The organism is Campylobacter sp. RM12637, from assembly GCF_020137645.1.
GTDB lineage: Bacteria > Campylobacterota > Campylobacteria > Campylobacterales > Campylobacteraceae > Campylobacter_E.
Window position 1 is genome coordinate 1 of the sequence record NZ_JACGAV010000013.1, and the last position, 54850, is coordinate 54850.

General features: G+C 27.9%; 52 protein-coding genes and 1 pseudogene. 16 read left to right on the forward strand and 37 right to left on the reverse strand.

The window, feature by feature from the left end; genetic code table 11:
• Positions 1 to 181 precede the first annotated feature (181 nt).
• From AVBRAN12637_RS07015 to AVBRAN12637_RS07060, 10 genes are all read right to left on the reverse strand, one after another.
• Complete coding sequence (locus tag AVBRAN12637_RS07015; RefSeq protein ID WP_336615569.1) at positions 182 to 979, reverse strand: DNA adenine methylase; 798 nt, start codon at positions 977 to 979, stop codon at positions 182 to 184.
• 109 nt (positions 980 to 1088) lie between these two features.
• Positions 1089 to 1715: a S24 family peptidase gene (locus AVBRAN12637_RS07020; RefSeq protein WP_336615570.1), complete on the reverse strand. Its 627-nt coding sequence runs from the start codon at positions 1713 to 1715 to the stop codon at positions 1089 to 1091.
• Between the two features lie 82 nt (positions 1716 to 1797).
• Complete coding sequence (locus AVBRAN12637_RS07025; RefSeq protein ID WP_336615571.1) at positions 1798 to 2025, reverse strand: hypothetical protein; 228 nt, start codon at positions 2023 to 2025, stop codon at positions 1798 to 1800.
• A gap of 42 nt (positions 2026 to 2067) precedes the next feature.
• Positions 2068 to 2586 carry a phage virion morphogenesis protein gene (locus AVBRAN12637_RS07030; protein WP_336615572.1) on the reverse strand — a complete coding sequence of 173 codons (519 nt, stop codon included), beginning with the start codon at positions 2584 to 2586 and terminating at the stop codon, positions 2068 to 2070.
• A 521-nt stretch (positions 2587 to 3107) separates the two neighbouring features.
• Positions 3108 to 3527: a hypothetical protein gene (locus AVBRAN12637_RS07035; RefSeq protein ID WP_336615573.1), complete on the reverse strand. Its 420-nt coding sequence runs from the start codon at positions 3525 to 3527 to the stop codon at positions 3108 to 3110.
• Positions 3524 to 4774, reverse strand: a complete 1251-nt coding sequence (locus AVBRAN12637_RS07040) for an adenylosuccinate synthase (protein ID WP_214117184.1) — start codon at positions 4772 to 4774, stop codon at positions 3524 to 3526. Before AVBRAN12637_RS07040 ends, AVBRAN12637_RS07035 begins: the two co-directional genes overlap by 4 nt.
• On the reverse strand, positions 4761 to 7178 hold the full coding sequence (locus tag AVBRAN12637_RS07045; RefSeq protein ID WP_214117186.1) for a hypothetical protein: 2418 nt from the start codon (positions 7176 to 7178) through the stop codon (positions 4761 to 4763). Before AVBRAN12637_RS07045 ends, AVBRAN12637_RS07040 begins: the two co-directional genes overlap by 14 nt.
• Entirely contained in the window at positions 7171 to 9393 is a 2223-nt protein-coding gene (locus tag AVBRAN12637_RS07050) for an efflux RND transporter permease subunit (protein ID WP_336614122.1), read from the reverse strand. Before AVBRAN12637_RS07050 ends, AVBRAN12637_RS07045 begins: the two co-directional genes overlap by 8 nt.
• 44 nt (positions 9394 to 9437) lie before the next feature.
• A complete protein-coding gene (locus AVBRAN12637_RS07055; protein ID WP_214117190.1) occupies positions 9438 to 9980 on the reverse strand; it encodes an MlaC/ttg2D family ABC transporter substrate-binding protein in 543 nt (180 codons plus the stop codon).
• Positions 9977 to 10642, reverse strand: a complete 666-nt coding sequence (locus AVBRAN12637_RS07060) for an MlaA family lipoprotein (RefSeq protein WP_336614430.1) — start codon at positions 10640 to 10642, stop codon at positions 9977 to 9979. Before AVBRAN12637_RS07060 ends, AVBRAN12637_RS07055 begins: the two co-directional genes overlap by 4 nt.
• Positions 10643 to 10703: 61 nt before the next feature.
• Between AVBRAN12637_RS07060 and AVBRAN12637_RS07065 the strand changes: the two genes are divergently transcribed.
• The 5 genes from AVBRAN12637_RS07065 to AVBRAN12637_RS07085 all read left to right on the forward strand — a co-directional run bounded on the left by AVBRAN12637_RS07065 (position 10704) and on the right by AVBRAN12637_RS07085 (position 15827).
• On the forward strand, positions 10704 to 11399 hold the full coding sequence (locus tag AVBRAN12637_RS07065) for a molybdenum-dependent transcriptional regulator (protein WP_336608652.1): 696 nt from the start codon (positions 10704 to 10706) through the stop codon (positions 11397 to 11399).
• 115 nt (positions 11400 to 11514) lie between these two features.
• Positions 11515 to 12684, forward strand: a complete 1170-nt coding sequence (gene ispF / locus AVBRAN12637_RS07070) for a 2-C-methyl-D-erythritol 2,4-cyclodiphosphate synthase (RefSeq protein ID WP_336615574.1) — start codon at positions 11515 to 11517, stop codon at positions 12682 to 12684.
• A complete protein-coding gene (locus tag AVBRAN12637_RS07075; protein ID WP_214117208.1) occupies positions 12665 to 13531 on the forward strand; it encodes a response regulator in 867 nt (288 codons plus the stop codon). The genes ispF and AVBRAN12637_RS07075 overlap by 20 nt, the downstream gene beginning before the upstream one ends.
• Positions 13512 to 14678, forward strand: a complete 1167-nt coding sequence (locus AVBRAN12637_RS07080; protein WP_214117211.1) for a sulfate adenylyltransferase — start codon at positions 13512 to 13514, stop codon at positions 14676 to 14678. Before AVBRAN12637_RS07075 ends, AVBRAN12637_RS07080 begins: the two co-directional genes overlap by 20 nt.
• A 9-nt stretch (positions 14679 to 14687) precedes the next feature.
• Positions 14688 to 15827, forward strand: coding sequence for a tetrahydrodipicolinate N-succinyltransferase N-terminal domain-containing protein (locus AVBRAN12637_RS07085; RefSeq protein WP_214117213.1), 1140 nt, complete (start codon positions 14688 to 14690; stop codon positions 15825 to 15827).
• Between the two features lie 597 nt (positions 15828 to 16424).
• Here the strand turns inward: AVBRAN12637_RS07085 and dapB are convergent.
• The gene (gene dapB / locus AVBRAN12637_RS07090) at positions 16425 to 17162 is read right to left on the reverse strand and encodes a 4-hydroxy-tetrahydrodipicolinate reductase (protein WP_214119956.1); all 738 of its coding nucleotides are present in this window, start codon (positions 17160 to 17162) and stop codon (positions 16425 to 16427) included.
• Positions 17163 to 17166: 4 nt separating this feature from the next.
• On the reverse strand, positions 17167 to 17475 hold the full coding sequence (trxA, locus tag AVBRAN12637_RS07095; RefSeq protein WP_214117217.1) for a thioredoxin: 309 nt from the start codon (positions 17473 to 17475) through the stop codon (positions 17167 to 17169).
• A 104-nt stretch (positions 17476 to 17579) separates the two neighbouring features.
• On the opposite strand from trxA, the gene AVBRAN12637_RS07100 reads away from it, so the two are divergent.
• From AVBRAN12637_RS07100 to AVBRAN12637_RS07120, 5 genes are read left to right on the forward strand one after another with little or no spacing between them, the layout of a single operon-like run.
• Positions 17580 to 17852: a NifU family protein gene (locus AVBRAN12637_RS07100; protein ID WP_214117289.1), complete on the forward strand. Its 273-nt coding sequence runs from the start codon at positions 17580 to 17582 to the stop codon at positions 17850 to 17852.
• Positions 17849 to 19189: a UDP-N-acetylmuramoyl-L-alanyl-D-glutamate--2,6-diaminopimelate ligase gene (locus AVBRAN12637_RS07105; protein WP_336615575.1), complete on the forward strand. Its 1341-nt coding sequence runs from the start codon at positions 17849 to 17851 to the stop codon at positions 19187 to 19189. Before AVBRAN12637_RS07100 ends, AVBRAN12637_RS07105 begins: the two co-directional genes overlap by 4 nt.
• Positions 19182 to 19484 carry a YbaB/EbfC family nucleoid-associated protein gene (locus AVBRAN12637_RS07110; RefSeq protein WP_214117222.1) on the forward strand — a complete coding sequence of 101 codons (303 nt, stop codon included), beginning with the start codon at positions 19182 to 19184 and terminating at the stop codon, positions 19482 to 19484. Before AVBRAN12637_RS07105 ends, AVBRAN12637_RS07110 begins: the two co-directional genes overlap by 8 nt.
• Positions 19481 to 20521 (forward strand): DUF7488 domain-containing protein, encoded by a 1041-nt coding sequence (locus tag AVBRAN12637_RS07115; RefSeq protein ID WP_336615576.1) that lies wholly within the window; start codon positions 19481 to 19483, stop codon positions 20519 to 20521. Before AVBRAN12637_RS07110 ends, AVBRAN12637_RS07115 begins: the two co-directional genes overlap by 4 nt.
• Positions 20522 to 22366, forward strand: coding sequence for a transketolase family protein (locus AVBRAN12637_RS07120; RefSeq protein ID WP_239803550.1), 1845 nt, complete (start codon positions 20522 to 20524; stop codon positions 22364 to 22366).
• 119 nt (positions 22367 to 22485) lie between these two features.
• Here AVBRAN12637_RS07120 and AVBRAN12637_RS07125 read toward each other — a convergent pair whose 3' ends face one another.
• From AVBRAN12637_RS07125 to ccoG, 9 genes are all read right to left on the reverse strand, one after another.
• Positions 22486 to 23421 carry an asparaginase gene (locus AVBRAN12637_RS07125; protein ID WP_214117228.1) on the reverse strand — a complete coding sequence of 312 codons (936 nt, stop codon included), beginning with the start codon at positions 23419 to 23421 and terminating at the stop codon, positions 22486 to 22488.
• Positions 23414 to 24415 carry a uroporphyrinogen decarboxylase gene (gene hemE / locus AVBRAN12637_RS07130; protein WP_214119953.1) on the reverse strand — a complete coding sequence of 334 codons (1002 nt, stop codon included), beginning with the start codon at positions 24413 to 24415 and terminating at the stop codon, positions 23414 to 23416. Before hemE ends, AVBRAN12637_RS07125 begins: the two co-directional genes overlap by 8 nt.
• Positions 24416 to 24424: 9 nt before the next feature.
• On the reverse strand, positions 24425 to 24943 hold the full coding sequence (locus AVBRAN12637_RS07135; RefSeq protein WP_214117232.1) for a YqhA family protein: 519 nt from the start codon (positions 24941 to 24943) through the stop codon (positions 24425 to 24427).
• Positions 24944 to 25903 (reverse strand): bifunctional diaminohydroxyphosphoribosylaminopyrimidine deaminase/5-amino-6-(5-phosphoribosylamino)uracil reductase RibD, encoded by a 960-nt coding sequence (ribD, locus tag AVBRAN12637_RS07140; RefSeq protein WP_336615577.1) that lies wholly within the window; start codon positions 25901 to 25903, stop codon positions 24944 to 24946. It lies immediately after the preceding gene.
• A 7-nt stretch (positions 25904 to 25910) separates the two neighbouring features.
• Positions 25911 to 27251 carry a TolC family protein gene (locus AVBRAN12637_RS07145; RefSeq protein ID WP_214119951.1) on the reverse strand — a complete coding sequence of 447 codons (1341 nt, stop codon included), beginning with the start codon at positions 27249 to 27251 and terminating at the stop codon, positions 25911 to 25913.
• Positions 27244 to 30387: an efflux RND transporter permease subunit gene (locus AVBRAN12637_RS07150; RefSeq protein WP_336607331.1), complete on the reverse strand. Its 3144-nt coding sequence runs from the start codon at positions 30385 to 30387 to the stop codon at positions 27244 to 27246. The genes AVBRAN12637_RS07145 and AVBRAN12637_RS07150 overlap by 8 nt, the downstream gene beginning before the upstream one ends.
• On the reverse strand, positions 30387 to 31526 hold the full coding sequence (locus AVBRAN12637_RS07155) for an efflux RND transporter periplasmic adaptor subunit (protein WP_336615578.1): 1140 nt from the start codon (positions 31524 to 31526) through the stop codon (positions 30387 to 30389). The genes AVBRAN12637_RS07150 and AVBRAN12637_RS07155 overlap by 1 nt, the downstream gene beginning before the upstream one ends.
• 65 nt (positions 31527 to 31591) lie before the next feature.
• Positions 31592 to 32185, reverse strand: coding sequence for a TetR/AcrR family transcriptional regulator (locus tag AVBRAN12637_RS07160; RefSeq protein ID WP_214149795.1), 594 nt, complete (start codon positions 32183 to 32185; stop codon positions 31592 to 31594).
• Positions 32164 to 33501 carry a cytochrome c oxidase accessory protein CcoG gene (gene ccoG, locus AVBRAN12637_RS07165; RefSeq protein ID WP_214117245.1) on the reverse strand — a complete coding sequence of 446 codons (1338 nt, stop codon included), beginning with the start codon at positions 33499 to 33501 and terminating at the stop codon, positions 32164 to 32166. The genes AVBRAN12637_RS07160 and ccoG overlap by 22 nt, the downstream gene beginning before the upstream one ends.
• A gap of 150 nt (positions 33502 to 33651) precedes the next feature.
• On the opposite strand from ccoG, the gene rpsU reads away from it, so the two are divergent.
• The 4 genes from rpsU to AVBRAN12637_RS07185 are packed head-to-tail and all read left to right on the forward strand — an operon-like array spanning position 33652 to position 35363.
• A complete protein-coding gene (gene rpsU / locus AVBRAN12637_RS07170) occupies positions 33652 to 33864 on the forward strand; it encodes a 30S ribosomal protein S21 (RefSeq protein ID WP_214117291.1) in 213 nt (70 codons plus the stop codon).
• 34 nt (positions 33865 to 33898) lie between these two features.
• Positions 33899 to 34315, forward strand: coding sequence for a helix-turn-helix domain-containing protein (locus tag AVBRAN12637_RS07175; protein WP_214117248.1), 417 nt, complete (start codon positions 33899 to 33901; stop codon positions 34313 to 34315).
• 8 nt (positions 34316 to 34323) lie between these two features.
• Complete coding sequence (locus AVBRAN12637_RS07180) at positions 34324 to 34887, forward strand: UPF0323 family lipoprotein (RefSeq protein WP_336615579.1); 564 nt, start codon at positions 34324 to 34326, stop codon at positions 34885 to 34887.
• Positions 34887 to 35363, forward strand: a complete 477-nt coding sequence (locus AVBRAN12637_RS07185; protein ID WP_336615580.1) for a methylated-DNA--[protein]-cysteine S-methyltransferase — start codon at positions 34887 to 34889, stop codon at positions 35361 to 35363. Before AVBRAN12637_RS07180 ends, AVBRAN12637_RS07185 begins: the two co-directional genes overlap by 1 nt.
• Before the next feature lie 83 nt (positions 35364 to 35446).
• Here the strand turns inward: AVBRAN12637_RS07185 and AVBRAN12637_RS07190 are convergent, their stop codons facing one another.
• From AVBRAN12637_RS07190 to aroQ, 15 genes and pseudogenes are all read right to left on the reverse strand, one after another.
• Positions 35447 to 36577 carry a PrpF domain-containing protein gene (locus AVBRAN12637_RS07190; protein ID WP_336615581.1) on the reverse strand — a complete coding sequence of 377 codons (1131 nt, stop codon included), beginning with the start codon at positions 36575 to 36577 and terminating at the stop codon, positions 35447 to 35449.
• Between the two features lie 11 nt (positions 36578 to 36588).
• Positions 36589 to 37665, reverse strand: coding sequence for a PrpF domain-containing protein (locus AVBRAN12637_RS07195; protein WP_336615582.1), 1077 nt, complete (start codon positions 37663 to 37665; stop codon positions 36589 to 36591).
• 2 nt (positions 37666 to 37667) lie between these two features.
• Complete coding sequence (locus tag AVBRAN12637_RS07200) at positions 37668 to 38525, reverse strand: isocitrate lyase/PEP mutase family protein (RefSeq protein ID WP_214119946.1); 858 nt, start codon at positions 38523 to 38525, stop codon at positions 37668 to 37670.
• 108 nt (positions 38526 to 38633) lie between these two features.
• A complete protein-coding gene (brnQ, locus tag AVBRAN12637_RS07205; protein WP_336615583.1) occupies positions 38634 to 39968 on the reverse strand; it encodes a branched-chain amino acid transport system II carrier protein in 1335 nt (444 codons plus the stop codon).
• 18 nt (positions 39969 to 39986) lie between these two features.
• Entirely contained in the window at positions 39987 to 42224 is a 2238-nt protein-coding gene (locus AVBRAN12637_RS07210) for a DNA translocase FtsK (RefSeq protein WP_336615584.1), read from the reverse strand.
• A gap of 67 nt (positions 42225 to 42291) precedes the next feature.
• Complete coding sequence (locus AVBRAN12637_RS07215; RefSeq protein ID WP_336615585.1) at positions 42292 to 44580, reverse strand: flagellin N-terminal helical domain-containing protein; 2289 nt, start codon at positions 44578 to 44580, stop codon at positions 42292 to 42294.
• A gap of 44 nt (positions 44581 to 44624) precedes the next feature.
• Positions 44625 to 45152, reverse strand: a complete 528-nt coding sequence (locus AVBRAN12637_RS07220) for a TIGR00730 family Rossman fold protein (protein ID WP_214117266.1) — start codon at positions 45150 to 45152, stop codon at positions 44625 to 44627.
• Positions 45149 to 45964, reverse strand: a complete 816-nt coding sequence (gene fliY / locus AVBRAN12637_RS07225) for a flagellar motor switch protein FliY (RefSeq protein WP_214117267.1) — start codon at positions 45962 to 45964, stop codon at positions 45149 to 45151. Before fliY ends, AVBRAN12637_RS07220 begins: the two co-directional genes overlap by 4 nt.
• Positions 45957 to 47057, reverse strand: coding sequence for a flagellar motor switch protein FliM (gene fliM, locus AVBRAN12637_RS07230; protein WP_214119942.1), 1101 nt, complete (start codon positions 47055 to 47057; stop codon positions 45957 to 45959). The genes fliY and fliM overlap by 8 nt, the downstream gene beginning before the upstream one ends.
• Positions 47050 to 47745, reverse strand: a complete 696-nt coding sequence (locus AVBRAN12637_RS07235; protein WP_250325853.1) for an RNA polymerase sigma factor FliA — start codon at positions 47743 to 47745, stop codon at positions 47050 to 47052. Before AVBRAN12637_RS07235 ends, fliM begins: the two co-directional genes overlap by 8 nt.
• Positions 47729 to 48082: a hypothetical protein gene (locus AVBRAN12637_RS07240; RefSeq protein WP_214117269.1), complete on the reverse strand. Its 354-nt coding sequence runs from the start codon at positions 48080 to 48082 to the stop codon at positions 47729 to 47731. The genes AVBRAN12637_RS07235 and AVBRAN12637_RS07240 overlap by 17 nt, the downstream gene beginning before the upstream one ends.
• Positions 48083 to 48087: 5 nt before the next feature.
• Positions 48088 to 48954: a P-loop NTPase gene (locus tag AVBRAN12637_RS07245; protein WP_214117271.1), complete on the reverse strand. Its 867-nt coding sequence runs from the start codon at positions 48952 to 48954 to the stop codon at positions 48088 to 48090.
• 3 nt (positions 48955 to 48957) lie between these two features.
• Positions 48958 to 50196 (reverse strand): annotated as a pseudogene (gene flhF / locus AVBRAN12637_RS07250) (flagellar biosynthesis protein FlhF); the annotation flags it as partial.
• A 39-nt stretch (positions 50197 to 50235) separates the two neighbouring features.
• Positions 50236 to 50715, reverse strand: coding sequence for a 2-amino-4-hydroxy-6-hydroxymethyldihydropteridine diphosphokinase (gene folK / locus AVBRAN12637_RS07255; RefSeq protein WP_336615586.1), 480 nt, complete (start codon positions 50713 to 50715; stop codon positions 50236 to 50238).
• Complete coding sequence (gene aroQ / locus AVBRAN12637_RS07260) at positions 50715 to 51200, reverse strand: type II 3-dehydroquinate dehydratase (RefSeq protein WP_214149801.1); 486 nt, start codon at positions 51198 to 51200, stop codon at positions 50715 to 50717. The genes folK and aroQ overlap by 1 nt, the downstream gene beginning before the upstream one ends.
• A gap of 194 nt (positions 51201 to 51394) precedes the next feature.
• Here aroQ and flgK point away from each other — a divergent pair, with 194 nt between their 5' ends.
• Positions 51395 to 53245 (forward strand): flagellar hook-associated protein FlgK, encoded by a 1851-nt coding sequence (flgK, locus tag AVBRAN12637_RS07265; protein ID WP_214119941.1) that lies wholly within the window; start codon positions 51395 to 51397, stop codon positions 53243 to 53245.
• Positions 53246 to 53279: 34 nt separating this feature from the next.
• On the forward strand, positions 53280 to 54686 hold the full coding sequence (gene der, locus AVBRAN12637_RS07270; RefSeq protein ID WP_239803537.1) for a ribosome biogenesis GTPase Der: 1407 nt from the start codon (positions 53280 to 53282) through the stop codon (positions 54684 to 54686).
• A gap of 19 nt (positions 54687 to 54705) precedes the next feature.
• On the opposite strand, the gene AVBRAN12637_RS09825 is transcribed toward der, so the two are convergent.
• Positions 54706 to 54834, reverse strand: a complete 129-nt coding sequence (locus AVBRAN12637_RS09825; RefSeq protein WP_442862436.1) for a hypothetical protein — start codon at positions 54832 to 54834, stop codon at positions 54706 to 54708.
• Positions 54835 to 54850: the final 16 nt, after the last annotated feature.

The following is a 54850-nucleotide window of genomic DNA, read 5'->3' on the forward strand; positions in this document are numbered from 1 at the left end:
AATGCACTCATCATATAATCTTGCTTGAGTGTAACTTAGTGTGGGCTCAGTATCATAAATCCCCACCGCACTACAAACTAAAGCTAATACACACAATGACAATAACTTTTTCATAAGCTCTCCTTTGCTTTAAAGTTCTTGTTATTTTAGCGTATTAGCTTTATATAAAAAGGTTATTTTATTATGCTTTATTTTTATAATTCATAATAATCAACTCTTTACTTTCTTTTCTAGCAACTGCACTATTTAAAGAATAGCTTACGCTTGTTTGCTTTATATTAAAATTTGCATAAAGCTCTCTAATTAAAGAACAATCATTATAAGAAAGTATAAACTTGCCTTTAATATTCTTTAGTAACTCACATAGTCTCTTATGCTCGTTTATGTTAAATCCACCTGTATTTTGATAGTAGTCTTCTGTTCCCACATACGGAGGGTCAAGATAAAATAATGCGTCCTTATAATCATATTGCTTTAAAATATACTCATAGTCTTTGTTTTCAATGCTTACATTTTTAAACCTTTTTGAATACTCATTAAAGTCTTTTACCAACCTTTTTGGCTTTCTTGTTTTGCTCATTGCAAATTGGCTTGTATTTGCACCAAATGAATTACTTATTAGATAGTAATAAAAGGCTGCTTTTTCTATGTCGTTTCTAGGCTTTAGATTTTTGTTTTTTATCATTTCAAATATCTTACGACTCACTAGCATTGATGATAAACATAGCATTAGACTTTGTGGTCTATTTTTGATACACAAATGCAGATTAATCAAATCATCATTTATATCATTTACCACTTCAACCTTTGATGGTTGTTTTTGATAAAACACAGATAATGCCCCACCAAAAACTTCTATATAAGTTTTATGCTCTGGCATTAAAGCAATAATCTCTTTAGCAAGTTTGCTCTTGCCACCAATCCATGCAAAAGGTGCTTTTAAAGTGCTAGTTTTTAAGGAATTTAAGCATTTACTCATGCTATCTCCTTTTAAAATAAAATTTTTTTCGCTAGTTTTTAAAAGTTAGGTTAGAATGCCCTTGCTAGTTTTTAAGAGTGAGGTTTAATCCTCACTATATTATAATATTTTATCTTAAACTTCTAATTTCTGCAATGATTTCGCCTATTATCATATACTCTCCATGCGAATAAAATACATCATTATAAGCTGTGTTTATGGAGCGTAAGATACAGCCATTGTCTTTCATAAAAACTTGCTTTACAAAAAGACCATCGGCGGTATTTACAGCATAAATATTTGAGTTTTTATAGGCTTTTTGTTTATCGCATAATAATATAGAGTTGTTTTGAATAAGTGGCTCCATGCTGTCACCATAGCATGTAATCAAATCGCATTTTTTAGCTTTAAAACGGCTTAGTAATTTATCATCTATGATAATATCTTCACTCTCTAAATATTCGTTATATCCACCACCGCCAAGTGAAGCGTTTGTTTTATATAGCTTTAAGATACGATATGTGCTTTCGCATTCTAAAGTATTTTTAGGTGATGTGCCGTAGAAGAAATAATTTATATTGATATTTCGTTCGTGTAAGAAATTAAGAATTTGTTTATAAGGTATAGCGTTTCTAAACTTCATTGAATTAAAAGTGTCAGGGTGGATTTTAAGAGCATTTGCTATATCTTTTGCTTTTATGTTTATTAAACCTTCGCTTGATAATATATCTTTTAGTTTTTCAATGATTTCTTCCATATTTAAATCCTTTATTTTATATATAAAGAATTTAAGCATAAATATTGCAAAATAAAAGAAAAGCTTTTATTTTAAAAGCTTTTTAAAGAGCTTTTAAATATCTTTTATTTGATTTAAATTTTTGTTGAAGTTTTTGACATTCTTTGATAGTGAAATAATTATATTTATAAGGTTTTTTTAGTCTGTTTATAAATGCAGTTAGATTAGCTTTTGTTTGTCTAAATATTTTTTTGCTACCTTTAGCAAATTTTCTAACTGCTTTTTTAATCTCAATTTGTAAGAGTTTATATTCAGGCTTTAATTCTAACATCACTAATCCTTATAAAAACATACTTTACTAATTATATCATATCTACTTCTTACCCTTATACTTATCAAGCTCTTTGTCAAAAAAATCATATATTTCATCCATCACACATTTTTTATACTTATCATTAAAATCATAAGAGCCATTTTTTTCTACTAGCGGTAAAAAGCTTCTTTTAGGCACATGTTTAGAACCAAAAGCATGAACTAAGCCGTAAGGAAAACCGCCAGATGATTTGGAATTATTAAACACTACAAAGCCTTCCGCATCACTTTTATTATCCCAATTATCTGCTAAATTCCCACTTTTTCTAAGTAATAAATTTTTATTTTCTACTGGTTTTTTGCGTGGATTTTTTGGAATTTTGGTTTTTTTTCTATCTACCCAAGCATTACCTTCAAAATCATTTTGTTCTATAAATCTGTCTTCTATTTGATTTTGTAAAGTTAATGCTAGTTTTGTTGTTAATATTGTTCGCAAATGCGGGTCTTTTAAATCACTTAGCATATTATTGACTTCTTTGTTAAAATTATCAAAATCATTCATTTTTATTTTACCACTCATCAAAACTCCTTTAATCAAAATCATACATTTTAGCACTATCGTTTTTACATTATTTTTGTTAAAAATATATAAGTTTAATTTAAGCTTTATTTTTAAATTAATAAAAATTATCAAAATAAGCAAAGTTTCCTTAAACGCATTATTAAGATTATTTTAAGTTTATTTTATCAATTTAATTTTATTTAAAAAATAACTTGAAACTGCGTTGCATTAGAGTTGCAATGAGTTTTTACCAAGTATATTTTTTTTAAGTTTATTTTAATATTATTTTTGAAAACTTAAACTACATTCAAAATCGTAACAATGCCAATTCATGGGCTTTGCAATATAAATTCAATTTTGTGCGTTTTGTGAAGTTGGAGAGAAATTATATATGTTACATGTGCGTGATTTTGTGCATTAGTTTTTACGCTTTTAAAAGCTCTTTAAAACCCTATTATATAAAGCTTTAAGCAACTTTTATAATCAATTATTTTTTTAAAAATTCGCCACATTTTGTGTGTAACATATACATATACCCCTTACAAATTTATATCTTGATTAGCTGCAAAAAATCTCATTGTTGCAATCTCATCTAACTCTAACGCTTGTTTTTTTTCAAATTCTTTTTTCTTTTTTTTAATTTCTTCATCGTGTAAGTATTTTATTTTCTCATAATCTAGCGAAGCTTTTTTATACAAATGAGTAAAATGCACTATCTCTTTTTCACATAAACTAATTTTCTCTAGTAATTCTTTTTGTTTATTTAAATTAAAAAAAATCGCTTCATTTGCTAATTTTATTTCAAGTATAGTTTTTGGTTCTGGATATGTGTCTAATTCTTTTTTTACTAATTCAAATTCTTGTTCAATTGCAGTTTTTTTAAGTTTTGCTTTATTTAAAGCAAGCTCTGCATTTTGTAAAGCTTGCTTTTTTACACTTAATATTTGTTTAAATTTCATAAAATGATTGTATCTTCACGCTCAGGAGAAGTAGAAATCATTTTTATTTTTACACCAACTAATTCTTCAATTTTTGAGATATATTTTTTCGCATTTACAGGTAAATCATCATATCTTCTAATTCCATAAATTTTACCAAAGCCATCAACACTTTCATAAATTGGTTTTACATTTTCTAAATCAGCTGGAACATAATCAATTATTTCGCCCTTATATTCATATGCTTTACAAATCTTAATGCTATCAAAATTTTCTAAAACATCTAATTTCATTAAAGCAAGTTCACTAAGCCCATTTAATCTAGCAGTATATCTTACAGCTACTGCATCAAACCATCCGCAGCGTCTTTTTCTACCTGTGCTAACACCTATTTCTTTTCCTATTTCGCCTATTCTTTCGCCCTGCTCTGTTTTATCTTCTGTAGGGAAAGGTCCGTGTCCAACTCTTGTAGTATAAGCTTTTACTATTCCTATTGATTTGCCTGCTTCATAAGGACTTAATCCTAAACCACTTAAAGCTCCTGCAGCAATAGTTGTTGAGCTAGTTACATAAGGATAAGTTCCGTGGTCAATATCTAATAAACTACCTTGAGCTCCCTCTAATAAGACTTTTTTATCTTCATCTAAAGCTTTCCATATAAGTCTTGTAGTATCACAAATAAATGGTGCTAACATTTCTTTATATCTTTTAAGATTAGCCAACAGCTCATTTGCATCAGGTGCATTTACGCCTAAAGTATCAAAATATGGTTTATTTATCACAAAATCTTTCAAAATTGCATTACAAAGTTTTTCAGGTTCAAGCAACTCACTTACTCTATGCCCACTTCTTGAAATCTTATCAGCGTAGCAAGGTCCTATTCCTTTACCAGTCGTTCCTATTGCATTATCACCTTTAAATTTTTCTTTAGCAATATCAATTTGTGCATGATAACTTAAATTAAGATGAGCTCTATCACTAATAAATAATCTACCTTCTAAATTATCAAATTGAGCCATTTCTGTAATCAAAACTTCAGGATTTAATACAACCCCATTTCCTATTACATTTTTACAACGATGATGTAAAATACCACTAGGCAATAAATGTAAAGCATAACGAACTCCATCAACCCAAATAGTATGACCTGCGTTGTGTCCTCCTGCACTCCTACATACAAAATCATAGTTAGCGCATAATTTATCTACAACTTTGCCTTTACCTTCATCTCCCCACTGAATACCTACTAATATGTCAGCTTTGCTCATATATATCTCCTATAAAAATATTATTTCCGTTTTCATACATTTGCATAATTTTATCTCTATTTTTTTCTTTCACTAAAGATACTAATCTACTCATATAATCTGCTTTAATAGCCAATTCTTCATTAGTAAAATCAAAATTTCTAATATTATTTAAGAATTTATCAAAATCTAAATTATCAAAAGATTCATTATTGTTAATTCTATTGCCAATTACTTTATAGTAATATTCGCAATACAAAATATCTAAATTCTCATTATTTACAATTCTATTTTTACAAAATACAACAAAATTATCCAATTCTGCTGGGTCGTATTCTTGTCTAAAAATTAAACAATATAAATTCTCACCTAAAGAATTCTTAGTTACAACATAGCTTAATTTATTAGGATGCAATATGTTATTAAAGTCTTTTAAATAAACAATATCCTTAATAGAACAAGTTTTGCCATCTAATATATTTGCAATAATTTTATCTTGTTCTTTTGCTAACAAGTCTTTTAAATATATCTTAGGTACATTTTGAGTATTTAATAAATTTCTTAGTTCTTTATTAGCACTAATACATTTAAATTCTTTATCAAATATACCTATGATAGAATTACTTTGTTTATAAATATCACTAAAAGATATAGGTTCTTTTATTTCATCTTCTAATATATCTTGTTTTAATAAAGCAAGATGAGCTGTTATGTTTAAAAACCTAGCTTGTTTACTATCATAATTATAATCTCTTGAAATATTAAAGCTAACTTTAAATTCTGCATATCTACCATTATTTTGTCTTAAATATAAATTTTGTTCAATTACTTTAGAATAATTTGTAAAACTATTATCTTTAAGATTTTTTAATTTTAATAAAAATTCAATATAAGCAGGATAGCTACTTTTATGTAAAAGCTCTTTAAAATAAGCATAACTTAAAGCTGTATAGCCTAAAATTCTATCTATATTTTTACTACAACTTCTTATTTTTAACTTACCACCTTTAAGGGTAAAATTCATAGTAATAATGAAACTTTTTTCTAAAGCTTCATATTGAGATTTAATATTTTCATAACTTTTACTAACCATATTAGTATCTAAAATCATCAAAATATCGTAGCAAAATCTCTCTGATCTCATAACGAATGGATATATTTTAACTTCTTTAAAGTCTTCTCCATTCACATAGTGTTCAGTTTGTATATAAAATCCTTGATTTTTAATAGAATTTTGCATATTGTTTGCAAAATTTATCGGGTCTATAATGGTATCTCTTTGCTCTTTTTTACCAAGCATATACAAATTCATTTTAGACATACCTGTAATTTTTTGATTATAAAAATCAAGTGCTGATTGATTTGCTTTAAAAATCTTAGCCGTAAAAGCATCAATCATTAGCATAGGAATTGTGCTTTTACTAAACATAGAGCTAAGTCTTTGTTCTAATTCTCTATATTCTTTTTTAATATCTTTATATTCAAGAACTGAAAATGCCGTTTGTTTTTGCAAATCTTCTAAATCAGAGCCTTCTATTAGCTCAAAATTTTGAAACTCATCAATATCGCTAGCACCTTGTAAATCATAGCAATACCTTACTTGTCTTACTAAACCATTTTCAACCAACATAGAATCAAGATAAGCGTTCCAAAAATACATAACTAATATTATTAGCAAAAATGCACTTAACACAAAATAATAATTAAAATACTCGCTTACAGATATAAAGCTTCTCACATTAAAGCCGCTATATTCTACTTCTTTAATAATATTATCAGAATTACTTGCTGTTTGATAAATTCCAGATAAATACCAATAGTAACTAAACTCATTTACATTGACAGATAAATCTAATTTTGATTGATTACTTGAATACAAAACATTACCAAAAGAATCTACCAATATATAATCAGTATTAAATTTATTCACACTTTTTAAAAGTTCTTTTAAATCAAGCTTTGCAACCAAAAATGTATTTTTATTATTCTCTAATTTTTTTGCAAAATATATGCTACTTTGTAAGTCTTTAGTAGTAATTAATTCGCTAATATAAGTAGTTTTGCCAGTTAAATTCCTAGTATTAATTTCTATGAATTTTTTTAAAGGGTCAACTTCATCACTGCTAATTTTATCTAAAACTTCTCCATCTTCATTAAGATAATAAAATGCTGAAAATGTATTTAAGTCTAAATTTTTTAAACTAGGATTCATCTCAAGTGCTTTTGAATATAAATCTAGTCTAATTTTATGCTGTTTTATAGCATTTTGAATACTATGAGAAATCAATTTGTTATTATTAATTAGTTTATCATTGACTGTTGTAAAATTTACATAAAAACTAAAAAATAATACTAATACAAGTAAAATAAAAGTAATAAAAAAATTTTTTCTTAAAAGCCAAATTATATTATTAAACTTAAGCACTTAAATCCTTCTTTGATAATTCGTTTTTAAAATAACCCTTAAAATATAAACTAATTATAAGTGATGGTAATAAAAACAAAGAACCACATAATAATAAAATCATAACTAAAACAGTCAGTAATCCAAAATAAATAGTAGGTGTAAAATTAGAGCTCATCATAAGACAAAATCCTAAAACAATAGTGCAAGTTGTATAGTAAAGTGCTGAACCAATACTTTGATGACTTGCCCTAATAGCATCATTTAAATTCCTTTTTTTGATTTCTTCTTTAAACCTATGCACATAATGTATTATATCATCAACTCCAATTCCAATAGAAATTGCTGCAATTGTAATACTCATTAAATCAAGGCTTAGCCCGCTAAAAGCAATAATCGCAAACAATAATGAAATAGGAATTAAATTAGCAATTATTCCAATAATACTAAATCTTATATTTCTAAAAATTATTAAAAACAATGCAAATAAGCTAAGTATAACAAAATTAAGAGTATCTACTTGAGAACTTATAAGTGAGCTTAGCATATTGTTATAAAGCACCATAACTCCACTTACTTGAATATTTATATTATCATTTTTTGTAAGTTCTCTTAAATTATCATTTAAATCTTTTAAAAATTTAGCTCTTTTTAAAGTTTTATCACTATCAACCATTCTAATTGCTATTCTAAATTCTTTTGATTTTTCGTTGTAATATGGATAAATAATTTGCTTTTTAGTGCTTTCTTCAAGGTTATTTTGCAATATATTTAGCAAAAAGCCATCAATATCTTTACCATTATTCATAGATTTTGCAAAATCTAAAAGCGAATAAAGGCTTAAAACACTGCCTACATAATTTTGATTTTCTAAGAAATTATGAATTTTTTTTAGAATTTCTACTTTTGATGGTGTTAAATAGTACTTATCACTATTATCTAAAAATTCAGCAAACTCATCAGCTTGTTCATCGTCTTCATCGTTAAATTTAACAATTACATCTAACGGAAGCGTTCCACCTAGTTTTTCATCAATTAATAATAAACCTTTTTTAATATCACTACTATCTTTAAAATAATTCACAAAACTATTTTCAGCACTAAGCTTTGGAATTGAAACAATAGCAAAAACAACTATTATCAAGCTTACAAAATATACTATTTTTCTATGATTTATTGCAGTATTTGCACAAAACAATAAAAACTTAGGCTCTTTAGCAAAATATACATTTTTAAAATCTTTTTTTGCAAGTAACAAATAAGGCAAATATAAATAACATAAAAGCAAACTAACACTAATACCAATGCTCATCATAACACCTAATTCACTAATGGGTTTTATTCCTGAAAAAACAAGACTTAAAAACCCAACTACGGTTGTTAAAATAGCATAAAAGCTAGGTTTAGCCTTAGCTAATAATGTGTGTCTTACTTGTGTTAATCTATCTGTATTTTTATTAAAATTTATAAGTTCTGAAAAATGAGATAATAAATGCACTATAACAGAAATTGTAATAATTAAAACCAATGCTACATAATTACTTGAAATAACGGTTATATTATAACCCAAAATCGCCAAAATTCCCGTCGTGCTAAAAAGAGAAATTAAGCATATAAACATACAAACAAATACAAAATACAAACTTCTAAAAAATATAAAAATAGCAATTGATAATAATACAAACAACCCTATTCCATAAACATATAAATCAGATTTAACATAAGTAATCATATCACTTGCAATAACGCTCATCCCACCTAAAATCAAATCATTATCAAGCGCAAATTGCTTTAATGTAACAATCAAATCATCTGGGTTATTTGCATATATTAAAAAATCAACAACCGAATAATCTTTGCTAATTAAATTCTTTAAATAAAATTTATTTTTACTTATTTCATCTTTAGCTTTTAATAAATTAGCTCCTTCATTTATACTTTTTCCATCACTTAAAAATAATGGAGCATTTAAAATACTAAGAACTGATTTAACACCATCTATTTTTAATAGTTTTTTCTCTATATTTTGAAGTTTTTCAATACTTTCAATACTAAAGACATCGCCTTGGCTTTTATAGGCTAATACTAAAAAATCTTGAGAACCAAAAGTTTTTATACTTTCATTAAATAGTTGTAAATCCTTATCATCTTCTAAGAAAAAGCTAGTTGATTTTGCTTCGACTTCTATCTTAGTAGAATAATATGATAACCCTAAACAAATTAAAAGAGTTATCATAAAAACTTTTTTAGAATTTACAAGAAGAAAATTAATTATTTTATTCATTTAAGCTTTTCAAATAAGCCATTAATTCCACTCTGTTTTATAATATCTAAAAACTGAGCTCTATAACTAGCTATTAAACTTGTATTTAAAATATCAATATCATATAACTTACATTCGTTATTGATAATTCTAAACTTAAATATCATTTCTTTAACTTGTTCTTCATACTCAACTTTCATATTTGCCTGACATCTTTTATCATCTATATTAGTGCTTGTTAATTCAAGGCTGCTGCCTTTAACCAAATCAATTTTAGATGAAAAATCTTTTTTAAGTCTTTCTATAAAAATACTTTGAAATTCTGCTAATTTTTCAGCGCTTAACTCATTAGCATTTTTTGAAAGAACTAATTTCGTCATTAATTCAATATCTAAATCATCTTTTAATAAATTAAATAAATCTTGTGATTTATCGTTGCTATCACCCTTAAAGATATCTTGTATTTTTGCAACATCTAAAACAATGTCATCTTTAAAAGTATCAATTTTGTAAGCATATAAACTTGCTAAGCTTAAAGCTATTATTAATAATTTTTTCATTCTAATTCCTTTCGGTTTTTTTCATAAAAATCCCTTATTGTTACATAAGGATTTATACTTTTATAAGCTTCATTAATTAAAACAGAATTACTACTTGTTTTATCAATCAGCCCAAAAGTAGAAACGCTAATACTAGCATTATTAGTTAAATAAAAATTAGGCTTTAAAGCATAATCAAACGGCAATGCCAAAGCATCTCTTACATTTGAAGGTCCTAAAAATGGTAAAACAATATGCTCTCCTGGTGGAACACCCCATCTAGCAAGCATCAAGCCAAAATCACTTTCTTTTTCATATTTAAAAGGTCTTAAAATACCACCTAAACCCAATGTGGTATTACCTAAAAATGCTCCTAATTCAGCAGTTCCTGATTTAAATTCTCCACTCAAGTATAAAGTAATAAATCTAAGCGGAGACCCTAAATTATGGAAAAAATTATTAACACCTTTTTTAACTATTGGAGGAGTGATAGTATTGTAAATATTGCTAAGTGGTCTTAAACTCATATTATAAACTGCATAATTAAAACTAGTAACAGCTTTATTGTAATTATAAAATTTATCTACTCTTTCTACTTGATTAAATTCTGCTTCAAAATCATCAATTTCGTTCGCAACTACTAGTGTAATCAAAGAAAGGATAAAAAATAATTTTTTTATCACAAAATTACTCCATATTTAGTATTTTTGGCAAATAATAACAAAAAAATATTAAGAACAAACTATGAAAATTAATCTAGAAATTGAATTTATTTTAAATGATAATGTAAAAATTACAAAAAAACATATATTGCTTTTACAACAAATTAAAACAGACAAAAGCATTAGCAAAGCTGCTAAGAATTTGAATATTTCTTATAAAAATGCTTGGGATAGTCTTGATGAAATAAGCAAAGCTAGTGAGTATAATCTATTTTCAAATACTTCAAGAAAAGAAGGAAGTAAATTAAGTGCTTTTAGTGAAAATATATTAAAAAAATATGAAGAGTTTTGCAAATTTAAAGCCAAACTCAATGATGATTTTACCTATAAACTATCAGCTCAAAATAAAATTAAGGCTAAAATAGTTGAGATTAAAAATGAGAAAAATTATATAAATCTAACTTGCAAATGCGGTGATGACTTAATAAAAGCAAATATTTCAGTAGCTGCTCTTACTGAATTAAATCTAAAATTATTTGATGAAGTTATATTAATAACAAAAATTAATTTTATAGAATTAGAAAATAATAAAGAAAATAGCTTTAATGCAATTATTCAAAATATAGATATTAAAGATGAGTTAATTTATTTTACATTAAATTTCAATAATCAAATCATCAAAGCAATTGGTAAAAAAAATAAATTATGTAAAAATTACTCAATAAATGATGTAATTCAATTTCAAATTCCCGCTAAAAAAATCATAGTATCTTTATAACTTGTTACGGAATGTAACAATTTTTAATTTAATTTATAAAAATGTTACATTTTAGATAAGATTTAAATAAAATTATGTTAAAAACTTACTCAAAATCATAATTTTAAGGATAATTATGTTGGATATAACGCTTATTTTATTGGCTGCAGGTAATTCTACTAGGTTTAATTTACCTTGTAAAAAGCAAAATTTATATATAAATAAATCCCCATTATGGCTATATTTAGCAAAAGAATTTGAGAAATTATATAAGTTTTCAAAAATAATAATTGTTTGTGATGAGCCTTGTTTTTATGAAGTTAAAGAGCCAAATTATATTTATGTTAAAGGCGGTAAAGAAAGATTTGAAAGTATTGAAAATGCTTTAGAAAAAGTAAATTCTCAATATGTGTTAATTACTGATGTAGCAAGAGCTTTTATCAATCCTAATGTATTAAACGAACTTATATTAAATGCTAAAAATTATGATTGTGTTTTTCCAGCTATTAAAATTGTTGATACAATTTATAATGAAGAAAAACAATGCTATTTAAATAGAAATGAACTAAGATTGGTTCAAACCCCACAACTTAGCAAAAGCTCTGCTTTAAAATCTGCGAATTTAAAAAATTTTACAGATGAAAGCTCGGCAATATTAGCAAATAACGGAACAATAAAAGCTATAAATGGAGATGAATTAAGCTTTAAAATAACTACAAAAAATGACTTGCAAAAATTAAAATTACTCAATCTAGCAAAGCCAAGTAAAGATATTTTTGTTGGATATGGATACGATGTTCATGAGTTTTGCCACTCTAATGTAGGGCATAAATTAGATGAAGATAATAAAAATGAAGAATTAATCTTAGCAGGTGTAAGACTAGGGAAAGAATATGCTCTAAAAGCACACTCTGATGGAGATGTATTAGCTCACGCATTTACTGATGCTTTATTTGGAGCTTGTGGCTTAGGAGATATTGGGGCTGCTTTTAGCCCTGATGATGATAATTATCATAACGCAAATTCTATGCAACTATTAAAACTTGCTTATGATAAATGCAAATCTTATGGATACGAGCTAATTAATGCTGATATTACAATATGTGCTGAAAAACCAAAACTCTTAAAATATAAACAAGAAATGCTAAAAAATTTAATCACTATCCTAAAAACAAGCAATATTAATATAAAAGCTACTACAACAGAAAAACTAGGTTTTGTTGGGCGATGCGAAGGTATAAGCGTAAGCGTAGTTGTTAATATGAAATTATTTGATTGGAGCGAGTATGAGAATATTAATAGTTGAAAATGAGATTTACTTAGCTCAAAGTATGGCTTTAAAGCTAAATGATGCTGGATATATTTGTGAAGTTGCAAATGATTTTAAAGATATAAAAAACAAATATTATGATGTTATTTTGCTATCTACTAATATAGATAATTTTTTAAAGGTTATTCAAAATCATAAAAATAGCGTTATATTATTGTTAGTTTCTTATGTGAGTAGTGATACAGTTAGTATGCCTATTGAAGCTGGAGCGTATGATTACATACAAAAACCTTTTATGATAGAAGAGCTTATTAGAAAAATAAACTATTTTTATGGCTACAACAAGCTAAAAGCTCAAAATACCGCACTAAGTAGCTATATAAAATCAGTTATTGATTCAAAATTTCATACAGCAAAAAGATTAGTATTTCCAACACTAATAAAAACAAATAAGCAAATCTTAGCAGATAGCTATGTTTTTAATTATGTATTTTCTCATAATGTAAATATTCATTTTACTGATTTAAGTAGCTCATTTAATCTAAATAATTTATTAGTAGGAGATAGAGATATTAGATATTTTACAAATTTTCAAGTTTTAAAAGGCTCTAAATTAGAGCAAATTATCAAGCTTAGTAAAGGGCAAAATTTTATATTTCACACTAATGGAAATGCCGATATTGAAGGCTTTAATATAATTGAGCTAGAAGACAATTCAAATACACTAGCATTAGGAGAAATTCTAACAATTGATGATTACATAAAAAATATGATAATTAATTGGCAAAAAAGCTATTCTGATACAGAACTTAGTAAAAAATTAGGATTAAGCAGAAAATCACTTTGGGAAAAAAGGAGAAAATATGGAATCAATAAAAAATAAAATAAAAGAAATAAAAATTACTGAAAAAGAATTAAGTATATTAAGTTTAATTGAAATTAATTCTTTTAATACCAATGGATATTTACCAAATAAAGAAGAAGTTTTTAAAGAATTTAATTCCGCCACAATTGATAAAAATATATCAGCCTGTACTTTAGCTTTTTCTCCTAATTATGAATTAAATGATAATATTAAAAACTATCAATTTAACAATGAAATTACATTAATATTAAATGATAAAAAAGTAGGAAAAATCACTCAAGCAACTACTTTTGATAATGATAAAGCATATACAAATATATTTAGTGCAAATACTTGCAAATTAGATAAAGAATTAAATCCTTGCATAGCAGGAAAGGTTGAGATTTTTAATAATGAATTTAAAAAGGTAAAAACTGCTCTAAATAATAAAATCAAAAAAAATAATGCCAAAAAAATAACAGCCCTAATCCTAAATGCCGACCCAATCACAAGAGCACACGAAAGAATGCTAAGATGGACTATTGATAAGGCTGATTTAGTGATAATTTTCGTAGTTGAAGGATATGATACAAATTCTTTAAATTTTCAAGCAAAAAAAGAATGCTTTGAATACTATGCGAAAAACTTTTTACCACTTGAGAGAATTTTCCCTGTGTATTTAAAAAACATAGATTTATTTAGCCCTTACCTTGATCCAAATTACGAATGTTTATTGGCAAGTTCATTTGGTGCAAATAAGCTAGTAATAGGACAAAATCATCAAGGTTTAGGATTGTTTTATGATAATAATTTAGCTCATACAGCCATAGATGAATTATCTAAAAAAACAGGCTTAGAGCTAATAGTTTTACCTGAATTTGTATTTTGTAATAAATGCAATGTAATGGTAAGCACAAAATCATGCCCACACGGAGCTCATCATCACATAAAATATCGTTCATCAATGATTAGAGAAATGCTTCATTCAGGGCTAATCCCGCCAACCGTTTTAGTAAGAAAAGAAATATCAGCAAAGCTATTAGCACACTTACACCCTAATAGATTTAAAAATGTTCAAATGATTTATGATGGATTATTTCCAAGTAATGGTATTATAGAAAAACGAAGTGATGAAGACCTTTATAAAGAGCTAATTACTTTATATCAAACAAGTTATATGATTTAAGGAGATTTTATGAATAATTTTAATGAATTTTGTGAAAAAGTTCAAAGCGAAAAAGACTTTTTTAAACCACTTGCTTTTGCTTTAGGAGTTGGGTATTTCGGACAAAAAAGCAAAGAATTAATTTATATTGATTTTGCAAATGTAAATTATATGCAAAATTTCGGCACTTTTGCTGTGTATTTTAAAGAATTAGCGCTAAATAATTACAAAAATGAAAGTGAGTTTTGTATCGAGCTTAAAGAAGAGCAAATCAAGAATATCTTAAAACATTTTGAATGCTTTGAAAACGATGGTAAAAGACACGAAAATATAATAAGTCTAAAAGCAGCTTTAAAAAATATAAAAAATGAAAGATTTTTTCTAGTTGCACTAAATAGCGATGAAGCACCTAAAAGTATTGCTAGTGTTTATTTAAAACTACATTTATTATCAAGACAATTCGTAAAACCAAGAGAGATTAATCTAAATGGAGCTTTTGGGCTATTAAAAAATCTTGCTTGGAGCAATTCAAAACCTTATGAATTAGAATATTTAAGAGAATTTGAAGCCGAATTAAAATTTAGCAAAACTTATCCTGAAATTGATTTTGTAGATAAATTCCCAAGATATTTACAAACAATAATCCCAGCTGATAATACAAGGATTTTAGATACTTCTAAGGTTAGATTAGGAGCACATTTAGCTAATGGAACAACAATTATGCCAGGTGCAAGTTATGTGAATTTTAACGCAGGAACTCTAGGTTCAGTGATGTGTGAAGGTAGAATTTCAAGCTCTGCAATAGTAGGCGAAGGTAGTGATGTTGGCGGTGGTGCAAGTATTTTAGGAGTATTAAGCGGGACTGATGGCACACCAATTAGTGTTGGTAAAAGATGTTTATTAGGAGCAAATAGTGTTACAGGAATAGTTTTAGGAGATGATTGTGTAATTGATGCAGGTATTGCAATTTTAGGTGGAAGCAAGGTTGAATTGTTATTATGTGATGGACTTAAGAATGCAAATCCTAATTTTAATTTTGATAAAAATGTTTATAAAGCTAAAGAATTATCAGGATTAAATGCCCTACATTTTAGACTAAACTCAACTAATGGAAAACTTCAAGTAGGCTTTAATAAAAAAGCAATTAAACTAAATAAAGATTTACATTAAAACTAAGAAATTACGAGAAATCGTAATTTCTAAATATCACTTAAAATATGTATTTTATTAGTATTAAATATAAACTTATAAATCAATAAGAATATGCTTATCAAATTCTTTGAATTATAAGTTTATTTCTAGTTTGATATATAATTTTATGAATATAAAAGAATATAAAAACAAATTTATTTTACAACAACAATTGCTCTGCAATAAAAAAATTTATAAATATTTTAATTAAGCAAATACAATCCATAAATTTGAATACTAATTTATTTTGTGAAGCTTTAAAAAATCTTAGCTTAAATCTTAAAAATTTTAATATCTGTTTTAATAAAAAATTCTATCAATTTTAACACATAAATTGATTTTAAAATCTATTTAGTAGGTTTTACAAAAATTATTAAATTACATTTTAAGGATTTTAAAAACATTTTATAAAGCAAAAGCCCTTTTTATAAATCACTTATATTGTAAAAATTAAGCTCAAATAACGATTATAAATTTTGAACCTGTATTGTTTAAAGGTATTATTTTTATTCGTTATTAAGCAATACTAATTGTAAATTTTATAAGCAATCTTAAAAATAAAATATATTTTTATAATTACTTATTTAATAATTCACCTACAAAATCACTCATAGAATAATTTTTATTCTCTTTAGTAATAAGCCATTTTGCTACATTAATAGCACCTTTAGCAAATATTACTCTAGAATTTGCATTATGAATTAATTCTATACTTTCATCATCTCCATAAAATCCAACGCTATGATACCCTGCAACGCTTCCACCTCTAAGGCTTACTAAACCTATTTCGTTATCTTCTCTTTTGCCTTCTCTGTTAAAGCAAATCTTATGCTCTTTATTTAAAGCTTTATTTCTAGCTTCAAGTGCATTTTTTGCTAATGTTAGAGCTGTTCCACTAGGAGCATCAACTTTATGTTTATGATGTTTTTCATAAATTTCTATATCAAATTCTTTTAAAGCAAGTGCAGCAATTTTCGTAAGTTCATTTAATATTGCAACACCCAATGAAGTATTAGAAGCCCAAAAAAACTTACCTTTATAAGATTTAGCTTTTTTAAAATATTCATCTTTAAGCCCAGTAGTTCCAACAACTAAAGCTGGTGGATTATCTAATAAGCTAGCTTTTTCAAGTAACTCAACACTAGCAGCAGGAGTAGAAAAATCTATTATAACATTAGCTTTAAAAAGCTCATTATAATCATTATTTTCCTTAGTAAAAGAATATACCAAATCAATATTCTCATCAGCCAAAGCTAGTTTTACTAGCTCCTTACCCATTCTACCATTTGCCCCAAATACTGCTAGATTTATCATTTTATTATAATAGTGAGTTTAATTTATCAGCTAAAGCTTGTTTTGCTTGAGCACCAATTACTGTATCAACTATTTCGCCATTTTTGAAAAATAACATAGTAGGAACTGAACGAATTCCAAACTCAGCAGCTAATTCTTCACAATCATCAATATTAACTTTAGCCACTAATGCTTTACCTTCAAATTCATTTGCTAATTCTTCAATAGCAGGTGCAAGCATTCTGCAAGGTCCACACCATGGTGCCCAAAAATCTACTAAAGCAACGCCTTTTTTAGCTAAATTAATATTTTCACTTGTTAATTCTTTTGCCATTTTATTCTCCTAAAAAAATATTTGTAAATAAAAATTATCATCTAACTTAGTTAATGAATATTTATTTTATTAAAGCACAATAACACAAATTACAATAAGGAAAAATTATGATATTTAGTGATGAAGAATTAATTGAACCTTGTTTAAATGTCCTAAAATCAAAGCTTCACATACTTCATAATGATGGTGGTGATTTGGAGTTTTTGGGTGTTAAAAACGGGGTTGTTTATATAAAATTACTTGGTGCTTGTCATGGTTGTGCTGCTGCAAATACCACTTTAAAATTAGGGCTTGAAAGGGCTTTAAAAGAACAAATTGATAGCAATATTTCGCTAATAAATCTTGAAGGTGGAAAGGAAGCTTTTGAAAAACTATGAAAGTTAATTTAGATAATTCTTACATAACAGATAATTCAAATGAATGTGAAAAAGGTTGTTATTTTTTACTAACTAATTCAAATTCCAAATACGAAAACGATGCAAAATCTAAAGGTGCTTTAGTAATTAACGAAGCAAAAGCAAGAGAACTTTTAAAAATCAATGAAAATATAAAAATTATAGGTATAACAGGCACAAATGGTAAAACCACTACCGCTGCTGCAATTTATTCTATATTGCTTGATTTAGGTAAAAAAGTATTTTTATGTGGAACTCGTGGGGCATTTTGTAATGATAAAAAAGTTGCGGCAAAATCTTTAACAACAGGATTTTTATTAGAATTATTATCGTATTTACAAATTGCAACTTTAAATAATTGCGAATATTTTGTAATGGAAGTAAGCTCTCACGCAATTGCACAAAATCGCTGTGGAGATATGAAATTCGCTGCTAAAATCTATACTAATTTAACTCAAGACCATTTAGACTTTCACGAAACTTTTGAAAATTATGCAAATTGTAAAGCAAGTTTTTTTCAAGATGAATGCTTAAAAATAATAAATCAAGATGCTTATAAATTTTCTTATAATGTAAAAGGTGCTATTACTTATGGTATAGAAAATCCTGCTTTATATAGTGTAAAAGCTTATACATTAATTGATGGTATTGAAGCAGTTTTTGCTGTTAAAAATGAGCTTTATGAGATTAGCTCTTCTTTAAAAGGCTTATTTAATATCTATAATCTTCTTGCAGCTTTTGCTTGTGTTAATGAATTAGTAAAACCTACTAAAGATGATTTAACTAATGCTATTGCTAATTATGCAGGGGTAATGGGAAGAATGCAAAGCATTCCTAATAAATATAATAAAGAAATAATAGTAGATTTTGCCCATACTCCAGATGGAATTGCTAATGTGCTAGAAGCAATGAAGCATAAAGAATTAATAGTAGTATTAGGCGCAGGTGGTAATCGCGATAAAAGCAAAAGAACTCCTATGGCAAAAATAGCTAGTCATTATGCAAAAACTTTATTTTTAACAAGTGATAATCCAAGAGATGAAGAACCTATTGCAATTCTTAAAGATATGATAGATGGCTTAAGCGAAAACGAATTAAAAAATATAAATATTGTAATTGATAGAAGATTAGCAATTTATAAAGCACTTTTAGCTCAAAATAAAAATGAATGTGTTATGATTTTAGGTAAAGGTGATGAAGATTACCAAGAAATAAAAGGTGTAAAATATCCATTTTTAGATGAAAAAGTAGCACTTGAATGCTTAGATGAAATACACAATTATGAAGAAAAAATTAGATTGAAAGGTGAATATGTTTAAAGATTTTGATTTTTCTAAAATGCAAGAAATGTTACAAGATGTCCAAAATAAAGCTAAAGAATTTGAAAACGAATTAGCAAATAAAGAATTTGTAGCAAAAAGTGGTGCTGGAATGGTAGAAGTTAAAGTAAATGGCAAATTTCAAGTAATTGATATAAAAATAGATGATGAATTATTAAAAGACAAATCATCTATGCAAATATTATTAATTTCTGCACTAAATGAAGCATTAGAAAGTGCAAGTTCAAGCACAAAAAATGCTGCGGCTGATATGTTTTTTAAGGCAGGAAAATGAGAAAACTTGCATTATCTTTAATGTTAGTAGCGACCTTATTTGGCGTAGAGCGACCTACATTTGATGATTATTTAGCATGTTATGAAAAAAATAAAGCAAGTATGTTAAATTACGAAGGCTTACCTGCTTTTGTGTTAGATGAAAATCTTTTAGCTGTAGTAAAATTACCTGATACAAAATTAAATTCATACATTAAATACGACCCATTTTTAAATCTTTATTTAGTAAGGACTGATTTTTCTTTAATAAAGCCAATCACAGATGATGAAACAACAAGAACTAGAAATGATTGGCTAGGAATTATTGATGCTAAAAAAGAATATATAGGACATTTAAAATATCTAGCTCAAGGTTTATTTGAAAGAGATAAGCTTGATTTTAATACAAAAATTGGTTTATTAAATTCTCCTTGTTGCAAGGTTTTAGGTATTAGTTTATTAAATGGAGAATTCATAGGCAATCGCTATTTAAATCATTTTAAAAAATATAATGATGTTTATTGGGGCGATATTGGTGCTACATTTACTCAAAGAGGGGATAGATATTTTGTAAGTGGTATTACTTTTAATAGTAACTTAAGATTAAATGATGAAATCTTAAGCGTAGATGATAAGCCTATAGAATCACTTAGGGCATTAAATGAAAGAATACTTTTTGCAGAAAATCAAAGCACTATTTATTTAAAAGTTTTAAGAGATAATGAAGAAATTAATATAAGCTCTGTTATAAGTCCTAAAATATATGAACAACCAGTATTTACAACAAAAAAAGCAATTGTTAAAAAACAGATTTCAAATTCTTTAGGAATAACTTTAGATAATAATCTCAATGTAATAGGAATTTCAAATAAAAATTTAGGCTTTAAGCTAAAAGATAAAATCCTAAGAGTAAATAATGTAATAGTAAATACTAAAGCAGATTTTAATAAACAAATTCAACAAAGCGGTGTTTTAAATATATTAATTCAAAGATATATTAAAGACGAGAATAAAAACGGGGATTTTCAATTCTTTATAACAATTAACAAAGGAAAATAAATGTTAGAAAAAATGTCAAATAATTTAAGATTTTTAAGTGTAGATATGATTAATCGTGCAAATAGTGGTCATCCAGGCGTAGCAATGGGACTTAGTGATATTTTAGCAGTGCTTAGCACAAAAATTAATCTAAATACAAAAAATCATATAAATCGTGATAGATTAGTATTTTCAGGCGGACACGCAAGTTCTTTAATATATTCGTTTTTACATTTAAGTGGATTTAATTTAAGTCTTGATGAGCTTAAAAATTTTCGCCAATTAGGCTCACTTGCAGCAGGGCATCCTGAGATTAAAACTCACGGAGTAGAAATAGATACAGGCCCACTTGGTCAAGGTATTGCAAATGCTGTTGGTTTCGCAATGGCAGCAAAATTTGCTAGTAGCAAACTAAATAATTCGTTAAATCATAAAATATACTGCCTTTGTGGAGATGGGGATTTGCAAGAAGGAATTAGCTATGAGGCTTGTTCTTTAGCAAATGTTCATAATTTAAATAATTTAGTATTAATTTATGATAGTAACGAAATTAGTATTGAAGGCGATGTAAAACAAGCATTTCGTGATGATATAAAGGCTAGATTTAATAGCGTTGGCTTTGATGTTTATACTATTGATGGGCATAATTTTGATGAAATTAGCAAGGCTTTAGAAATGACTAAAAATGCTGAGCGTCCAAGCATTATAATAGCTAAAACCAAGATTGGAAAAGGTGCTTGTGAATTAGAAGGAAGCGAGAAAACTCACGGCTCACCACTAGGTGCTGAACTAGCTTTAAAAGCTAAAAAAGCTGCTAATTGGAATGAAGAAGAGTTTTATATAGATAGCGAAGCTAAAAATGGCTTTGAGAAAATGTGTAAAAGAAGTGATGAGTATTTTGCAAGTTGGGATAAAGCAAATAAATTTAATGATGAACAATTAGAATTTATAGCTTATTTAGAAGGCAAAAAAGATTTAAATGTGGATTTTTCTAAACTTGATTTAAGTAAAAATTACGCTACAAGAGATAGCAACCACGCTTGTCTAAACGAAATAGCAAAACAAATTCCTACATTTTTAGGTGGTTCAGCAGACTTAGCACCATCAAATAAAACTTATCTAAAAGATTATGCAGATATTAGAAATGGTGGTAAAAATATAGCTTTTGGTATTCGTGAGCATGCAATGGGTGCAATTATAAATGCAATGGCAAGATATGGTTTGCATCCGTTTTGTGCTACATTTTTAGTATTTAGTGATTATTTAAAGCCTTCAATAAGATTAGCAGCTTTAATGAATTTAAAAGCATTTTTTGTATTTTCACACGATAGCATAGGAGTAGGAGAAGATGGTCCAACTCATCAACCAATTGAGCAAATCAGCACTCTTAGAAATATTCCTAATCTATACACTTTCCGTCCTGCTGATATGGCTGAAAATATAGCTTGTTGGCAAGTAGCTTTAAAGCTAAATAATCCAAGTGCATTCACACTTAGTCGCTCAGCACTTCCAAGCTTAAATACAAGTATTCCTGATATTAGCAAGGGAGCTTATTTTATAAAATATAGCGATAATGCAGAAGCTACAATAATTGCAAGTGGTAGTGAAGTTGCACTTGCACTTGAAGTTGCAAAAGATAAAAATATAAATGTATTAAGTATGCCTTGCTTTGAATTATTTGATAAAGAATTTGATAAATCTTTATTAAAAGGCAAAATTATCGGGATAGAAGCTGCAAGGTCTTATGAATTATATAAATACTGCGATGAACTTTTCATAATGGATAGTTTTGGCGCTAGTGGTAAAGAAAAGGATGTATTTAAATATTTTGGATTTGATGCAGAAAAAATAAAAGAAAAACTATAAGTTTAAAGGCAATTTATTTGCCTTTAAATCAATTCTTCTATTTGTAATTTCTAAAAATAAGCACTAATTAATAAAAATCTAATTTTAGCACTACAGAACTAAAGGCAATTTATTTGCCTTTAAATCAATTCTTCAATCATACCTTTTATATTTGTAATTCCTAAAGATAAAGCACTAATTAATAAAGCTCTAGCCTTAACATCACTTAAATATTCACTCATAATTACACCATTTTTAATCAAATCAACTTCAGCTCCAGCATAAGCATAGGTTCTAAGACCTGCTTTACCACTTTCACATCTACTTGTCATAATTATTGGAATATTTGCTTTTTGAATAATTGGCATAGCTCTAGCCATTACATGCCCTGCTCCATAGCCACTAATTACCAAACCATCATAATTATTTAAAGCATATTCAAGCATATCATTGTCAAAATCAAGGCACATTTTTAGTAAGGCTACTTTTTTAGTAATTTCTTTTAAAGGCTTTAGTTTTAGCCTTTTATAATTATTATTAAATAAATAAAACCTACCTTCTTTAATCTCTCCAACCAAACCACGATTAAAACTTGTAAAAGTTTCAAGACTAAATGAATTGCTTTTATGGATAAATTGTGCTGAATGAACGCTATCATTTAATACACAAAGCACACCTAAACCCCTTGCTAACTCACTATTTGCTAAAGTAATTGCATTGCTAATATTAGCTAGATAATCACTTCCTAACTCGCTAGGATTTTTCATAGCACCTGTAAAAATTAGTGGCTCATCTAAATCCCAAAATAAATTACAAAAAAACGAACTTTCTTCTAAAGTATCAGTTCCTTGAGTAATAATTACAGCACGAGAGCCTTTTTTAATCTCTTCTTTTGCAAGATTTAAAACTTCAATTAACATTGAAAAAGTTATATTTGGACTTGAGATATTGCTAAAAGTTATTGCATTAATGTCTTTAAATGAACTTGTTAAATCATCAGCATTTAGGCTAGGAATTGCTCCTTCGCCTAAATTACGCATAGAAATTGTCCCGCCAAGAGATATTAAACTAAGCATTTCTTACACAATCTATTAAATATCTTACATTTTCTACTGGAATATCAGGTAAAATTCCATGCCCTAAATTAAATATATGAGCCTTATCTTTTGTAAGTTCTTTTATGATTTCAACGCCTTCTTTTATAGCTTTTTTGCTATAAAGTCTGCAAGGCTCAAGATTTCCTTGTAATACATAAGGAGTTTTTGCTGCTACTTGAAGTGGAGTGCTCCAATCAACACCTAAAACATCAATTTTTGCATCTAAACATTCAATAAAACCACCTACTCCTTTAGGAAAAGCAATTATTGCAATATGTGGGTATTTTGTCTTTAAATAACTTGCTAAATCTTGAATATATTTCCAAGCAAATTCCAAATAAGCACTAGGCTCAAGTGCATTAGCCCAGCTATCAAAAATCTGAATAGCATTAGCACCTGCTTTTATTTGATTTTCGCAGTATTCTTTTAAAACTTCAGTAATTTTTGCTAACAATTTATGTGCTAAGGCTGGATTTTCATAAATCATTCTTTTGCTTTTTGCATAAGTTTTAGAGCCTTTTCCTTCTATCATATATGTTGCTAAAGTCCAAGGAGCACCACAAAATCCTATTAAAGCTTTATTTGAAGCTAATTTTTCACGAGTTAATTTTATAGCGTCATAAACATAAGTTAATTTACTAGCTGCATTTATATTTAATTTTTCTACATCAATTTCACTTGATATTATCTCATCAAAAACAGGACCTTCACCTGCTTCAAATCTAAGTGGTAAGCCCATCTCAAGTGGCACTACTAAAATATCTGAAAATATAATAGCTGCATCAAAATCTAGTATATCCACTGGCTGAAGCGTAACTTCACTAGCTAATTTATAATCCTTACAAAGACTTAAAAAATCTCCTGCTCTAGCACGAGTAGCCTTGTATTCAGCTAGGTATCTACCTGCTTGACGCATCATCCAAATAGGCATAACATCACTTTTTTTTCCAAAACAAGTATCTATAAATATCATCTTTGCTCCTTAGTGTTCTTTAGATTTATTATCACTTTTATGTAAAGCCCATAATCCAAGGCAAATACACATAATACCGATTGCTAAATAAAGCATATCCATACTTGAGCTAAATTTTAAATTAAGTGCGTGTTGGAAAAAATTAACAACTAAAACCATAATAATAACTTTACCAAGCTTGTCTTTTAGCTCATCTAAACTATGAACTTCTAAAACCTTGCTTTGTTTGTATTGTTTAAATTCTTCAACATCGCTTATAAATAATTCATATATTCCAAAAGAAAATATATAAAAAACTAAAGCCATTAAATATAAATCAACAGCTCCAACTATAGTGCTTACAGCTTCTTCGTGAATATCAATATCAGCACCTAAAAAATAATAAGTATATGTAACTTTTATGACCTTATACACATCAAAACTAGCAATAAAAAATAACATAAAAGCACCTAAAAGACCAAAAATAACAGGTAAGATTGTAATAAACCTAGAATTTACTAGGAATTTTTCAAAATATTTTTCTAACATTTATTCCCTTATTTCATAAAATCCGAATTGTTGGTATTCGTGTGGTTTATTATAAAAATCTTTTGTAGTGCTTTGATAAATAGGACTTAAACTTAACTTAAAGTTATTTGAATTTTTATAAGTAGAATTACTTTGTTGTAAAAACAACCAATCTATTTGATTTTTGAAAAGTTCTAAGGCATTAAACCCGCCTTCAATCATTACAAATTTAATATTTTGCTCTTGCAATTCATCTTTTAATTTTAAAGGATTTTTACCAAAAATAATTTCTCTATTAGTTTTAAAAATATTTAGTGATTTAAAATTAGAATTTAAATCTTGAAAATATTTTGAAAATACTAATAAATTAGGTGCTTTTTTGCTAGTAGAATATCTAGCATCAAGCATAGGATTATCAAGTCTTAAAGTATTGCCACAAATTATTAAATAATCTATATTGGTTCTAATTTCGTGAAAATATGTCCTTAAATACTCATTACTAATACTACCTTCATTGTTATAATTTAGATTAATTGCTAATTTAAATAAAACAAAAGGCTTATTATCTAGCCAGAATTTAAATGGAGCAATTAATTTATCGCATTCATCTTGTAAAATCCCAAGATTTACTTTAATTCCAGCTTGTCTTAATTCATTTATACCATTTTGAGAACTATCACTTGAGCCTATATTTACTTCTTTAGCTTTATATTTTATTAATAATTCATGACAAGGTGGAGTGCGACCTTGCTTGCTGCAAGGCTCTAAAGTTACATAAAAAATACTATCTTTTAAAGCATCTTTTCCATATTTTTCTAAGATTTCATTCACACATAATCTTTCTGCGTGAAATGTTCCTGCTTTTTGGTGTGCTTTAATACTTAAAATCTTGCCGTATTTATCTAATACTAGACAACCTACGGCAGGATTTGGATAAGTTAAGAATTGATATTTCCAAGCCTCTTTTAAGGCTAGGTTCATATAAAAATCACTTCCTAAATTCAAGTTTTTTAACTCCAATAGCTTTATAAGCATCAATTCCTGCAGTTATCTTGCCTAATTTTAAATCAATTTGCTCTATTAAGCTATTTTGTAAAGCTCTTTCGCTATCTAAGAATTCTAAAAAGCTGATTTCTCCTTCATTAAATTTAAGCTTATTAAACTCATAAATTTCTTCTTCTAGTTTTACTATTTCATCATAATCTCTTAATTTAACTTCGGCATTATTATATTTTAAAATAGCATCTTCTATTTCTTTTAACGCAGTTTTGACTACTTTTTCATAGCCTAATACTGCATTATCTTGAGCTAAATTTGCTCTAATTACTTGCTCATCAACATCACCTAAATTAAATAAAGGTTGTAACAAACTAGCAGTAATTGAGCCAACAGGGTCAGAAAATACATTATGTGTATCTCCACTCCAACTAACACCAGCACCTATTGTAAAGGTTGGAAAAAAGCTATCCCAAGCAATTTTTGCATTATTATGAGCTATTTTTACATCTAAAATTGCTTTTGCTATATCAGGACGATTTGTCATAACAGAGCTTGGTATAGTAGCTGGCATAACAAAATCTTCTATTAAGTTATTAGCAAATTTAATTGGTTCTTTTTCTTGATTTAATCCATAAACTAAAATATCTAAAGAATTAATATACAAATCTCTTTCTAATTTTAAACTTCTTAATTTAGTTTGATTTAGAGTAAATTGTTCTTTAGTTTGTAAAAGAACTGATTTTGTAATAAAGCCTAATTTATATTGCTCTTCTTTTAATTTTAAAGTTTTTTCATAGCTATTTATAAAGTCTTCTAAAATTTCTATTTTTTTATTAGTTGCTACAACTTGATAATAAAGTTTTGCGATACTAAATCCAATAGTTTGATAAGTATTTTCTACATCAAATTCGCTAATATTAGCACTATAAATAGCGTTATCTTTAGCCTTACCAAATTTATTTAATAAATCTATTTCATAAGATAAATTAAGACCTAAAGAATGTCCATAAGTTGGCTTTTGGTGTTTAATTAATCTCTCATTTGCATTAATGCCAAGATTAATACTAGGCTCTCTTTTAATCCCAACACTTACTAAATTTGATTCAGCTATTAAAAGATTATTAATAGCCATTTTAACATCTTCATTGTTTTCCATAGCAATCTCAATCAAGCGATTAAGATTTGCATCATTACCTAAACTTCTCCAATCTTTAATTTCAAATTTAGTATTATTATCTAAATTATTTGGAGTTTTAAGCTCATAATTATTAACACTAGAGCAAGCAGCTAAAAATAAAGCTGCGATTGCTGATATTAAAAGCTTATTCATTAATTTGCTTTCCTTTCTTTTTAAAAACCTTATCATTTAAACTCTCTAGTAAATAGAAAAATAAAGGCACAAATAAAATAGATATACTAGAAGCTATAATAATACCACCAACTAGCCCTGTGCTAAGTGAGTGTCTAGCAGCACTACCTGAACCTTCGCTAAATACTAAAGGTAAAATACCAAAACCAAACGCTAAAGAAGTCATAATAATAGGTCTAAATCTAAGTTTTGCCGCCTTTATAGCCGCATCATAAGTATTTAAGCCGTGTTTATATTTTTCTTCCATAGCAAATTCAACAATTAATATAGCATTTTTTGCACTAAGACCAATTAACAATAATAAACCTATTTGAAAATATATGTCATTTTGCATACCCCTTAAATAAGTTGCTGCTAAACTTCCAAATACTGCAAAAGGAACTGCTGTAATTACTGCAAGTGGCATTAACCATCTTTCATATTGAGCTGCAAGTATTAAAAATACAAATACCATACCTAATGCAAATGCAGTAGAACCACTACCACTAGCATTTACTTCTTCATAAGAACTTCCTGCCCAAGCATAAGAATATTCATCTTTATTCATAGTTTCATTAAATACTTCAACTATAGCATTAATAGCATCTCCACTAGTATATCCTGGAGCTGGTGAAGCTGTAACTTTTGCAGCTGGGAAAAGGTTAAATCTAGTTACTGAAAACGCTGCTACACTTGGCTTAATATCAACAACACTAGCTAAAGATATACTTTTACCTTCACTATTTTTAACATAAATATTTTCAAGACTTGTTCTTTTATTTCTAAATTCTTCATCGCCTCTTACATTTACTTGGAAATTTTTACCTAAAGCAGTAAAATCATTCACATAAACAGAACCAAAAATTAAATTTAAATTTGAATATATATCACTTAAACTAAGCCCTAAAATTTTAGCTTTTTTCTCATCAACACTTACTTTTAACTCAGGATAATCAGTGTTTAAAGTCGTTCTTGCTTGAGTTAATTCAGGTCTTTTTGATGCTGCTGCAAGTAAAGTATCTATATCTTTTTTAATTTCTTCATAACTTTTACCTGATTTATTTTGCACATACATTTCAAATCCGCCTGTTAAAGAAAGCCCCATAATCGGTGGTGGATTTAAGAAAAATGCAAAACCATCAGGGTCAAGCCACATATTTTTCATCCAAGTATTAGCTAAATTTTCACTATCTCCATTAATGCCTAAATCTTTTCTATCTTTATAATCTTTTAATGTAATAAATGAAATTCCAGCACTTGGAGAAAGAGCTGAACTCTCTACATCAAATCCATTTAAAGAAATCATACTTTCTACTGCAGGATTATTCTTAACCATATCATAGATTTTATTATTAAAGGCTAAAGTTTTATCTAGGTTGCTAGAAGATTTTAATTGTGATAAAACCAATACAGCACCCTTATCTTCGCTAGGAACAAGAGAGCTAGGAATAATTTTTAGTAAGGCAAAAATTCCATAAAAGAATATAGCAACCACTATTAAACTTGGAATTACATGTCTTAAAACTTTTGCAACTGCACTACCAAAAATATTAATACTCCAATCAAAAAAGTCATTAAATTTTTTAACTAAATAAAAAGGCTTATCTTCATGGTCTTTTAATAATATACCGCATAATGCAGGAGTTAGCGTTAATGCAACAAAACCTGAAATACAAACAGAAATTACAAGAGTAATTGCAAATTGTCTTTGAATTTGCCCTACAAATCCATCTAAAAATGATACAGGAATAAATACCGCACTTAATACTAAAACGATAGAAATTACAGGTCCGGTTACTTCATCCATTGCCATTTTAGTAGCTGCTTTTACATCTTTTGTAATACCACTTCTAAACACACGCTCAACATTTTCTACAACGACAATAGCATCATCAACAACAATGCCGATTGCTAAAACTAAAGCAAATAATGTAATAAGATTGATTGTAAAACCAAAAACATAAAGGAAAGCAAAAGTTCCAAGTAAAGAAACCGGCACAGCAATTAATGGAATAATAGTTGCACGAAGGTTTTTTAAGAACATATACATAACTATTAAAACAAGTAAAATAGCTTCAACAAATGTTTGAACAACTTCGCTTATACTATCTTTTACGAAATCAGTAGTATCATAAGGCATACTATAAGCAACACCACTTGGGAAGAATTTACTTAGCTCTTCTAATTTTTCTTTCACAGCTTGAGCTACTGCTATAGCATTTGCGCCTGATTTTAAATTAATCATCATAGGAACCATTTTTTTGCCATTATTAAGTCCAGCAAAACCATAGTTTTTAGTTCCTATCTCTACTCTTGCTATATCTTTTAAATATAAAATATTTCCATTTGGAAGTGCTTTTATTATGATATTTTCAAAATCACTTACCTTACTAAGCTTACCTTTAGCACTCATTGTATAAACAAATGGACTAATTTCTTTCATAGGTAAATCGCCTATCGTTCCTGTTGGATATTGTGAGTTTTGTTCTCTTATAGCTGCACTTACAACAGCTGGATTTAAATCATATTTATTAAGCTTTTCTGAATCAAGCCAAATTCTCATAGAATAATCTTTAGCTCCAACTACTTCAGCACTACCAATACCTTCTAACCTCTTTAACTCTTCAGCCACATTTAATGTAGCATAGTTACTTAGATAAGTTTCATCACGGCTATCATCAGGAGAATAAAACGAAACAACAGCTAAAATATTTGAGCTAGTTTCATCAACACTAACACCTAATTTTTTAACTTCTTCAGGCATTTTTGCTTGAACGCTTTGAACTTTATTATTAACATCAATTAATGCTTTTGATGGATCTTTTCCAACCTTAAAATAAACATTTAAAAACATTAAACCACTTGAACTTGAGCTTGAAGTTATATAAATCATATCTTCAACACCATTAATTGCGTCTTCAAGAATACTTGCTACATTTTGAGAAAGCGTAGCTGCATCAACGCCAGAATAATTAGCAGTTACCCTAACCGTTGGAGATGTTACATTTGGATATTCTTCAATAGGCAAACCCTTCATTCCTAAAATACCAGCAATAGTAATTATAATTGAAACAACTATCGCAAATACTGGTCTATATATAAAAAACTTAGAAAACATTATTGTTCCTTAGTCTGCTCTTTAGGAGCTTGCTTTTGCATCATCGCACCAAATTCTGCCTTAGTTGCTATTTTTGCGCCAGGATAAATCTTTTTATAATTATTTAAAATCAATTCATCATCAACTTTTAAATCACTTGTTTTTGCGTCAATTACGGCAATTTTCTCATCATCAAAAATTGTTTTAACATGAATTTGTTTTGTTATATTTTTGTCTTTAACAAATACATAATATCCATCAATATCTTGTAATAAATTTTCTCTACTAATTACAAAAGAATCATTTTGCATAATATTGCTTAGTTTAAGACTAACAAAGGTTCCTGCACTTAATTCTTGATTAGTATTTTCAAAAACCGCATAAGCTTTAGTGCTTGCTAATTCATTATAATTTGATATAAACTCAACTTTACCTTCATAAGTCTTACCATTTAAAGTAAAATTAGCTTTTGCGCTTTTTAAATCATTATTATTTCTTTTAATTTGTTCCATATTTGTATCTGATATAAAAAATGTAGCTTTTAAAGTATTTTGATCTACAATTTTTACTAATTGAGTATTATTTGCATTAGCATAGCTTCCAGCATCAACTAACGAAGCTTGCACATATCCATCAAATGGAGCTTTTACATTAGTATAATCATAGTTTAATTTAGCTATCTTATAAGCGGCATTAGCTTTATCTAAACTAGCTTTTGCACTTTTAAAGGCTGCTTCTTTTGTATCAAATTCTTTTTGACTAACTGCTTTTTTAGCATATAAGTCTTTAGTTCTATTATAATCAGTATTAGCGTTTTCGTAGTTTGCTTTAGCAACACCAACATCAGCTAACGCTAAATCCAAACTAGCTTTATATTGCTCATCATCAATCTTATATAAAATTGTTCCTTGTTTTACAAAATCGCCATCTTTAAATAATGTTTTTTTAATCTCGCCCGATACTTTTGGCAAAACTACTACATCTTTGTTAGCTTCTAATTTCGCTGCATATTGATAATAAATTTCAGCATTTTCTAAACTTACTTTTTTAATATCTACAATAGAAGGTGGCATTTCTTGCTGCTTTTGCTCTACCTTGTCATTGCAAGCTGTAAATAATAATAAGCTAGCAACGAAACTTAATTTAATAAGTCTTTTCATAAATTTTCCTTGTTGTAATTTTAAATTTTAAAGATGTAATTATAATTACATTTAAGTTAATGAAATTAACGCAAAGCCCTTAAAAATAAGATATTTACATTTTTTACATGCTCACTTAATTCATCTTGTGTAAAGATTTCTTTAGAGTTAAAAATCAAATCAAAAATCTTATTACTTCTAATCATAGAGCAGTATAAATTAGCTAAATTATAAGCACTTATTTCATTTAGAATTTCTTTTTTAATTTTTTTCTCAAATACTTCACATAAAAATCTAATTATTACATCTTTATCTGCTTTTGCACATTCTTGTTTAAAATTAATATCTTGATAAGTTCTTTCAAGAACTAATCTTAAAAATTTTGCATTATCTTCACCTATAAAAAAATTACAATATTCATTACCAAATACATTTAAAAAATCTGGTAAATCCAAGTTGGCTTTTGAAGAAATCATAATTTTTAAATTCTCTAACCTAGTTTCTGCCCTAAATTTTAAAGCCTTTAAAAATAAATTATTTTTATTTTCAAATTTTTTATATATCGTCGCAAGAGAACCGCCAGTTACTTTAACAATATCATTTAAACTTGTATTTTCATAGCCCTTTTCTAAAAATAATTCAAGGGCTACTTTTAAAATTATTTCTTCTTTTCCTTCCATTTTTTCTCCTTAGGATATATAAATATTGTATCCTTTATGGTAAATATTTTATCATCATCTAAGGCATAAGCTCTTATATTAATATGCTTATGATGTTTTTTAACTTTCTTAAGCTCGCTTCTTAAAATAACAATTTGTTTTAATTTCTCACCAGCTTTAACTCTAAAATCTTTTTTAGGTTTTAAAATACTAATATCATCATCTAATATTTCTAAATAAAATCTATGGTCTTGCTTGCTAGTATTGTGAAATAATATAACATAGGCATTATCAACATAATTTTCATCTTTATTTATTGTATATAATTCAGTAGTTCTATTTATATTCATAAGCATAGTTTCTTTGCTACCAGCCGTTAAAACTAACCCAATAAACATAGCACACAATACAACTATATAAACAATAGTTCTAAATCTAAAGAATTTAAGTTTTTCTTTAGTTTTTATTTCTTTTGTGCTAGACCAAGATATTAATGATGGTCTATTAAATCTTGCTTGAACATTTGAACAAGCATCAGCACATTCAAGACAATTTATACAATCAAGTTGCATTCCTTTTCTAATATCTATATGAGTTGGACATATTTTTACACAGGCTTCACAAGCTATACATTCTCCGCCTATTGGTTTTTTTATAATTTTTTCTCCATCTTTATAAATAATTCCGCCACGACTTTCATCATATATAACACTTTTTGTGTCATTATCAAACATAACGCTTTGAATTCTTGCATAAGGACAAATATAAGCACAAAAATTCTCTTTAATAAAAGTAATATCAAATGTTATAAATAAAGATAAACATAAAACAATTCCAAATAAAAGTAAGTGTTCATTAAAATGGTCAAGATAAGTAAAGAAATCTTCAGGTGGAACAAAATACCACAAAAAATTACTTGCAGCAATTAAGCTAATTGGATAAAACACAATAACACTTGCAATTCTTGCAAATATTTTATTTCTTGGTTTATTTTGTTTATTTTTTCTACCACTATAAATTCTAAATAATTTAGTTTGTATTAAATCTCTAAAAATTATTCTAAATATAGTTTGAGGACAACCCCAAGCACACCAAACTCTACCAAGTAAATTTGTAATAAAAAAAATAAATACAAACATCATAATTAATAAAAATGGCATTAAATACAACTCGTTTGTATTAAAAGATATGAAAAATAAATCTAATTTTTGTTTATCAAAACTAAGCAAAAATAAGTGATTACCATTTATTCTAATAAATGGAATAATAAAGATAATACAGGTAAGTAAAACATAAAATGTAGTCCGCTTTTTAAAATAATTTGTAATATTTCCCATTACGCTCTCCTTAATTTTAACTTAATTTGTAATTTTAAGATAATTTTAGTCTTTAAAAATTAAGAATAGTAAATTAAAAAATATTTTGTTTATTAACAATTTTTTTATAAATTAGCACTTTTAATTTTACAACGAAAGGAAGTGATTGCCGTGCCAGGGATTAAAGTTCATAATAACGAATCTTTTGACGAGGCTTATCGCAAATTCAAAAAGCAAACTGATCGTAACCTAATCGTAACAGAAGTTAGAGCAAGACGCTTTTTTGAACCTATGACTGAAATTCGCAAAAAACAAAAAATTTCAGCTAGAAAAAAAATGCTAAAACGCCTATATATGTTAAGACATTACGAAGCAAAGCTTTAATAAAAAGGGGTTATCCCCTTTTTAAAGGTTAGAAATGAAACTCTTAGTAAAAGACGCCGCAAAATACTTAAATATCAGCAAAGAAGCTATTTATAATAGAATTAGAAGAGGCACTTTAAAATCAATAAAAGAAGATAATAAAACCTATGTTTTAATAGAACCAGAACAAAATAGTTTAGCTATTAAAGATGAGCTATTAGAACAAATAAAAATCTTAAAACTAAGCAACGAAGAATTAAAAAAAGAAAACGAAGAATTAAAAAATAAAATAAATCTACCAGTAATTATAAAAGCAAAATGGATTTTAATAGATGAATATTTATTAAGATTTAAGAAAAAAAAGCGTGAAAAAATAAAAAAATATCTAATATCAAGGCTTTTTAAAAGTAAAAAAATAAAACTAGAAAACAATCAAGTATTTATAAGAAACAAAAAATTATCAAAGATTTAGGAGGAAAAATGTTTAAGAATTTAAATAACTTAACTTACAAAGCGTCTTTAACTGCAATTGTAGCTGGTTCATTATTAAGTGCTTGTGGTGGTGAAGAGCAACAACAAGCTAAAGGCTCATTTTTAATAATAGAAGAATATGCTCCTAAACAATACAGAATTAAAGATGAATTTCCAAGCGATGAAACAAGAGTAGTTCTAAAAGAATTAAATGGAAATGAAAGAGTATTAAGCAAGGCTGAGATGGATGAGCTAATAAAAGCTGAAAATGCAAAAATAGAAGCAAATCAAAGCTCATTAACAAATGAAAGTATTGGTTCAAATCATTCATTAGGCGAAGTTTTGCTAAGCTCTGTAGCAGGTGCAATCATTGGCTCTTGGATAGGCAATAAGTTATTTAATAATTCACATTTTAATGCAAACAAAGCTACGCATTATCAAAACCCAAGCACATATCAAAGAAGCGTAAATAGCTTTAAAAGCACACCTAGTGCAGGAGCTTCAAAAAGTAGTGGATTTTTTAAAAGCCAAGGCACAAGTGGTGCTAGTAGTTCTGGTAGTTTTGGCTCTTAATGTATATTGAAATTATAAAATTTAAAAACTTTATAGTTTTAATAAAAGCTAATGATGAATATTTGATATCAGTTGATGTTACAAACCTTGCTACTTTAAAAGAAAAACCAAATCAAATAACATCATTAGCAAAATCTGAACTTTTAAAGTATTTTAAGGGAAAAGATTTTGATTTTACAAATATAAAACTTAATCTTGATAATTTTTCTGCTTTTACAAAAGAAGTTTTAAACGAGCTTAAAAACATTCCTTATGCAAACACTATAACTTATAAAGAATTAGCATATAGAATAAATTCTAAAGCCTATCGTGCAGTAGGAACTGCATTATCAAAAAACCCTTATTTAATAATACTACCTTGCCATAGAGTAATTCGCTCTGATGAAAGTCTAGGAAGATTTACTTGTGAAGTGTCTAATATGAAAGAGTTTTTAAATAAACACGAAAAAAATAATATCAAATCAAATAATTTTTAAAATATTTTATAAGCCATTATTAATTTATAAAATACTTAATCCTAATTTAAATTCCAAAAAGGAATTTAAATTAGAAATTTAACTTAATAATCTTTTCTGGTAAATACATAGCCTTGCATTAAGCATCTTGCAGTTCTAATCACACTAACGCTATCATTATCAATAAATCCCGTAATTGTCCCACTTGGATGAGCTATTACTAATTCATTAGAAAAGCTACTTAAATGCTCATTAATTAATGTGCCTTGTGTCTTTGCTGCCATTGAAATACATACAGTTCCTGTAACTGCAATTGATGGGTGTGGGCGTTGCATACTCATCATTCTAACGCATACATTTATATCATTTTTTGATATTTTAGCACCACTTGTGCTAGTGTAATCTTGCACGAAATCAACCAAACAAGCTTTAGGCACTGATGGATTTTTTGCTGTTGCTTCTTCTTTTTTTGCTAAGCCAATTAGCTCACTTGCTATGCTTCTTACTTCTTCAATTTTATCAAGCTCATTTTGAGAAATTTCATCATACATATTGCCACTTAATAAATCTTTAGCTCTCATAAACACAAGTGCTGCTCCAGCATCTACTATACTAATTTCAATATTGCCAAAACTTGTATTTACAACTTGTTTTGCAGAATTTGTAGGCAATAATCCTTTATTCATAGAGCCTTCAGGATTAATAAAACCTAATTTAATTTCACTAGCTGTATTTGGCACTCCTGCTATTTTAGTATCTCCTGCTGGTTCAAAACTCTTTAAATCATCACTTAATTTAAATCTAGCCTTTAAATATTTATTTGTATTGGTATTTAAAATCCTAACGCAAATTATTTTATTTTCTAAATCACACTCATCTTTTATAATGATTTTTTCATACATTTTAGAATCATTTAAATCAATCAAACCCAAATCATAAGCAAAAGCACCAACGCATGAGCTAATATTTCCACAATTACTATTAAAATCAACCATTTCTTTATCAATATTTACTTGAGCGAAAGTATAAGTTAATTCATTATTTTTAATATTAACTATAGCTACTTTTGAAGTTACTGAAGCAGCACCACCAATTCCATCAATTTGCTTTGTAGCAGTCCCCATAACATCAGCTAAAAACTCGCCCCATTTAACTCTTGCTGGCATATCCTTTTCATAAAAACAAGCAGCTTTAGATGTGCCACCTCTATAAATACTACATTTAAATTTCTTCATATTTTCTCCTTTTAATTAATGTAAATAAATCCGTCCATTATTCTTCTTGCACTTCTTTTAAGTCCAACACCTATGATTTTACCACTTTCTATCTCTACGCTAACATCTACTACGCCTAAAAAATGTTTAATTTTTATATCTTGAATACCATTTTGTATCATAGTTAAACCACTAAGCTCATTTGCTAAAGTGCCATTTTCTAATGCTGCAACGGCTAAATTATATAATCCACTAGCAGGCGAGCTTTTGTGAAGATTTCTAAGGCTTAAAACCCTAATTCCTATATCAAATTCACTTTTATCATCAGATTTAAAAAGTGCTGCTATTTTTGGTATAGCTTGATTGTTTTCTAAATCATTTTCATCTTTAGCAAAACCTAATTTAATAGCATAAAAATCTCTTAATTTGTTTAAATCTTCAATAACTTTTAAAGCACTAAAATCATTATAATTTAAATTAAAATCTAAATCAAATTCCCTTGCATCAACATATAAAAATGGATTTATTAAATCAAGTAAAGTAGCTCTATAACCATTAAAATTGCTAATTTTTCCTAATGGATATTTAAGTCCTGTTTGCTCAGCCCCTGCATTTTTAATAAAAACATCAGCCAGCTCACAACCACCAAAAACTCCTTGCATAATACTAGAGCCTTTTTCTACAAATTCTCCATCTTTAATCTTAGCTTTAAATTCAATAATTTTTTTAATATTTGTATTGTAAATTCTAACACATACATTGCTTGCAAACCTATCAAAACTAAATAACTTTTCATTAATGGCATAAGCTCCAACAGCAGCTATTAAATTCCCGCAAGTGCCTTTATTATCTATACTATCTTTCATAACCCCAGCTTGAAAGAATTCCCACTCAATATCATAATTTTTATTATTTACACTTTTTACAACGCATATTTTATTGGTTGATGATATAGAACCACCTAGCCCATCAATAGCGTTTTGGTTATGACAATCAATGGATTTTTTAAATATATCAGCCCAAGTGCTTTTATCTTTAGGCAAGTCATTTGCGTTAAATATTAGCCCCCTACTCGTGCCACCCCTATAAACACTGCATTTAATTTTCATAATTATCCTTTAAATTTATTTTCTATATCCATCCACTTATCAAATTCACATATTCTATTTCTTTCTTTCATAGAAATCATTAAATGTTCTGCATTATCTGTTCTGCCTGTAGTTTTTAGATGATTTAATAAATCATTCATACCTTTAATAGCAGCTTTTAAAGTAGCATTTGCATAAAGAACTATATTAAAGCCCATTTTTTGTAATTCATCATTGCTTAATATCGGAGTTTTGCCACCTTCTACCATATTTGCAATATGATAAGCTTTTACTAATTTAGGAAGACTTGCCATTTGTTCTATGCTAGTAGGAGCTTCTATAAATAATATATCAGCTCCACTTTCTAAATACGCATTAGCTCTATTAATAGCATCATCAAAACCATTAACAGCAATTGCGTCTGTTCTTGCAATTATTAAAGTATCATATTCTAAAGCGTCTTTACAAGCTTTGATTTTAGCACACATTTCATCTTGAGATATTAATTTTTTCCCATCAAAATGCCCGCACCTTTTTGGTAGTTGCTGGTCTTCTATTTGAATTGCTGCTATTTTGTTTTTACTAAATTCTTTTGCTGTTCTATAAACATTTAAAGCATTGCCGTAGCCATTATCTATATCTGCTATTACGGGAAGATTTGTAGCATCGTTTATTCTCTTTGTATTTTCTAACATTTCATTCATACTAACAAGTCCTATATCAGGAAAACCAAACTGCATATTTGCCATACCTGCTCCTGTAGCATAAACAACTTTAAAACCTGCTAATTCAATAAGTCTTGCATATAAAGCACAAGAAGCTCCTGGTGCTACTAGAATTTCTTGTGAATTAAGTGCTTCTTTTAAAATTTTTGCTTTCATTAGCACTCCTTTTAAAAAATGCTTAATCTTAACACAAAATTTTAATTTTTGATATTAATTGTTAATTAATAAGAAATAAGTGTGTAGAATTGTAACAAGATGATTTAATTAAAAATCATCTTTTTTACTAAAGGCATTAATAATATATCCTAATATAAACATAACAATCACAGGTATAACCCAGCCAAGCATAGATGAGTAAAATGGCAACATTTCTAAATATTTAGCTATACCTAAATAAGATAATATTTTTTCATCGTTTATGCTTAAAATTGAGCTATCAATTGCGTTTAAAATTCCTATAAAAGCCGCAGTATAAACGCTAAATCTATAAATGATTTTGCTCTCATTTATTAAATTATTTATTAAAGATAAAATTATTAAAACTATAGCTATTGGATAAATCGCTATTAATATAGGAACGCTTACTTTTAAAATCTGCGTTAAACCTTGAATTGATAAAACAAAACTAGCAACTACCCAAATAATAACCCAAGTTTTATAAGAAATCTTAGTAACACTACTAAAATAGCTAGCACTTGAGCCAATCAAACCAATCGTAGTAGTAAGACAAGCAAGTAAGGCAGTAAATCCTAAAATAAATCTACCAAAACTACCAAATAAATCATCACTAATTAATGATAACAAAATAGCCCCATTACTAGCGTATTTAAAGGTATTACCATAAACATAGCCTAAATACCCTAAAGCAAAATAAACTATCATTAAAATAATTCCAGAAAACAATCCTGCTTTTATAGTAAGTAATGATAATTGATGTTTATTAGTAACTCCTAATGATTTTAAAGCCCCAACAACGCTAATCCCAAATACTAAAGCAGCAAGCGCATCCATAGTCTGATAGCCTTCTACAAATGCTGTTGCTACTGGGTGGGTAGTGTAATTTTGATTAGGAATACTAACATTTACTTCTGAATAAATTAAAGTGCATATAAAAAATACTGCTATTAAAATAAGTAAAATCGGTGTTAAATACTTGCCTAATGTATCTAACATAGTGCTAGGATTTAAGCATATATAATAATTAAGTGCAAAATATATAAAACTATAAAAAGCTAAATAATATACATTATATTCATTATCAACAAAAGGTAAAATCATTATTTCATAAGGCATAGTACTAGCTCTTGGAATTGCTACTAAAGGCCCTATGGTAATATAAATAACTGCTACAAAAATTACTGCAAATGTTACATTTACTCTACTTGCTAATTCTTTTAATGTTCCTGCTTTAGCAACTGCAGCAACGCCTAAAACAGGTAAAGCAACACCTGTTACACAAAAAAACAAAATCGCTAAATAAAAATTATTCCCCGCATCCATTCCTAGTTTTGGTGGCAAAATAAAATTCCCCGCACCAAAAAACATAGCAAACAACATTAATGCTACTACATAAAATTCTTTTTTTCCTATTTTTGTCATATTTCTCCTTAGATTTTTTTATAAAAGACTTCTTACACCTTTTGAATTAGGTTCGCTCAAAATTCCTTGCTTTTCGCACTGCTCTACAATATTAGCAGCTCTATTGTAACCTATATTTAATTGGCGTTGAATATAAGAAATACTAGTTTTTCCACTCTCTTGCATAATTCTTACAGCTTCACTGAATAATTCATCTACACTATCATCATTATTTTTAACATAGGTTTGAGTAAAGCTTGAATCTTGTAAAATACTCTCATCATAATTTGCTTTTTCTTGTTTTTTTAAATGCTCTACTACTCTAATTATCTCTTCTTCACTTGCAAATGGAGCGTGCAATCTTACTATCTGACTTGTTCCTGGTGGAGTAAATAAACTATCTCCACGACCAAGTAAACTCTCAGCTCCTTTAGAATCTAATATAACCTTACTATCAACACCCGTTCCAACTTTATAGCTTAATCTACTAGGTAAATTTGCCTTAATAAGACCTGTTATTACATCTACACTTGGGCGTTGTGTAGCTACTATTAGATGAATTCCTGCTGCTCTTGCCATTTGAGCTAATCTTGCTATATAAGTTTCTACTTCTTTTCCACTAGTCATTATTAAATCAGCCAACTCATCAATAATAATTACAATATAAGCAAAAGGCTCAAGTCCTAATTTAGGTGCTTTTTCATTAAAACTCTCAATATTTTTAGTATAAACGCTAGCCATTAATTCATATCGTCTTTCCATCTCTAAAACCATATTTTTTAAAGCTAAAGTTGCTTTTTCTGCTCTTGTAATTACAGGAGTTAATAAGTGCGGAATATCATTATACATTGAAAATTCAAGCATTTTAGGGTCAATCATCAATAGCCTTAAAGTCCTTGGGCTATTTTTATATAAAAGACTTAAAATCATAGCATTAATACCTACACTCTTACCACTTCCTGTAGTTCCTGCTATTAATAAATGCGGTAAGCGTTTTAAATCAGTTACAAAAGTATTTCCTACTATATCCTTACCTAAGGCTATTGTTAATTTGCTTTTAGATTTTGAAAATAATTCATCTTCAAAAATAGTTCTAATATTAATTGTTTGAGAAGTTTTATTTGGAATTTCAATCCCTACCACATCTTTTCCTGGAATTGGTGCTTGAATTCTAATACTTGTAGCCTTAAGTGCCATAGCTAAATCATCAGCTAAGCCTGAAATTTTGCTAAGCTTTACATCAGCAGCAGGTCTAAACTCAAATGTAGTAACCACAGGACCCCAATATGTTTTAACCACATCTCCATCAATCTTAAAATGCTTTAATTTTGCTAAAAGCTCGTTTATTTTCTCATCAAGCTCATCTTCATTAATTATTATTTCTGTAGTTACGGCTTTATCTAATAATTCCACACTAGGTAGCTCAAAATCTCTTGGTATTTCAATCGCTCCTAATTCAATATCTTTTAAAATTGCTTTATTTTCTTCAAGCTCATTTAAAATCTCTACTTTTTTGCCTTTTTTAGGGACAAAACTTTGAGAATCTTGCTCATCTACTATCAAAATATCTTGAAAATCATTAGAATTTAAAACAGGAATTTCATTTTGTATTTCTTCGTTTTGTTCTACTGATTTTTCTTCTTTTATTTCGTTTTTAACTATTTTAAAATCATCTTTATTAATGCTATCTTTGTTTATTTTCTGCATTAAAGGTTCTAAAACTATTTTTGGCTCACTAATTATTTTGCCTTGTTCGTTTGTAAAATTAATTTTAGTCTTTTCATCTTCTTTAGGAGTTTTTATTTCATATGATTTTACAAATCTAATATTGCCTAAATCACTTAAAATTTCTTCTTTTGGTTTTGATTTATCTTCTTTAGGAGTTTTTGTTTCTTTTATGATTTTTTCTTTTTTAATAGGTTTTTCTTTACTTTTAAAAAGATTTTTGAACTTATCTTTATCTTGTAATTTTGAATAAATATAAGAATGATTAAAATAAATTAAAACAAATACAAGCAAGATAAAAAATACAATATTTACAAAACCTAAAAAGCTAATAATTCCAAAATCAAAAACACTAGAAAAAGGTAAAGATAATATCAAAATACTACAAATTATATTGGCTAATATTTTTAAAGCATATTTAAAAGATTTATATACAAATAAGTAATTTCCTACAAATGCTAATAAAAAAATATAAGAAAGATTTCCAAAACAAATTCTTAAGCCCTTGCTAAAATAAGCACTTGCTAAAAACAATCCATTAGCTTCGGGCAAAAACAGCCCGAAACTAAAATAAAATAATATAAATGAAACAAATATAAATATAAACTCTTTTTTCATCTTACATATAATTTAATAAGCTTAATTTTGAAACCTGCGCACTAGCTTGTAAAGTAGCTTGTAAGGTAATTGTCGCCTGCATTAGCATTAATTGGCTTTCTACAGGGTCTGAATTAAGAACCTTCGCCTTAACTTGTTCAACATTTACTTTCATTAAATCTGCTCTATCTTGAGAATTTTGAATACTTGTTTGAGTTGCACCTATTTTTGTATGAACTTTATTAATATGATCTTGTAAATGGTCAATCCTTTTTAAAGCTCCTTGAATACCAACACTTTTTAACAATTCAGGATTATTGCTATCTGCTCTATAATTTCCATTTCTAACAGCTTCTATCATCTTATCAAGGTCTTTTATAATATCAACCCTACCTTCATCAACAATTAAAGTAGAATTTGTATTAAAATTAAACAAATCTCCCTTTTTAGAACCTTCAGCAATTGGCAAACCATTAGCATCATTTCCAAAATCAAATTCATTAGCGTTCATAGTATTAGCGTCAAATATAGCTAAATCTATTTTAGTAGTGGTTGCACCTTTGTCTATTAAAGTCATTTGACCTTTTTCATTAAGACCTACATCAACTGAATTTTTAGAATTAATTAACAGCCTTTCTAATTCTGCTTTATCATCATTATTTAAAATCATAGGAGAATTAGCTTGATTTGGATATTTTTTAACTAATTGATAATCTTTAGTTGGGATATTATCACTAGCAAACATAGAAATAATATCTCCTAATTGCTTATATGTTATATTTTCAGGATTTGTCTTAACACTATCTGAAATATGCTGATTATTATCATAAACCACATTTGTAATAGGTAAAGTTACCTTTTTATCTTGACCATTTTGTTTATAACTAGCCGTTGCAGTGCCTTGAGTAATATTAAAATCTATTGAATAATGCACCTTATTTTTTGAAGTAATTTCTAGTTTTAAAACACTATCAGGTCTTGTAGTATCATTTGGATTTAGCTTTAATGTTCCTTGCGAAGCCTCAACTAATTTAGTCTCATTAGTAGCTACATTATTATTTTTATCTACTTGAGCTATGTTTGAACTTAAGATATTATCTTTTTTACTAAATAAAGACCTAGAATAATCAATCCCATCGCTAGTAAAAGAAGTATCAATATTACCTGTATTTGTAAATTCTAAAACAAAAACATCATTATTATTTCTTAAATCATTTGGATTAGTTACACTTGCTAACTCACTTTTAACAGGAAAGGGAATAATAGGCATTGGTGGTGTATCAGGTATTTTTGGTGGATAAATTTGTCCGAAATCATCAGCCTTAGCAGTAGCTGCAAACATAGAAAAATTAATTCTACTTTCTTGATTTTTTAAATCAGTAATTTCTATTGTTCCATTATTGCTAAGTGTTACATCTACTACTTTATTTTCTTTAGTATTTCCGTATAACTCACCTATTTTACTAAGCATAGCACCAACATCTTCACTAGCACCCATCTTAAACTTAGCTTTAAAACTCTCACCATTTCCCTTAGTCCCACGAACATAAAAATAAGTATCAGGAAATCTTCCTTCATCATTTTTTAAAAAATGATCATTCACATTAAGCTCTTTTCCATTAGCTTGTGGTTTTAAATATTCTTTACCAATTAAGTCTTTAATCTTACTATCTTGAGTAATATAATGCACTTCTTCTGGTTTATTAATATCATATCTTCTATCAACCAAACGAACATTTGTGCTGATTATTTTTTTGTAATCATTATCAACACCCTTCATAAGCTCCTGACCTGAAATATTGTAATCATTATACACATTAGACCCTAGTAAAACTTGCATATTTTCATCATTGCCATAATAATTACCCTTTTCATCAAAAGGTTTAGTCCCAACATTAGTTCCACTGAATAAATATTGTCCGTTAATACTTGTATTTGCAATATTTACAATATGATCTCTTATTTTTTGTAAGTCATTTGCTAAAGCGTTTAAAGAAGTATCAGAATGAACTTCGTTTGCACCTTGAATTAATTTGTTTTTAAATTGGTCTAGTGCCTTACTCATTTCATCTACTGCTTTATCAGAGTTTTTTGTAATATTTATAGCTTTACTAGCAGCTTCGCTAATTTGCTGAAATGTAGAAATCTCATAAACAAGTCTTGAACCTTCTGAATAAATTCCAGCGTCATCATAAGATTGATTAATCTTCAAACCACTTGTTAATTGGTTATTTGCGTCATTTATCATATTTTGCTGACGCTGAAAATTGCCTAAATTTTGTGAATAAATATAAGAGCTTGTTATTCTCATTCTTTTTCCTTGTTAATAATCTTTAGGGTATATCGGTAAAAAAATTATTTTATTAAGTCTAAAACTTCACTAGGTGTATTTGCTATACTAAAAATATTTAAAGAACTCTCATCAATTGCACCGGAATTTAAAAGTGTATTTTTAAAAAAATCAACTAATGGTTTAAAAAATTCTTCGTTATATAAAATGATTTTATAATTTCTTAATTTTGTTTGAGCTAAGGTTAAAACTTCAAATAATTCATCTAAAGTTCCGTATCCACCAGCACAAACTATCATTACATCATTTTGCATTAAGGCTTTTTTTCTTAAAGATAAATCGCTAAATTCAATAGATTTAGTGCAATATTCATTTAATCTTTGTTCCATTGGTAATTTTATATTAATACCAATACTCTCAACCCCGCCAACTAAAAAAGCAGCTTTATTAGCAGCGTGCATAATACCACCGCCACCACCTGTAGTAATGCTATAGCCGTTCTTTGCTAGAACTTCACTTAATTCAAAAGCGTCTTTATAATATTTATTATTTTCATCAAATCTAGCCGAGCCAAAAATTGTAACTGATTTCATCTAAGACTTTCTAACCTTTCTTTTTTATCTCCGATTTTAGTAATTTGAACACCAAAATTTCCATCAACAATAACAACTTCTCCTTCAGCAAAACATTTATCCCCAACTAAGATTTCTAAAGGGTCATTTGCTAATTGGTCAAGCTCAATAACAGAACCTATATCCATTGTTAAAACATCTTTTAAAAGCATTTTTTTACTACCAATTCTAACTCTAATCGGAAGCTTTACATCCATTATTAAATTAATATTTTTTAACTCACCCAAATCCATTTTAGGCGCACTTACTTCACTTTCTTTTGTAGAATTTGAATTAGGATTTAAAAGCTTATAAGCTTTTTCATTGATAGCAAGACTTATTTGCTCATTTAAATCATTGATATTTACATCATAAAAATAAATTTTATAAAACTTAGATAAATCACACTCATCAGTCAAAAACTCACATTTTTCTAAGCTAAAATTAAATTTAGGCAAATCTTTTTGTGCATTTAATGAAGTTGAAAATGCTGAAAATATATTGCTAATTGCTTCTTTGCTAGCGTCAAGCTCATCTGTGCCTAAATTCTCATTCATTGAGATTTCTTCTTCACCCATCATCCATTCAGAAATCGCACTCATTAAAACTGGACTTGATAAAAATGCAAATTCTTTATCTTCGCTTTTAAAAACAGCTTTTAAAATAGGTGGTTTTAAGGCATTGTTTTTAATATCAAACTCACTATATTCACTAAATCTAGCACTTTTTCCTGTAAGCCCTTCAATAGTGGCAATACATTCATTTACAAATAAACCTAAAAACTCATCAATCATTTATCTTATCCTCATCTTCCATTGACAATTCTTCTTGATTTTCTACTACCTTATCAAATTCTGCAGCCTTTGTTTTACGCTCTAACTCATAAGCTTCAAGTATGTTTTTAACCTCATCTTTATCAGTTTTAATTAAATCTAAAATCTTAATTGATTTTTGGTATCTATGAATACCAAATTGAGCTAAAAATACATCTTTTCCATCAACGCTCACAATAGCTTTATCATCAGCATTTCTATTTAACTTAATAATATTTCCATTCTCAAGTCCTAAAAATTCTTCTACGCTAATAAAAGCCTTACCTAAAATCACTTCATAGACCATATCAGCACGACCTACTAAGGTTTTGATTTCTTTATTTCTACTTTTTTTAGCACTTGTTTCGCCTAGCATTACATCACGATTTGCTAAACGACCTAAAATTGGTTCTAAATAAATTACAGGATAACAAATATTAATCATACCGCTATTATTACCTATAGTAAGCTCCATTACAACCATTATTACTATTTCGTTTTGGCTTACAATTTGGACTACACTTGGGCTACTTTCTTTAGCTTCTACGCTAGGATACATATCAGTAATTATTGACCAGCTTTCTTTAAGCCTACCCATCATAATTCTTAAAATACTATCAAGTAAATTAATCTCAATATCTGTTAATTCTCTATTTTTTTCACTTCCTTCTCCAGCTCCGCCTAATAATTTATCAATCATAGGAAAGGCAATACTAGGATTTATCTCTAAAACACAAGTTCCATCTAAAGGCTTGATTGAAAAAACATTAAAGCTAGTAGGATTTGGTAAAGACATCAAAAACTCACCATAAGTCATCTGATCAACTGAATGTAGCTTTATTTCCACCATACTTCTCATCATTTGAGAAATTTGAGTAGCAAGGCTTCTTGCTAATTTATCATGAATTCCTTTTACTGCACGAAGTTGTTCTTTACTAACACGATTTGGACGCTTAAAATCATATATTATGATTTGCCTTTCATCGTTTTCTTTCTTTACTTCAGGGACACTATCGGCTGAATCAACGGAATTTAAAAGTGCGTCTATTTCTTCTTGAGATAAAATATCAGCCATCAATTAGCCTTTTTCTTAATGTATTAATTACCCTACTTTGCAACTGCGATACTCTTGATTCGCTAATTTGCAAAATTTCACTAATTTCTTTTAAACTAAGCTCTTCATAAAAATATAACTGAATAATCAATTGTTCTCTTTCATTTAATTCTTCTAAAACTTCGGTAATTTTTTCTAATAAATTTTCTTTATCAAGTCTTTCATTAGCGTCTTCATCGCTTAATACTTGTAATTGTTCATCTAATGGAACGATATAGCTAATTGATTGTGCTAATCTTGCTTCTTTAATCTTATCTACATCTATACCTAATTCACTTGCTAAATACTCATCACTTGGTTCTTCATCAAAATCATTTATATAATCATTTATTATTTTTTCTATATCTTTTACAATTTTTCTATTGCTTCTGCTTAAAGTATCAAGACTTCTTAAAAAATCAAGCATAGAACCATATACTCTTTTTCTAGCATATCCCCAAAAATTATCATTTTGTAAATCATCATAGCGTCTTGCTAATTTGATTAATTCTTCAGTCCCAACACCTATTAAATCATTAACATCAACACTAGCAGGCAAGCGTTCTTTTAATCTAAATGCCATAGCTCTTAATGCTGGTTGATATTTAACAGCTAATTCATCTTGAGCATTTTTTAAAGCACTTGCATACGCATTAAGCCGCTTTTGCATTATATTTCCTTGCAGGTTTTGTTTGTTTTTTGATAATTTCTAATTCACTTTCTACACTTTGAATAATCTTATCCATTCTATTTTCTCTAATCTCAAGCTCTTTTATAAAATGATTTGTAGTATTTTCGTAAGCAAATTTATCAAAAGTCCTACTACCTAATTTCTTCGCATCAACAAAATTAAGAACAACAAGATGAATTAAAATATAAAAAACAAAAGTAGTAAATAAGGTAAAACCTATCATCATAAACGGATCATCAATCTTAAATACAGCACAAATAAAACCTATAAAAAATCCACAAACTGTAACAAAAGCAATATAATTATCCGTTCTCATATACCTTAAATCCTATCAATTAATCTCTTAAAAAAGCTTTTTATATTTCCTGAATCAGAATCTTTAAGCACATTTCGTTCCAATCTTGATAAAAGATTATTAGTAGCTTTTTTTAACTGATTAGTTTCTCTTGACGAACTTTGAGAAAACAAAACTCTACTTTTAATACAATCAATAACATAAGCAGAGCTTTCTAAATATCCTAAATATTTTAATTCAGGATTATTTTTAATATTTGCTGATGCAACTTTTGAAATATTTGTAAATAAATCTAGTGCTTCTTTTTCGCTTTTTACCACATTAAAAAGCATTAAAAAATCATTTCTTACATCAGAAGTAACTTTAATAGTAGCATAAGCATCAGTAATTGCAGCAGGATCAGGTGTAGTTACAACAATAACTTCATCAGCAATTTCTAAAAAATGTAAAGTAGTTCCACCAATACCAGCACCCGTATCAATTATCAAAAAGTCTAAATCTTCTAATAATTCAGCATCTTCTAAAAAAGCGTCAAAATAGCTTGAATTATTGTATTTTAAAATCTCTCCACCACTATCACCTGGGATTAGTTTTAAATTCGGTTTTACTTGTTTGATAATATCAGCTAGCTTACATTCTCCTTTTAAAACATGTAATAAATTTTTACCTATTTTTACATTTAAAATCACATCAAGATTTGCAAGACCAATATCAGCATCAAAAAGACCTACTTTATATCCATCATTTGCAAGTAAATTAGCAATATTAGCACTTATTGTGCTTTTGCCAACCCCACCTTTACCACTTGTAATTGCAATAAATTTTGTATTTTTCTTATTTACTTTATGCTCATTTTTCATAAGCTCATTTAATTTATCAGCTTGTGTTTGCATAATTTATCCTTTAAATCCATCTAAAACGCATTTAATTAAATACTCGCTATTAGCTACTAAAATATCATCAGGAACATTCTGACCTATTGAAAAAAACGAAACAGGTTTTTTAATATTAAAAATTAATGAAAAAATATTACCAAAAGCTCTAGTTTCATCAAATTTTGTAAGTATTAAAGTATCAATATTTAAAGCATTAAAAGCATTAAAAGTCTCTTCCATATCATCATACTTCATACCTGCATTTAATACCAATGCAACCTCAATTTCACTCTCACTAGCCTTTAAATAACTTTCTAATTTTTCAATTTTTGTCTTATCATATTGAGAATTACCAGTTGAATCTATTAAAACCACATCATAACCACTTAAAGTCTCAAGGTTTTTATGTAAATCTTCTTCGGTTGATACAAATGCAATTGGTAATCTCATAGTCCTAGCGTATTCAGCTAATTGCTCTTTAGCACCTAGTCTAAAATTATCAAGTGAAACTATAGCAGTTTTGTATCTTTTGCTTCCGTATGCGTATCTATAAGCTAGCTTAGCTAATGTTGTAGTCTTGCCAACCCCTGTTGGGCCAACTAACATAATTATTTTTTGTTTTCTAATAGGTGCATCAACTCTGCAAGGTATCATACTCTTAAGTAAGGTTGTAAAATATCTAGTAATTGCTTCTTTATTACTCAATAAAGCTTTTGGCATATTTTTAAGAGTTGCTCTCATAATTTCATCTAAATGAGTTTGTAACATATCACTTTTTTTTGCTTTATCATAAATTAATGCAAACTCAGGTGGAATTTCAAGATTATTTCTAGCAGGAGCAAGTTCTCCCCATCTCATACTCATTAAATAATCTACTTTGCTATTTAACTCATTTAATAATTGCTTATCATCTTTTGACTTATTGCTAGAATTAGGATTAAACTTTAATCTAGATAATTCTTTTTTAGAATTTAAATCTTGATTAAGTGATTTATTTTCATTTTGATTTTGCTTATTTTCTATAGCTATTTTTCTATCAAAATTATCGCTTTTAAATTCTTTTAAACTATTTTCGTAGTGTAACGCTGCTCTTTTATTTACAATTGGTTGCTTTTTTTCTTTTGTATCATTAATAGCTACAACTACTTCTACCATAGCAGGGCTTGTTGGAGTTCTTCCTTCTACTTGAGTTACAGCAACTATTTCAGCTTCATCTCCATAATAATCTCTAACATAAGCTAAATAATCTTGTCCTTTTTCTACTCTAAAACTATCTTGCCTAATTGCCATATTTTTTCCTTACATTGTTCCTAATACTAAAGTTATACTAATCCTATCTTCTGCACCATAATGTGGTAATACTAATCTCTTATCGCAATATGTTTTTTCACTAAAATAAACAATATCTAAATCAAGAGTTCTAGGTGCATTTTTAAAACTTCTTGTCCTATGAAAAATATTTTCATAATGTTGTAAAACTTTTAAAAGCTCTCTTGCGTGAAGACTTGTTTTAACAAACATTAAAGCATTTGTAAAATCTTTTTGCTCTTTATACCCAAAAGCTTCATTTATTAATAATGCTGAAGTTTGAATAATCTTAAATCTTCTATCAGATTTTAATTTTTTAAATAATCTTACAAATCTTTCACACTCAGGCTCTATATTACTACCAAGAGAAATTAAAGCTAAATATTTATAAACTTTATTATCCTTGCTAAAATACGGATAATACTTAATCCTTTTAAAATATCTCGCTTCATTTATCTTGATATTTGGCATTAAGCGTTATTTGCTTTTAGTGCTTCTTCTTGAGCTGCTATAAATGCTCTTTGTTGTTGAACCATTTGAATAGCACTAAGTAATGCTAAATGATAGCTAAATGGTCCAAAACCACTAATAGTTCCAGCACATACAGGACTTAAGAAACTCTTAGCTCTAAATTCTTCTCTAGCATAAATATTGCTAATATGAACTTCAATTACAGGCATTCTTGTAGCTGCTATTGCATCAGCAATCGCAATTGATGTATGAGTATATCCACCAGCATTTATAATAATTGCATCACAAGTTCCTACACACTCTTGAATTTTATCAATTATTTCGCCTTCATAATTGCTTTGATAAAACTCTATATCAACATTGCTTTCTTTAGCAGCTATACTCATTTGTTCATGTATTTGAGCCATAGTCATAGTTCCATAAATTCTAGGGTCTCTTTGACCTAACATATTTAAATTTGGTCCTTGAATTACCATTATTTTCATATTTCTTCCTTTAATAAATATTTTAATGTTGGATTATAAGTTTTTAATTTTAATATAAGTTATTAAAAAATATTTTTTAAATCAATATCTAAAAAAAAGAATTTCAAATAAATATAAAGATTAATAAAATTTTTACGATATGGAATATATTTTGCTAACAAGCTTAAATCAAGTTAAAGTTTTAAAGGTTAATTATGAGTATATTTTCAACACTAAATACAGGTGTAAGTGGTCTTGGAGCTGCACAAGTTCAAATATCTACAACAGGACATAACATTACAAATGCAAACAATCCTTATTATACTAGGCAAAGAGTGGTTCAATCAGCAGCAGATGCTTTACATGTGCCAGCTGGTGATATTGGACTTGGAACTAAGGTTGATAAGATTGTAAGAATTCACGATGAGTATGTTTTCACAAAAATGCGTGATAATACAAATAATTTTGAGCATACTAAATATCTAAAAACAAAACTTGAAGAAGCAGCACAAAGATTTCCTGATTTAAAAGATGTTGGAATTTTAAATGATTTACAAGCTTATCAAAAAGCTTGGAATAATTATGCTAGCAACCCTGCTGATGGTGCTACAAAAATAAATCTAGTTCAAGTAGCAACAACCCTTGCAAAAGATATAAAAGCTACTAGAGATGATATGTTTAAAATGCAAAAATCAGTAAATGATGATGTAGTTTTAACTATTGAAGAAATAAATAGAATTGGTAAGGATATTTCTACAATTAATGCTCAAATAGCAGCAAGTGAGAGTGCTGGTGATTCTATGGCAAATGATTTAAGAGATAAAAGAGATGAATTAGAATTAAGACTTTCAAAACTCGTTAAATCATCAGTTTTTAAAGAGAATTTAGAACAAAATGCTTCATTTGATACAAATATAAAAGATGGAAGCATAGATTATCATTTAAATATTGAAGGTTTTTCTATAGTTGATGGGACAACATTTCATCCATTAAGAATAGATAGTGTTGCTGCAGGAAGCCCTTTTCAAAGGATTTATTATGAGCTTCAAGATGGAACTACTGCTGATTTAACTTCTAAATTAAGTGGGGGACAATTAGGAGCTCAACTTGATTTAAGGGGTCGTGAGTTTAATACCCAAACTAATGGATTTGATGATGGTATTTTGCAAGATTATATAAACAATCTTGATTCTTTTGCAAAAACTATGATTACAGAAACAAACAATATCTACTCAAGAGCAGCTCAAAAGCAAATATTATCAAATGAAATGTCTCATCTAAAGAGTGATGATATTATTATGAATGCAGATAATAGATTAAAAACAGGCACATTTGATTTAATCGTATATAACGATAATGGTCAAGAAGTAGCAAGAAAAACAATCACTCTTGATACAAGCACATCAATGACAGGTGGAGTAAGAAGTTCTAGTTTATTAGAAAAAATTAATTCTAATACAGATGATAATAATGATAATAACAATTTAAACGATTTTGATGATTATTTTTTAGCTGATTATTCTTATGATGAAACAAAAGATAGTGGTATTTTTAGTCTTATTCCTAAACTAGATGGATTTAAAGTAGGCGTAGAAGATCATGGCACTAATTTTCCTGGAATTTTTGGTCTTGGGAAATTCTTTGAAGGCACTAATGGTAGCAATATAAATGTAGATACTAGCCTAAGACACGACCCAACTTTACTTAGAGCAAGTAGTTCTGGTGCTGATGGAAATAACGATGTAGCAAATGCAATCAATCAACTTCAATATAATAAAATTGATTTTTACGATACTAAAGGAGAAAGCACTCAAGCTACTTTTGAAGGATTTTATAGGTCTTTAACAACAGATATAGCAAGTCGTGCAGAAAACAATAATACTTTATACAAAACAAACGAAGCTATCTTGGCTAATGTAACAGCAGAATTTCAATCAGTAAGTGGCGTTGATATGAACGAAGAATTAAGCAATCTTATGAAATATCAAGCAAGTTTTGGTGCAAGTGCTAAAATCATCACAACGGTTGATAAAATGTTAGATACTTTGCTAGGACTTAAACAATAATAGCTAAAATGAGCTTTTTTAATAAAGGATATAAATGCAAAAAATAATGTTAATAGGAAAGCCAAATGTTGGCAAAAGCTCACTATTTAATCGCTTAGCAAAAGAACGCTTAGCGATAACTTCTGATATTAGTGGCACTACTAGAGATACTAATAGAAAAATAGTTGATATTAATGGAAAAAAGGCTATTTTAGTAGATAGCGGTGGGCTTGATGATAAAGATGAATTATTTCAAAATGTTAAAAAGAACACCTTAAAAGAAGCAAAAGACGCTGATATAATCGTTTATATGGTAGATTGCAAATTGGGTGCAAATGATGATGATAGGGCTTATTTTTATGATTTATTAAAACTTAAAAAACCAACAGCTTTAGTAATTAATAAAGTAGATAGTAAAAAAGATGAAGAAAGAAGCTTGGAATTTACTCGTTTTGGATTTAAAAATGTATTTAATATAAGCGTATCTCACGCAACGGGAATTGATGAATTAAATGATTTTTTAAGCTCACATTTGCGTGATACTTTCGTGCCTGATAATTCAGAGCTTAGCTTAGAAGATTTCTTAGATGAAAATATAGCTGGTGAATATGATGAAGAAGGCATTAACGAAGTTAGCGAAATTGATGAAAATCATATAAAAATCTCAATTTTAGGGCGTGTAAATGTAGGTAAAAGCTCACTTTTAAACGCACTTGTAAATGATGAAAGATGTGTTGTAAGTAGCATTGCAGGAACAACAATTGACCCTGTAAATGAAAGTATTGAATATAATGGCAAAACGCTTGAATTTATTGATACCGCAGGAATTAGAAGAAGAAGTAAAATTTTAGGTATAGAAAAATACGCTCTAAATCGCACCGAAAAAATGCTAGAAAACTCTCAAATCGCCTTGCTTGTATTAGACGCTGCTGAAGGATTTAACGAGCTTGATGAAAGAATAGCTGGGCTTTTAGGTAAGAATTATTTAGGCGTGATTATAGTTTTAAATAAATGGGATTTATGTGGTAAGAGTGATAAAGAATTTGATGAAGTTTGCAAACATTTAAGACTTGATAGATTTAAATTCTTAGCATATGCACCGATTATTAGCGTTTCAGCACTTAGCAAAAAGCGTATTAAAAATCTTTTAGATTTAATCTTAAAAGTGCATTCAAACTACATTCAAAAAATCCAAACTTCAAAACTAAATCAAATAATAGAAGAAGCTTGTCTAGCTCATCCATTGCCACACGATAAAGGCAAACTTGTTAAGATTTATTACGCTACTCAATATAGCGTTGCACCACCAAAAATAGCACTTGTAATGAATAGACCAAAAGCACTTCATTTTTCTTACAAACGCTATTTACAAAATGTATTAAGAAAGCATTATGATTTAAGCGGAGTTCCATTAATCATAGCAGCTCGTAAAAAAGGCGAAAAAGAATTAATTGAAGAGTAATTAGGAAGTTAATTCCTAATTATTCGCTAATTTCTGGCTGAATAGTAATATGATGTATATTAAACTCATTCTTAAGTAAAGCATTAAGCTTTTGTAAAACACTTTTAAACTCATTTAAATCATCTAAGATTATATGAGCTGTTAGTATATGATAATCTTGAGAG

Excerpts from the sequence above, each read along its gene's own strand:
- AVBRAN12637_RS07185 (WP_336615580.1), top strand. The coding sequence starts at position 34,887 with ATGTATATTGAAATTATAAAATTTAAAAACTTTATAGTTTTAATAAAA.
- AVBRAN12637_RS07220 (WP_214117266.1), bottom strand. The coding sequence starts at position 45,152 with ATGAAATCAGTTACAATTTTTGGCTCGGCTAGATTTGATGAAAATAAT.
- AVBRAN12637_RS07135 (WP_214117232.1), bottom strand. The coding sequence starts at position 24,943 with ATGTTAGAAAAATATTTTGAAAAATTCCTAGTAAATTCTAGGTTTATT.
- fliM (WP_214119942.1), bottom strand. The coding sequence starts at position 47,057 with ATGGCTGATATTTTATCTCAAGAAGAAATAGACGCACTTTTAAATTCC.
- AVBRAN12637_RS07200 (WP_214119946.1), bottom strand. The coding sequence starts at position 38,525 with ATGAAAGCAAAAATTTTAAAAGAAGCACTTAATTCACAAGAAATTCTA.
- ispF (WP_336615574.1), top strand. The coding sequence starts at position 11,515 with ATGTTGGATATAACGCTTATTTTATTGGCTGCAGGTAATTCTACTAGG.
- AVBRAN12637_RS07075 (WP_214117208.1), top strand. The coding sequence starts at position 12,665 with ATGAGAATATTAATAGTTGAAAATGAGATTTACTTAGCTCAAAGTATG.
- brnQ (WP_336615583.1), bottom strand. The coding sequence starts at position 39,968 with ATGACAAAAATAGGAAAAAAAGAATTTTATGTAGTAGCATTAATGTTG.
- ribD (WP_336615577.1), bottom strand. The coding sequence starts at position 25,903 with ATGAACCTAGCCTTAAAAGAGGCTTGGAAATATCAATTCTTAACTTAT.
- AVBRAN12637_RS07160 (WP_214149795.1), bottom strand. The coding sequence starts at position 32,185 with ATGGAAGGAAAAGAAGAAATAATTTTAAAAGTAGCCCTTGAATTATTT.
- AVBRAN12637_RS07245 (WP_214117271.1), bottom strand. The coding sequence starts at position 48,954 with ATGCAAACACAAGCTGATAAATTAAATGAGCTTATGAAAAATGAGCAT.
- fliY (WP_214117267.1), bottom strand. The coding sequence starts at position 45,964 with ATGATTGATGAGTTTTTAGGTTTATTTGTAAATGAATGTATTGCCACT.
- flgK (WP_214119941.1), top strand. The coding sequence starts at position 51,395 with ATGAGTATATTTTCAACACTAAATACAGGTGTAAGTGGTCTTGGAGCT.
- dapB (WP_214119956.1), bottom strand. The coding sequence starts at position 17,162 with ATGATAAATCTAGCAGTATTTGGGGCAAATGGTAGAATGGGTAAGGAG.
- AVBRAN12637_RS07020 (WP_336615570.1), bottom strand. The coding sequence starts at position 1,715 with ATGGAAGAAATCATTGAAAAACTAAAAGATATATTATCAAGCGAAGGT.
- AVBRAN12637_RS07055 (WP_214117190.1), bottom strand. The coding sequence starts at position 9,980 with ATGAAAAAATTATTAATAATAGCTTTAAGCTTAGCAAGTTTATATGCT.
- AVBRAN12637_RS07065 (WP_336608652.1), top strand. The coding sequence starts at position 10,704 with ATGAAAATTAATCTAGAAATTGAATTTATTTTAAATGATAATGTAAAA.
- trxA (WP_214117217.1), bottom strand. The coding sequence starts at position 17,475 with ATGGCAAAAGAATTAACAAGTGAAAATATTAATTTAGCTAAAAAAGGC.
- AVBRAN12637_RS07175 (WP_214117248.1), top strand. The coding sequence starts at position 33,899 with ATGAAACTCTTAGTAAAAGACGCCGCAAAATACTTAAATATCAGCAAA.
- AVBRAN12637_RS07155 (WP_336615578.1), bottom strand. The coding sequence starts at position 31,526 with ATGAAAAGACTTATTAAATTAAGTTTCGTTGCTAGCTTATTATTATTT.
- AVBRAN12637_RS07180 (WP_336615579.1), top strand. The coding sequence starts at position 34,324 with ATGTTTAAGAATTTAAATAACTTAACTTACAAAGCGTCTTTAACTGCA.
- AVBRAN12637_RS07235 (WP_250325853.1), bottom strand. The coding sequence starts at position 47,745 with ATGCAAAAGCGGCTTAATGCGTATGCAAGTGCTTTAAAAAATGCTCAA.
- der (WP_239803537.1), top strand. The coding sequence starts at position 53,280 with ATGCAAAAAATAATGTTAATAGGAAAGCCAAATGTTGGCAAAAGCTCA.
- AVBRAN12637_RS07030 (WP_336615572.1), bottom strand. The coding sequence starts at position 2,586 with ATGAGTGGTAAAATAAAAATGAATGATTTTGATAATTTTAACAAAGAA.
- AVBRAN12637_RS07025 (WP_336615571.1), bottom strand. The coding sequence starts at position 2,025 with ATGTTAGAATTAAAGCCTGAATATAAACTCTTACAAATTGAGATTAAA.
- AVBRAN12637_RS07240 (WP_214117269.1), bottom strand. The coding sequence starts at position 48,082 with ATGAGAACGGATAATTATATTGCTTTTGTTACAGTTTGTGGATTTTTT.
- AVBRAN12637_RS07125 (WP_214117228.1), bottom strand. The coding sequence starts at position 23,421 with ATGCTTAGTTTAATATCTCTTGGCGGGACAATTTCTATGCGTAATTTA.
- folK (WP_336615586.1), bottom strand. The coding sequence starts at position 50,715 with ATGCCAAATATCAAGATAAATGAAGCGAGATATTTTAAAAGGATTAAG.
- AVBRAN12637_RS07050 (WP_336614122.1), bottom strand. The coding sequence starts at position 9,393 with ATGATAACTCTTTTAATTTGTTTAGGGTTATCATATTATTCTACTAAG.
- AVBRAN12637_RS07215 (WP_336615585.1), bottom strand. The coding sequence starts at position 44,580 with ATGAGAATAACAAGCTCTTATATTTATTCACAAAATTTAGGCAATTTT.
- AVBRAN12637_RS07150 (WP_336607331.1), bottom strand. The coding sequence starts at position 30,387 with ATGTTTTCTAAGTTTTTTATATATAGACCAGTATTTGCGATAGTTGTT.
- AVBRAN12637_RS07195 (WP_336615582.1), bottom strand. The coding sequence starts at position 37,665 with ATGAAAATTAAATGCAGTGTTTATAGGGGTGGCACGAGTAGGGGGCTA.
- AVBRAN12637_RS07115 (WP_336615576.1), top strand. The coding sequence starts at position 19,481 with ATGAGAAAACTTGCATTATCTTTAATGTTAGTAGCGACCTTATTTGGC.
- AVBRAN12637_RS07105 (WP_336615575.1), top strand. The coding sequence starts at position 17,849 with ATGAAAGTTAATTTAGATAATTCTTACATAACAGATAATTCAAATGAA.
- AVBRAN12637_RS07120 (WP_239803550.1), top strand. The coding sequence starts at position 20,522 with ATGTTAGAAAAAATGTCAAATAATTTAAGATTTTTAAGTGTAGATATG.
- AVBRAN12637_RS07035 (WP_336615573.1), bottom strand. The coding sequence starts at position 3,527 with ATGAAATTTAAACAAATATTAAGTGTAAAAAAGCAAGCTTTACAAAAT.
- AVBRAN12637_RS07145 (WP_214119951.1), bottom strand. The coding sequence starts at position 27,251 with ATGAATAAGCTTTTAATATCAGCAATCGCAGCTTTATTTTTAGCTGCT.
- AVBRAN12637_RS07080 (WP_214117211.1), top strand. The coding sequence starts at position 13,512 with ATGGAATCAATAAAAAATAAAATAAAAGAAATAAAAATTACTGAAAAA.
- AVBRAN12637_RS07110 (WP_214117222.1), top strand. The coding sequence starts at position 19,182 with ATGTTTAAAGATTTTGATTTTTCTAAAATGCAAGAAATGTTACAAGAT.
- ccoG (WP_214117245.1), bottom strand. The coding sequence starts at position 33,501 with ATGGGAAATATTACAAATTATTTTAAAAAGCGGACTACATTTTATGTT.
- aroQ (WP_214149801.1), bottom strand. The coding sequence starts at position 51,200 with ATGAAAATAATGGTAATTCAAGGACCAAATTTAAATATGTTAGGTCAA.
- hemE (WP_214119953.1), bottom strand. The coding sequence starts at position 24,415 with ATGATATTTATAGATACTTGTTTTGGAAAAAAAAGTGATGTTATGCCT.
- AVBRAN12637_RS07085 (WP_214117213.1), top strand. The coding sequence starts at position 14,688 with ATGAATAATTTTAATGAATTTTGTGAAAAAGTTCAAAGCGAAAAAGAC.
- AVBRAN12637_RS07040 (WP_214117184.1), bottom strand. The coding sequence starts at position 4,774 with ATGAGCAAAGCTGACATATTAGTAGGTATTCAGTGGGGAGATGAAGGT.
- AVBRAN12637_RS07015 (WP_336615569.1), bottom strand. The coding sequence starts at position 979 with ATGAGTAAATGCTTAAATTCCTTAAAAACTAGCACTTTAAAAGCACCT.
- AVBRAN12637_RS07190 (WP_336615581.1), bottom strand. The coding sequence starts at position 36,577 with ATGAAGAAATTTAAATGTAGTATTTATAGAGGTGGCACATCTAAAGCT.